Genomic DNA, 57,671 nt, shown 5'->3' with positions numbered 1-57,671 from the left:
ATCATTCCGGAACATCATACATCTATCTCTTTTGTATTGCCAGGTAGTTTTTTAGATCGAAAGCAATCCCCCAGGGGTGTTTTGCCGTTACGAGCAAAACGCCCAACCTTTTCCGCCTGAGGAAAAGCGCAAACCCTACATACGTTGCGGATGTAGATTTGCGTTTTGACACAAGTGTCAAAACAGGAGGCACCGGCCGATGACCAGGACAGCCTGCATATACGCCAGAATTCAGAGTCAAAAGACATCTTCTTCACGTCATATCAAATACTTACTTGACGGCCACGGAACAGATAAACCGGAGGCCCTATTCTGGACCAAGGGTATACCAAAGGCGAAGGCAACTGCCGATGGTTTGCCGTCAGTGTGGGCAGCGATTGATCGACAATGGCGGCGGGAGAAAGCCAGCGGTGGCACTGTGGCGGCGCACAGCCGAGTGACCTACATGCAATCTTTGATCACCATGCCGAACGACATCACCGCGAGCGAGCGGCACAGCCTTGCAAAACAAATCCTGAGAATGTTTGGGCAGAAACACCCTGTTACCATCGTTGCACACGATCTTGGCACCAGCGGGCTTCCCAATAAGCATCTACATGTGGCCTACTCATACCGTAGGTTCGGTTATGGACCGGTGGACAGAGAACTACAGCAAGGCTTTGAAAAGAACCTGAAGGCGTTGCTGGAGAGACAATACCGAAAATACGGGTTCAAGATCGTAAAGAACATGGAGTCGCTCCAAGTGAAACACAAACCCCAGCCGCTCATGCGAGTGCTACTTAAAAAACATGGCCGCGAAAGGATGAGAAACCCGACCTATTTGACCAGGGTAGTATTACCGCAACTAAAAGCTGAAGTGGAGAAGTGCAGGCGGGTGTATGCAGAGGAGGTTTCAGACACCAATGCTGTATATCTCAGAGCCGCCGAGTCCTCCGTCGCCTGGCTCATCAAGGAAATTCATAAAGCGCAATGCCTGAAACAGACTCCCAGGGTCCCTAATAGACCTCACACGTCTGCTGGGTCTCCATTTGATGATCTATATAGGTCACTAACCAGAATAGCACCACGGAGGCAAATACGATAATCAGGAGGAATTACCATGAGGCATAATCTTGACATACCAGCAATCATAGGTCCACGACAACGAGTACCGTCATTGACATTTGTTGCCAACCAGAAAAAGCTAATCCAGTTTATTGAGAACAACGCCCAGCTACTTGCCGACTTTCTCAATGTCTCCCGGCTGCCAGCGGAAGGACTTACACAGTACCTGGATCACGATTTCCTTGGGTCACTTTCCCGTTTTGGTGCTGAACATCGAAGTCACCAGATCATACAAGAGGCCAGTGATAGAGTGTGGTCACAACACCTAAAACCGAAACTGATTGCTGCCATCCATGATGACATTATTGACCAGGCGATCACTTACACCCATGAACAACACATTCATGAAGTGCCCTTTGAGGAAGGCCGCGAATCCCGTACACGGCTGATGGAACTTGTTGCCGATGTCCTAACGCCGGAGAAAATAGCAAGACATCCGATCCCATTCACTATCGCACCAACATATCGACTGGTGCAGGAGGATCTGCAACCTTACCTGAACCAATTATTCACCGAGACCGTACGTGATATTTTTTCCGTCCTTCACAATCTTGAGGCTCCGCTTGTGGATGTCTTATATAAGTTCTATTTCAATGATATTGTACCAACGAAATTCTCTCTGGACATGCTGGAACGATACCAGCAGGGCACATGCGAGGTGAGCGACATCGTATCCTGGGCATTGTCCCGACCAGATTATTGGCTGCAAGAACTTTTAGCAATTGCAAACCGGGCCATCGACCGCGATCCGAGCATTTCGGCAGATGAGAAACTCACTAGAAAAGCTGCTTGTTACCAGTTATTAAAAGCAATCTTCCTAGTTGAAAAAGCAGATGCATAAACACAATCTACCCTCATGCATCGATAGTGTTGCAACAATCGCAAAAATGGCGATCACACTAGCTGATATCGCCAGCCATTGTAATTTTTACTCCTCCATGACTATCTTTACATTATCTTTTATAAGTCTAAATCTGACTTGCAATTTTTCTGCACATTATTTTGCATTACACAATAGGTTTTCGGCTCTTTGACGCGAGCCCTGCACCATCTCAGATCTGCAACACTCTACCACCTGCCTTCTGGCTCCTGCCTCCTTCTGTTTAGAAAAGATCTACCCGCAGCACTCTTCCGAAAAAATATTTTTCCAAAATATTTCATGCACTTAAACAATTCCTAACACATATTAGACGCCGTTTTGTGCGATTTGCGCAGAGATCAGAAAAGCTTCTCGACAGCAAGAGAGGAAGGCGAAAGATTGGCTTTTGCCTTTCAACCTCACCAAGGAGCGTACATATGGGTTTACAACAAAAAACCGAAGATATAGGCATCGACAAAGATAGGCTGGCCGACAATCTGAGGCGAAATCGACCGCTGCATGTCGATCATAGCTTAATGCCATTTTACACTCTCATCTAATCCACGGAAGGAATCTATATGAGATCCGTTTTAGAGTCTGTCGAATTTGGAAAAGAAGGACCCAGTGTTGTCCTTACTGGCATTCCAGCCGTCGGAACATCATGTGCGTTGGATACAGGCGCATTTTCGGAAGGCAGCCATACTACTCTAGGATGCAAGAGCATAGATGGGGGTAATGCCGAGTTCCTCCAACCCAAAGGCGACCTTGCGTCAAGACTGTCCCTCAGCAAGTGGGGGGGGGTTGCGGCACCGGAAAAGCCTGGCGTGAGTCAAAAAACGTTATCTATTATTTGTCTTCTTACGAGAAAGGGGATGTGGTCGCTAGGCTTCGAATCAGTTGTAAGATACTGCAGCAGTTTCAGGCTTACTTGAGCTTGTTTACAACAAACAATGTGGCCTTATGGAAAGTCTTTACGAAACTTTCATTCTCCATAAATGGCACATACCCTGTCATCACCTTTGAGCTTGATGGGTTTGTGGACATGAGCAATATGAGAAAACTGAGCGGAATACGTTCAATCAGAGGAAGGAAAGAAGAATACAGATGCAACTTAATAATTTTGGCTGTGCTCGCGACATTCAAATAGACGAATAAATAATTCGGTCTAAGAGAAAATGAAAACAACGAATTCAAAGGAGGTGATTCGAAATGGTTAATCTATGAAGTCGTAATATAAAAAAATCAACCATAAGGGAGCTTATGAAAACGAAAACCATAATGGCTCTGATCAAAAACCCGGAGGGCCGTCTCTATGAGATGGGATATAGCATCGCACAAAGCTATCTTGCCGATGCCCACTGGGACGACTTTGAGCTGATCGAACAGCATTATCTAGAAAGCAGGTGGGCTGAGTAGCGACGCCAATCACTTTACTCAGCCCATTAATGAATCCATTCCAGAAGGATACTGGTTCTTATATACTACACAACAAGGCTATAAGTACATCATTATCCTTCTGGAGTAAAAAAAATTCTCCAGGAGATATTCTATGGAAAAGACACAACTACAAGCCCTTCTTGCCACTGTAGAAAATCACGAAAAATACAAGGACTTAGACGCTTTAAATGGTTCTTTAAGGGGCTACAGCAGCCCGGCATCACTACTTATTCAGGATGGAAAATTCTACCTGAAAAAAAACTCTACGTCTCCGCTAGTAGAGCTTGGCGATGAGATTATGGTCTCAATTTTTGCGGGTATTCCTGCTATAGGGCTGTCAAGGGCGTTTTTTGCAAATGGGTATTCAGGAGGGCAGACGCGACCTGACTGTTTTAGTCCCGACGGTATAACTGCTGCCAGTTCAAACCCTGTATCAGCTTCATGCCGCTCTTGTCCCAACTCTCAATGGGGTAGTGGCGCCAACAGCGTCGGTACGGCTTGTCGAGCAAGCAAAAACCTTATCCTTCTTCTGCTGAAAGACGAAGAAGAACCGGATCTGGTTACCTTACGGATCAGCGGCAAATCTATCACTAATCTCCAGCGTTATGTCTCTCAATTTGAGGAACAGAGTGTTGCTGTATATAAATTTGCGACCAACCTCACTCTTGACCACGGCAGTAAATATCCTGTCGTTGAGTTCGAGGTCGTAAATATCTTCGTTCCGGAAGAACTTAAGGAGCTGAAGAGGTTTCTCGATTTACCGGAAGTCCAAGAGCATCTTAATCGCTAGCACCTACATCTAATACTCCCAGGACGGCTTTAGCCGTCCTGGGGCGTCTGTTACATAAGGAGATTCTCTTATGACTCTATTGCTACGCTCAAAAATTGAATCCAAAAAAAACAATGACAATAACTCAACATTTCTACATGTTAGGGCGTACAGAAAGATTGGCTTACACCCAATCCCCTTGCTTGCAGGTGAAAAACGACCGGCAGTGACAGCTTGGCAGCATCTTGACCATGGCCCATACCAGTTCCATGAGAACAATAATTGTGGTTTGCTCACAGGTATACCAACCCCGATAGGGCATTTTTGTGTTATTGATTTGGACCTTGCTGGGAATGATCCAGTCAGTTCAGCCTTACGAAGAGCAATTATCAGCACATTTGAGGTAGAGTTTGGTCCTTCATTAATGGTTGATACTGGCGGCAATCATCGTGGCCGTCACATTTGGGTGTTTCTTGATGAACCGATAACCCAGAAAGTGCAGGTAGGAATCGACCTGCACCATCTGGACAGTAAAGGACATTATGGCATTGAAATCCTATGTCAGGGTGGCCACGGAGGCTATAACGCCGTAGCCCCACCTTCGTTTGTACTGGATCTTTATAGATTTGTAGATAATATCGATTTGGAAAATTTAGGAGATCACATCCGCAAGGTCCAGAAATCTGAGCTATTGAAGTTCATTGACAGTAAAATGGTCAAGATTCTTTTAGCCTTGGGCACAATATCTTCAATTTTGTACAAATCTTACAGGGATAAGGATATCGACGGAGAATTAATCGATTACGCTTTGGCCCATTACGTTATCGGTGTCCTGAACTTACAAGATGAATCTTTGTGGCACCTCGCCTTTGAGATGGCTTTTGGCGGTAACTATGGACATGACAGAACGGCTTATCTGCTTGAACGAACCATTCAAAGGTTGGAAGAAGGGTCCGAAATGATAGGGATGGGGTCGGTGGTCGAAAAACTTGAAACCGAATCTCAAAAACTTCTTTTACAATCTTTAGAAAGGATTGAAACACTCTGTGGTGTGCGAGCAGAAATCACGCCCCAACGTGTCAATCTTGAAGATGTCACTTCCGAGCAGGAAAAACCGGATCACTCAAACTCAACCTCAACCTCTCCTTCGTCAATGTTTTTATTCGAAGACGATATGCAAATCGTGGAACGAGAAGAATGGTTGATTCCTAATGTAGTTCCAGCTTGCAAATTTATTTTGATGCATGGACCTGCCGGCAATGGCAAAACAACTGCTTCCGTGTTGATCGCCGACCGGGTAATTACTGAAACTGGATTACCCGTTATCTATCTAAATTTAGAAGGTAAAGCCGGTGACATCAACGAGAAAAGGCAATTGATGACAATACAGCCAGAACTGTTTCGGGTTGTACGTCCTGCCACACAGTTTTCTCTATATAACGAGAAACACCTGCATGAGCTTTTGGTTTTCCTTAACAACATCAATGCAATCGGCAAGCCCGCTGCAATGGTCATTATTGATTCGTTGCTTGCTGCAACCGCTGGGGATCTCAATCAGGGTGCAGTTGGCGGTGCAGCAATGTTTTTTAACACGGTCACCGCCACGCTTGGTTGTACTGTTTTACTGCTTCATCACAACAACAAGGGTGAAGGCAAGGGGCAAGCGCGGATCTTTGGGTCTGCCCTGATCCCTGGTGCAGCGGTAATGACATGGGAGATTAAAGAGATGGATGACTGCTATTTTGCAAGAAAGCTTGTAGTATCCAAGAGCAACCTGCGTGCCATGCAAGTTGGTGACGAAATTATCGTTGGCCAGTACCCTGGCTCCGCACCTGTTCTCTTTAGGTCTGAAGGAGGTTATGAAACAGATAAAGCATCCATGACCCAAGTTGATCGGTGCCGGGACATTTTGCTGGAACAATTGATTGATGGCAGAGAACGACTGGCCGATGACGTAAGGGCCGCATTTGCCGACCATGACTTCACGGAGTCCACTATATCAAGAGCCTCGAAACAACTATGTATTGTCAAAAAGCAGGTCGACGGCAAACGGTACTGGTCCATTCCAAAAGGATCTCTTCTTTCCCGGCTTTGTAGAGCCGGAAAAGCATAACACGCGGCCTATATCTTTGATGAAAAGTGCTTTAATATTTTACATCGATGACACACACAGCTCTACATGTGGGTGTTGTTGTTGAAAGGTGCTTTACTGTATCTAGCTTTGAAATGTGTAAAAAGGGTGAAATGTATAATAAATTTAATATATTATATTTATTATACATTTCACCCTTTTCACATTTTTAATAGACCTTTAAGTCTTGATGATAAAGCACACTTTTCGCACTTTTCATCATTTTCATAAAGAAACACCACGCCACATGTAGTTGGAGTACATTTCATCAGCAACAGAGTAAGCCTGTGTCATGACCATTTTCCTGCTGTTTACTCTGCATAGTGGAGTGCCTATCGGTACACTTTAATCCTGCGATGTTCAATCTTTTCCTTACTGAAGATAAAACAAAAAAAGGCTTTCTTACAATACAAGCTTACACATTTGTAATCCGTGCCAGGTCTCAACAAGATGAATTTAGACAAGGGAGACAGATATGCTAGAAAGTATAATTGCCGAAATGAGGGTGTTTTTGAATCAGCATGTTCATCATGAAATAAATAAACAACACATCGAATCTGAATTCAATCATGCAAGCGAAATCGCCTCGCAAATAGCCAGAGCCTGTGAATACTCATTAAACGACGTCGAGGCTTGGAAATCAGTATCTAACTGGTACACTGTTTCTGCGGAGTTAGCTGACGTACTTCAAAAAGATGCTGAGGAAATCATTTTTGAAACACCGTACGGATTCGTATGGGGTCACATTCGACAAGACGCGGTTTGCCCGCACCTATTGAAACATATGAGAGAGCTCATCATGCCCAGCATGTGATCGGTATTTTCCGTTCAGAAAAGCCACTCCCGTGTAGTGGCTTTTCTTGTCCAACAGTTATTAATCAAATACTTCTCAGAATATATTTGAAGAAACCTACCATGCATGTGCTATTTCTTGGTCATCCATGATGGTAGTTTAATAGTTCCATAATCGATGGCCTCTACAGCAGCTACAAGCGGTCTCAGGTCATTTTTCTTGGCATACCGGATATATGACTCACGCTCTCCACGCTGATGGCCAACCACGGCGGCGACATGTGCTTCAGGGATTCCGGCAGACCAAAGCTTCGAAATTACGGAGTGGCGAATGCCGTGGAAAGTCTGACCGCTCCCACTGATACCAAGCGAACGGCGAAATTTTGCAAAATCCTTGCTGACCTGGTGACCATACTTTCCACGGTACGGTTTGATGTCCGGAAAAAGTTTGACGCCCGTTTGTGACCTTGCATACTCGACTAATCCAGATTTCAACAACACCGGATGCACAGGTATTAATCGTCTGGCGTTCTTACTTTTCAGTCGCTTGTCACCACGGTTATTGACATCGATACACCAGATGCCATCACGGTTAATGATGTCGGCCGCATCGAGGGAGGCAACCTCAGATTGACGTAATCCACTAAAGCTGCTCAGAAATATGCACATAGAAAGAGACCTCTGGTCCTCAGGGAGATTTTCAAGAATCTTTTTAATCTCAGCATCAGACAATGCCAACCGTTCCTTGTCTGTAGGCGTTTTCTTTTTTATGACCGCATTACTGAAAGGATGGCTTGCTATCAATCCACTCTTTACGCACCAGTTTAAGAAGGTAGCGGTATCATTCAATCGGTGGTTGACACTGGTGATGCTCAAGCGTTGCTCAGGTGGGTATTCTCGCTTCAGGATGGCCGTTATTAATTGATCCTTATATCTGGCCCCATTGATTCGCTTAGGTATCCTCATGAGCACGTCGCGGTACTTCTGGCGATCCTCGACGGTGTAATGGCTGATTGGCTTATCGCCAACGATCTCCATGAATCGCAGGAGATTCTTCTCCAGACCAGACGCAATATCGTGACCTCGCTTGCTCGTCTCTTCCTTGACGTACAGCTCGATCAACCGGCTCATCGTGATCTGTTCTGGTTCCACCCGTGGGGGTGGATGAATGAGTGCGCTAGTGGTCGGTCCTGCGATCGTCTGTGGCAGCTGGAGCTGATCAAGGTTGCCGGACGTAGTATTACTGTCCAAGGCTGCCTGGAATAATCTAAGTCGTAACTCTGCAAAGTGTCGCTCGGCGGTGGTAACGTACTGTCGGCAGAGGCGGAATGCGGCCTTCCTGTCCTCGGTCTTGAGAGATTTCTTGAGTTCGGTGCGGCGAAGGATCGGCTGGAGGTCTTTTGGGACCTTCATGCGGAAATAATAAACCGGCTGCTTGCCATTGCTCTTAAAGCAGTATGACGGTACTCGCATCTTCTAGTCCTCCCGTGGGGGTGAGAGAAAATGCGGTAGGGGTACAAAGGAAGGTACAAGAGCATAAGGACTGGAAATCCGTGTGGCCCTGGTGAGAGATTCAAAAAGCCACCAGTGGGGTGCAAAGATAGTCTCTGGAGTACCTCCGAAAGCACAAAACCCGTTACAGAATTTCTGTAACGGGTTTTGTTGAATCGAATGGTGCCGGGACCAGGAATCGAACCAGGGACACACGGATTTTCAGTCCGTTGCTCTACCGACTGAGCTATCCCGGCACCGCGTTTAGCGCGTTTTGGAGAGGCTTATTTACACAGAATTTTGGAGGGTGTCAACAGGTTTTTCCCCTCTTTTTCTGGTCACCTCAGAATTTATCGTCATCGTCGAGTTTCAGGTCGCCCAGATCAAGCTCGAAGTCCAGGTCCTCGTCAAGATTGATCTTTCTTTTGGCTACTTTCTCCTGAGTAGCCGGAACTTCCTCTTCAATATCGAAGTCGAGATCTTTCAGAGACAGATCGGCAAGATCGACGCTCTTGGCCTCTTCCGCAATCGCTCCCAGTTCCTCATCGCCGAGGTTCAGATCGAGGTCAAGGTCCAGGTCGAGATCATCGTCGCTTCCAGTAAATGCATCTTCCTCCACTGCTTTCAGAACCGGGGGAGGTTCGAGGTCCGACATGTCGTTCAGTTCGTCCGGCAGCTCGATATTCATCGCTTTGGCAGGTGCAGTCTCATCCACATCGTCAAAATCGGCCAGGTCGGCATCCTCATCAAAATCGCCAAGTTGAAAAGCGATTTCCCCATCATCATCGCCCTCACCAGCCATACTGATCGCAACGTCTTCGTCCTCGTCCTCTATCTGGCTCTCATTGGTTTCTGCTTCATCTTCAATGAGTATATCCAGATCCGGATCACGGATTTCCTCATCGTCGAAAACGTCACCATCGTCGACGAAGGCCTCGTCCAGCTCAAACTCTTCGGCCTCAGGTTCTGTATTAAATTTCAGAAACGTTGGGGCCGCCACATTGAACACGGAGCCGTGCAGGTTTTCCGAAGTGCTCTGGATGTCTTTCTTACACTTCAGACAGGTTTCAAGATAGTCGAACGAAATAAATCCACATTTTGGACAACGCATGAGATCTTCCCTTTTCTGTTCTCGGTTCCTGAGATTATCGGCTCCGCCGGAAAAAAGTACCTGACAATAGAATTTCCTCCACTATCGCATACTTCCACGGCAATAATCAAGCAATATTATCAGTCAGATAAACAAGATCACCTTTCATCGCCCAAAACATGTCATTGGGACCAGTCCATCCCGATATCGCAGGAGGGAGCAGAATGGGTCAAAGCACCGACTGAAATGATGTCAACACCGGTCGCTGCAATTGCCGCAACCGTTGAAAGATTAACCCCGCCGGATGCCTCAACCAAGGCGCGTCCATTGATTTTCTGAACCGCTTTTGTCATGGTTTCACAGGACATATTATCGAGCATGATGATATCCACTCCGCAGGCAAGGCACTCATCCACCTGTTCGAGCGTGTCTGTTTCGACCTCAATCCTGATGGTGTGCGGAGCCTTGTGACGAACGCGCCGAACCGCCTCGGTAATCGAGCCGCAGGCCGCAATATGGTTATCTTTAATAAGAACGCCATCGGTAAGGTTGAAACGATGGTTTGAGCCCCCGCCGACCTGGACGGCGTATTTTTCCATCATCCGGAGTCCAGGCGTGGTTTTACGGGTATCGGTAATGCGTACCCTGGTACCGGCAACCGCCTCGACAAAGCGCGAAGTTATGGTGGCGATACCGGAGAGTCGCTGCACCAGATTCAAAGCCACCCGTTCGGCTTTCAACAGATCGACAACCGGCCCGCTCACTGTCATAAGGGTGTCACCGGGCTGAAGTAAACTTCCTTCGGCCACCGGGTCGATCACCTCTATTGCCTTGTTCTGCACCCAGAAGACCTCAGCGGCAATATTACCCACACCAGCCGCCACAAAAGGCTCACGGGCAACCAGGCGGGCACGCCCTATTTCACCAACCACAAAAATTGACTCGCTGGTCAGGTCGCCGCGTCCGATATCCTCGGCCAGAAAAGCTTTCAGCTGACGACGCAACAGATTTCGGTCCATTCTATTACCTCTCAGCCGATACTCTTCAGCCGCTGTTCTGCTTCGGCAATGGTCGCCAACTTGGCATCAAGCTCGTCTTTCTCCTCACGCACCTTGGCCACAACTGCTTCAGGAGCGTTCGCCAGAAACTTGTCGTTGCCCAGCTTACCGTTGATCTGCTTCAGCTTGCCCTCCACTTTTTTTCGTTCCCTGCCAAGCTTTTCCAACTCTGCGGCCACATCGATAAGCCCCATGAGCGGCACAAATATTTCAAGATCCTTAAAAATATAGGTGGCGGCGTCGTCCGGTTTTTCACCTTTTTCCTGCACGGTAAACGACTTCAATCTCGTCATATCGGAGATCGCCCTGGTGAAGCTACCGAGCAACTCGCGTTGCCCTGCATCCGGACAGTTGATAAAGGCGTCGATTTTATTGGAAGGATGCACTTCGGCTTCGCTTCTGATATTTCTAATGCCGGTAATAACCCCCATCAGTAGGTCCATCTGCGCCTCAACCTCTGGATTCTTCCAACCTTCCTGACGCTCGGGAAATTCTGTGGTCATCAGTGGCGAACGCTCTCCGGGTAAGGCACTCCAAATCTCTTCGGTCACAAACGGGGTGATAGGGTGAATCAGTTTGAGAACGGTTTCGAGCACGGTCAACAGTACTCCGCGCGCCTGATTTTTGGCGGTTGCATCGTCGCTGAACAGATCCGCTTTAATCCATTCCACATACCAGTCACAGAATTCGCCCCAGATAAACTGATAGTTAGAGGAAGCGACATCATTGAAATGGTACTCGTCAAGCCCGTTGCGTACAGCGTCAATGGTCGTTGCCGTCCGGCTTAAAATCCACTGGTGCACCAGCGGTAGCGATTTTGGATCGTTTACAACATCCTTGACCGATTCATCACCGTCACTGACATGCATCAGGGCGAAACGGGCGGCGTTCCAGATCTTGTTGATGAAGTGGCGATAGCCCTCGATCCGGTCTTCGTCGAGCTTGATCTCGCGGCCCTGCGCGGCAAAAGCGGTAAGGGTGAACCGCATGGCATCGGTTCCGTATTGCGCCATAACCTCCAACGGATCGATAACATTGCCGGTGGACTTGGACATCTTTTTGCCGTGCTTATCGCGCACCAGGGCATGCAGATAAACGTCTTTGAACGGCACCTCGTCCATGAAGTGGATACCCATCATCATCATGCGGGCAACCCAGAAAAAGAGAATATCAAAACTCGTGACCAGTACCGAAGTCGGATAAAAGGTCGCAAGTTCCTTGGTGTTCTCAGGCCAGCCCATTGTGGAAAAGGGCCAGAGCGCCGAGGAGAACCAGGTGTCAAGCACGTCGTTTTCCTGCACCAGTTTAGCCGAAGAACATTTCGGGCAGCTGGTCGGGTCAGTGGATTCGACAATCAAGGCCCCACACTCTTCACATGTCCAGGCAGGAATGCGGTGCCCCCACCAGATCTGACGGGAAATACACCAGTCGCGAATATTATCCATCCAACTGTAGAAGGTGTTATACCAGGTCTTCGGGTAGAGGTTAATACGCCCCTCTTTCACGGCCGCCACCGCCTTGTCAGCCAGCGGACGCACTGACACAAACCATTGCAGTGAGGTGGTCGGTTCAATGACGGTCTTGCAGCGATAGCAGAGACCAAGGGCATGGTCGTAATCTTCAATCTCCACCAGATAGCCCTGCTCTTTCAGGTCTTCGACGACTTTTCTGCGGGCGGCGAAGCGGTCGAGACCGGCATATTTTCCGGCCGCCTCGTTCATGACGCCTTTATCGTCCATAACCTTCAACAACGGCAGGCTGTGACGGATGCCGATTTCGTAGTCATCCCGATCGTGGGACGGGGTCACCTTCAGGGCACCGGTACCGAAATCTTTCTGGACATGATGGTCAAACACCACAGGGATTACCCTATCGGTGAGAGGCAACCGGATACCGATATCACCTAAGTGGGCATACCGTTCGTCATCTGGATGCACGGCCACCGCGGTATCACCCAGCATGGTCTCCGGCCTGGTCGTGGCAACAACGACAGAACCCGAACCGTCGGCATAGGGGTAACGGATATGATAGAGTTTACCCTTGGTATCCTCATGCTCAACCTCGTCATCGGCAAGCGCCGTATGACAACGCGGACACCAGTTGACGATATAGTCGCCTTTATAGATCAACCCTTCTTTATAAAGTCGGACAAAAACTTCGCGCACCGCAGAAGAAAGCCCCTCATCCATGGTGAACCGTTCGCGTTCCCAGTCGCAGGAGGCACCAAGCTTGCGCAGCTGGTTGATGATGGTACCGCCCTTCTCCTGACGCCACTCCCAGACCTTTTCGATAAAGGCATCACGACCCAGGTCATGACGGCCTTTGCCTTCGAGGGCCAGCTGCCGCTCGACGACGTTCTGGGTAGCAATTCCGGCGTGATCGGTGCCGGGAACCCAGAGGGTGTTGTCACCGCACATGCGGTGGTACCGCACCATAATATCCTGAAGGGTGTTGTTCAGGGCATGACCGACATGGAGAACGCCAGTCACGTTGGGCGGAGGTATGACAACAGAAAAAGAGGGTTTCCCCTCTTCCATCTTCGCCGAGAAACATTTCTCCTCCTCCCATTTCCGCAGCCATTTTTCCTCGACCTCGGAAAACTCATATCCCTTGCTCAACAGCTTCTCTTCGTTCTGTGCCATAATAGGTGCTGGTAATAATTGATGGTGGTTGATTATGTATAACCCGAAAGAACCGAAAAAACGGAAAGTGTGACAATCCGATTATTTCTCATGGTCCGCAAGGATTGGTTGGTTATTTCTCGTTTGCTGCTTTTGTCGGCTCTATGTTGAAGGCTTGTGACCGGCGATAAACACCTGACAAATGCGTGAACCCTTTAGTGATACAGGGGGCCGAACCATCCAGAAACTAACTATGAAACCCGTTAACTTCAACTGTTTTTCACCGGAGTTTCATGAAAAGCGGCTGGCTCCAGTTTATGGAAACCAGCCGCAGAAAAGTTTTGTATTTCATCAGGCGAAAACGAAGGGGCTTTCCTGACTCCAGCTCAGCGCACGCTCCACGGTTTTGGCAGAAATAAATGTTCATAGAGTCCCATGGCATAGCGATCAGTCATTCCCGCTATAAAATCACAAACTTGCCGGTGAGCAACCTTCTCATCCTTCCATGATTCAGGCCTGGATTCCTCTACCAGTTCCCGGCCACGCCGGCGTACCAGCCCATTCTCCAGAAAATATCCGTACAGATCGCGGATAATGCGCTGGGCCTTCTCAAATTCATTGTGTACCCGGTAATAGCGATAGACGTTTTTATAGAGAAAATGACGCAGATTGCCGATGGCCTCAAGCATACCGTCACTTATGTGCAGACAGCCGTCATCTGCCTGAAGAGTCTCGACGATAAGATCGCGTACCATTTTGCCGATACGCTGGGAATGGCGACTGCCAACCACGTTCTTTATATTATCAGGTAAATCACCATCTTTTAAGATTCCAGCCCGTAGAGCATCGTCGAGGTCATGATTGACATAGGCAATGATATCCGCCAACCGAACCACCTGGCCTTCAAGGGTCACCGCCAGTTCGCCTTTTGTGTCGGGAAGTATCTCAGAATTTCCTTTCGAATGGCGGATAATTCCGTTTCGCACTTCGAAGGTGAGATTCAGGCCTCGGCCGTCGTTTTCCAAACGGTCCACAACTCTAAGACTGTGGACATAATGGCGAAACCCACCTGGATGAAGCTCATTCAAGGTCGCCTCGCCGGCATGGCCAAAAGGTGTATGACCAAGATCATGGCCGAGGGCAATAGCCTCGGTGAGTGGCTCGTTCAAACACAACCCTGCAGCTATAGTCCTGGCAATTTGGGACACTTCCAGAACATGGGTGAGTCGCGTTCGATAATGGTCACCGGTGGGGGCAAGAAAAACCTGGGTCTTGTGCTTGAGACGACGAAAGGTCTTTGAATGGGTAATGCGGTCACGATCTTTTTGAAAGGTCAGCCGGATATCCTGGATATCCTCCTCCTCTTCATGCATGCGCCCCTGAGAGTTTTTGCTGAGGGCGGCATAGGGCGAAAGATAGGCCTCTTCACGATCCTCGAGCTGCTTTTTGATCGACTTACCGATAACAGGTACAAATCCCATGCTCTCTCTCTTTCAGATGACGGGTCGCCGCGATACATATCGGGAAATCTTTCGATATGCCCTCAAGGCCCAACCCGTTGAATAATACAGATATCACATGCGCCCGCTGCTGCTTCACTAATAGAATCAGCATGTTGTTTACACCCCTGACCACCGAAGTGCAAGCAGTAAACATCTTTTATCACCACGAAATGTCAACAAGTTAGCATAAAAACACCACATACACCGTTTGGTGGCTCCATAAACCCCGGTGAGGAAAATACAACAATCCACCCCCTTACCCTGTCTTTTTCCCGCAGCAGGAACTACTATTATTTCATCAGAACAGTATTCTCTCCCATCACTCACCCAAAAAGCGGGGAATCCTTTATGAAACATGCCCATTCTTTACATACAATTACCCCTGAGGAATTGCGGGCCAGACTCGATGCCGCTGAAAACCTTTTTCTCATTGATACCCTGCCTGCCGATCACTTCTACAAAGTGCACCTTCCCGGCGCCCGCAATGCCTGCGTTTTTGAGATGACCTTTATCGATCAGGTACATGCACTCTGCAGCGACAGCAGTTGCCCCATCGTGGTTTACGGAATTGGCAATAACTCGCTCGACTCCCGCACCGCCGCTGAGAAGCTCTCCATGGCCGGTTACTCCAATGTGACGCTCCTCGAGGGCGGACTGGAACGATGGAAACAGTCGGGATTGCCGCTGCATGGCACCGCGCCAAATACCCTTGAAGAGACTGACCGCCTATTGGCAGATGGAGAATATACTGTTATCACCGATGAAAGCATTATCGGCTGGACAGGCCGCAATTCCAACACCAGCCATTACGGAACGGTCGGCCTGGCCAACGGCCATCTGCATGTTGAGGATGGCACCATCCAAGGTAGTTTCACCGTGGATATGGAATCCATCGAAAACATCAATCTCGCCGGCAGCGACCTGCAAAAGGTGCTGATCTCCCACCTGAAGTCGGAAGATTTCTTTCTCACCGATGGCTTTCCAGCCGCTCGCTTCAATATCCGGGGTGGCAGATTCGCACGAGAGGCCGAGCCCACCAGGCCCAACTGTGAGCTCTCAGGAACTCTCGATTTACGTGGCATCCAGAATGATCTCAGCTTCAAGGCAACCCTCGTCAAATGGCTGGATGGCCGCCTGCATCTTACGGCCCACTTCGATCTGGATAGAACACTCTGGGGCATTACCTACGGTTCAAGCAGCTACTACCAGCACCTGGGCATGCACACTGTGTTTGATGGCATATCCATCGAGATGAAGATTGTGGCAGAACTGACAGAATAGACTACCGCACAACAGATTTACGCCCTTTATCATCTGCCGACTTTTTTACAGCAGATGGTTGACAGGTTATTTCTTGATAACAACTATTCTCAACAGTCGATCTTAGACAAGATACTGTGGACGCTCAAAAAAGCTTTCACCGATAAAAAATGCAGCACCCTTTCAATGACAGCAGGCTGAAACTACGGCAACATCATAGTGCGCCGCTATCCGGTTTCGGTCGAGCAAACAGTTATTCGGCATCAGGCCGGCCCCAATTCACATAAAAGGAGAAATGATATGGCATCAATCACCCTCAAAGGCAACAGCATAACCACCGTCGGCGATCTTCCGGCCACCGGAACGAAAGCTCCCGATTTCTCACTGATCAAAACCGATCTGTCGACCTGCACTCTCGCCGATTTTGCCGGAAAGAACGTGGTACTCAACATTTTCCCGAGCATCGACACCCCGGTCTGTGCGACCTCGGTCCGAAAATTCAACGAAGTCGCCGGCAGCAAAAAAGACACGGTTGTCCTCTGCATTTCCGCTGACCTGCCTTTTGCTCACACCCGTTTCTGCGAAACAGATGGTTTAAAAAATGTTGTCTCCTGCTCGGTTTTCAGAAGCGCCGACTTCGGTAATGATTACGGGGTGACCATCACCTCCGGCCCGATTGCCGGCCTGCTTTCCCGGGCAATCGTCATCATCGGCCCCGACGGCAATGTTAAATATACCGAGCAGGTTCCTGAAATCGCGCAGGAGCCTGATTACGACAAAGCCCTTGCCCAGCTTGGTTGAACTTCCACTACCATAGCACAGCCTCATTTACGCTTTCCGGGATACGCTTTCCCGGAAAGCGTATCCCACCGACATTTCTCCAATAACCATTCTGCACAGCTTGCTGCCTGTAAGCAAAAAAAATGGCACTGGTCTTTCAACCCGTTCCGTTGTATTGTGGGAATGGTAAATTAACGCCGTACTTTCAGTGTATTCGTTCATTTCACAGAGACAGCCGTTGCCAGGCAGTGTCTCACCCATGGGTAAAAGAACAGGCCCACCACGATGTGTATTAAGAACTGGCAGTTCTCACGCCAAAGGCAGGAGTAAAGCCGCTCATAAAACACTGATTCATTCAATTGCCGAATCGGAACGAAATGTTAGGAAGATTCCCGTCACGTACCATCATCATAATCTGCCTCCTGATCGCCATCGGCAGCCTGTTTCTGCGAAATATCGTATACATCGGTCATTCCAGAGTTTCTGGAACCCAGGTAGGGAAAGAGCAACAGGCAGGAAGTGCGCCCATTATTCTGGCCTACAATGAACGGCCTCCCTATTATATCACCAGCAACGACCATGTTCTCTCCGGCCTGATCGGTGAGATTGCTCTCTCAGCCTTTCGTCGTTCCGGACTCCCGTATACCTTGCAGAAAATGCCGCCCAAACGCCAGATGAACAATGTGGAGAACAACCATGAACGGCTCTGCGCACTGGGCTGGTTCAAAACTCCTGAACGCGAAGAGTTTGCCTCATTTTCCCTTCCCCTGTATCAGGATCTGCCAACGGTGGTTGTTACCCGTGCCGACATCACCTTTTCTCCGCCCGCCCTAACCCTTGCCGAACTGTTCAAACGGACCGATCTCACTCTTTTGGTCCAAAGCGGCTACTCCTATGGTCCATACGTTGATGAAGCATTACGACAGCACAATCCGGCCAGCGTAACAACCACCGGAAATGCAACCGAGATGCTGGAAATGATCGACTCTGGCAAGGCCGACTATTTTTTTGCCGCCACCGAAGAAGCAAACGAAGCCATTACTGCCAGCCGCAACCCAAACCATTTTCACCTTATCCTGCCCCGTGATATGCCACTGGGCAACCACCGCTACTTCATGTGCAGCAAACAGGTTACACCTGAGGAAATAGGGCAGCTCAATGCAGCAATCACCGCAGAAAACAACGCGAAGGGGAGAGTCCTCCCGGACCAATGAGACATTACACCGCAAAAAAGAACGCTATCACCATCGGTGTCTGCATGCTGTTCACCGTCTTCGTCTTTGCCAACGAGATTCAGACCCGCAACAAGGCGGAATCCCTTATACGGCAACATGCACTTATCGTCACCGACGCCGTCTGGAACGTCAATACTGAAGCCACAGCGGAATACCTGCGCCTTGCCACCGCTGCAAGCCGATACAGCAATCTCACAGTATACGAAAAAAACGGTGAAATTTTTCAGACCTTTGACACTGGTCCGGAATCCCGTCTCCAACAGTTTTTCCAGCGCCTCCGTCTGACTCCGGAAATACACCTCCGAAGCCCGATACTGAACCAGGGCATGGAAATCGGTGCTATCGAGGCCATCTATCACCCGCCGACTCTCTACATCGACTTTTACGTGATGGTCCTGCTGATGATGTTGACCGCCATGCTCCATATGTACCTGCGCAGCCTGCTTGACAAAACGGTACTCGAAAAACGGATCAGCTCCCGAACCAAGGAATTGGCCCAATCCAACCGTGTTCTGCTGAGAGAGGTACACCAGAAAAAGAAGACCTCGGCAATCCTCAGGAAAAGCGAGGAGGAATACCGGCAACTCTACCAGGAAGCAAAGAGTGCCGAAGAGGTGTACCGCTCTCTGATCAACTCCTCGGCCGATGCAATTCTCATCTGCGATCTCGATGCCCGGGTGAAAGACCTCAGTTCCGCCTTCACCACACTTTTGGGCTGGACGCTTGATGAACTGCAGGGCAACACAATTGATTTTTTCACTCCGGAGGAACAGGACGCTGCCAACAGGATATTTGACGATATCCGGGAAAATGGCGCATCCTACCAGGCCTATGAACTCCAGGTACTCACCAAGAAAGAGCAACTGATCGATATCAGCCTCTCCGGCTCGCGCTTTAACAATCATCAGGGGCACCCGATTGGTATGCTCTTCGTGATCCGCGACATCTCCTATCACAAAAAAATGGAGAAGCAGCTGCAGCGAGCAGAACGAATGGAAGCGGTGGGAACGCTCGCCGGCGGCATCGCCCACGACTTCAACAACCTGCTGATGGGTATCCAGGGCAATACCTCGCTGGCGCTCCTGGAAATTTCACCAGAAAACCCCGTGCGGGAAAAAATTGAAGCCATCGAAACCTACGTTCAGAACGGCCAGGAATTGACCGCCCGCCTGCTTGGTTTTGCCCGCGGCGGCAAATACGAGATCAAACCGACCGACCTGAACCGGTTGTTTTATGAAGAAACACAGCTTTTTGCCAGGACGCGAAAAGACATCTCCTTCACCGAGGAGTATCAGGAAATGTTATGGCCGGTGGAGGTAGATCGGGGCCAACTGAGACAGGTACTGCTCAATCTCTACGTCAATGCAGGCCAGGCGATGCCTGAAGGAGGCTCCATCAGGCTGGTCACGCAAAATGTCCACCTCGACGGCATATCCTGCGGCATCTACGAGATACCACCGGGCCGGTACGTGCAAACCCTGGTGACCGACTCCGGCCATGGCATGGATAAAGAGACTATGGCCCGCATCTTCGATCCCTTTTTCACCACCAAAGAAATTGGCAGGGGTACAGGGCTTGGACTCGCATCCGCCTATGGCATCGTCAAGAATCACAACGGCTATATCGACGTCTACAGTGAACCGGGCGAAGGCACCACCTTTACCATCTATCTGCCTGCTTCGGAAAAGGACGTTGAAGTTGACCGGATAGTTCCGGAATTACTTCAGCCCTTTCGGGGAGACGAGACCATACTCCTGGTAGATGACGAAGAGCTGATTCGACAAGTTGGCGAAAAGATGCTGGAAGCCATCGGCTACACTGTGGTTACGGCCGGATCCGGCAAAGAGGCCTGCGAGATCTACCGAAATGAGCCACACCGGTTCGGAGCGGTCATTCTCGACATGATCATGCCGGACATGGATGGCGGTGCGGTCTTTGAACAGCTAAAGGCGATCAACCCCCAGGTTCGGGTGATGCTGTCAAGCGGTTACGCCTTAAACGAAAAGGCCCAAGGCATCATGGCCCGGGGTTGCGCCGGCTTTTTGCAGAAACCGTTCAACATCATCAGGCTTTCAGCAAAACTGAAGGAAATAATACGACCTGAAGCGATTGAACAATAAAAAGCCTTGTAAACCCAAGCATCTTTTTATAATACCTATCGCATTAATCTTTCCAAGAAACACAAGACGTCTAACAGACGCCAAAGAAAATAATTTTTCTTCATCGTCTAAATATAGAGAATCATGAGCTATAGAGTTGCTATTAACGGGTACGGCCGTATAGGCCAGAGCGTTCTGCGAGCTATCTACACCGGTCCGCACCGCAAAGATTTCGAAGTAGTCGCTATCAACGAACTGGCCGACATCGAAACGTTAACCTACCTGACCCGTTACGATACAACCCATGGCCGCTTCCCAGTGCCGGTATCCTGCAGCGAGGATACGCTCTATATCAATGGTGACCGGATTCAGGTGCTGTGTGAAGAGTGCCCGGAAAACCTGCCCTGGCAAGCATTAGATATAGATCTGCTCTTTGAATGCTCTGGATCTTTCAATGACCGGACCACCGCCAATCTGCACCTTGCAAGCGGAGCAAAGCGCATCCTGCTTTCCCACCCGGCAAATCCCGATATGGATGCCACGGTGGTATACGGCGTCAACGACAACCAGCTCCGGGCTGAACATAAAATCGTTTCCAACGCCTCCTGCACCACCAATTGCATTGTGCCAGTACTAGATCTGCTGGACAAAGCCCTGGGACTCGATTTCGGCGTAATCACCACCGTCCATTCAGCCATGAACGACCAACCGGTGATCGACAGCTACCATAATACCAATCTACGTTTGACCCGTAGCGCACTCCACTCAATCATCCCTGTGGAAACCGGCTTGAACCGTGGCATCCAACGCATTCTCCCCCATCTGGGCGACCGGTTTCAATGCCTGCATCTGCGTGTACCCACCATTAACGTGTCGCTGATGGATCTCTCCGTCAATGTCAAAACGGATACAACCGCAGAACAGGTCAACAATATCATGAGGGAGGCAGCCGATGGCCATCTCCAAGGCTTGCTCGGTTATACTCAGGAGCCGCATGCATCGGTCGATTTCAACACCGATCCACACTCCGGCATCATCGATGCCACCCAGACCAGAGTCAGCGGCACCAAGCTGGTGAAACTGGTCTGCTGGTTCGACAACGAATGGGGATTTGCCAACCGGATGCTGGATGTCGGCTGCAAATGGCTTGTATTATCTGCCAAATAGACTGGTTTTGAAACCTATGGTACAAACGAGGCACAGATGATTACTCTCCAGGAATTTCTCGAAGAAAAGGTCAGGCTGCCATCGCCTAAAGCGATAGCGATCAGGATTCTTGAAGCGATCAGAAAAGATGAGGACTCATTTGCCGAGCTGGCCAATATCATCAAGTCCGATCCGGTTCTGACGGCACGGATTCTCAAGGTTGCCAACTCATCCTATTACGGAATGGTCGATCAGGTTTCTTCACCGGGCCAGGCCATCTCGGTCCTCGGTACAAAAGCCCTGAAAAATATCGCCCTCTCGTTTGTCATTTTCGACGCCGTGAAGGTTACCCAACAGGGAAGCTTCGACATCGACCTTTTCTGGCGCCGGGCCATAACCAGCGCTGTTGCCGCCGAAATAATGGCAGCAGAAGTGGGATTTCGCTCCGATGATATTTTTGTCACCGCCCTGCTCCAGGATTTCGGGGTACTGGTGCTCTTTCTCTCCTGCGGTGCAGCCTATACCGAGGTTTTTGACGCCAAACGGATCAGCGGCAGCAACCTGCAGGAGGAGGAAACGAAGCACCTGAGCTTCAATCACACCGAGGTCGGCTATCAGATCCTGAAATCCTGGAATCTGCCTGATACCATCTGTGAACCTATCAGGGATCACCACTCCCCGAAAAAACCGGGACAGACCAGCACTGCAGGCCTTGTCAACCTGGCCGACCGGATCGCCTCCATCTACCACGGTAAGGAGAGCAACCGCAGGTCGATTGAAGCGCGGATGCTGCTGAATGAACATTATGGCATCAACGATGAACACGCTTTGGAGCTTATCGACACCATCGGCATCAAGGCACGTGAAGCCATAGAATTGTTCGCCATTTCTCCCGGAGAGATGAAGCCCTTCTCCCAAATCATGCAGGAGGCGAACACCGAGCTGGCCCGCCTCAATTATTCTTATGAACAGCTGGTACTGGAGTTGACCCAGGCAAAACGAAACGCCGAACAGATGGCTGTCGAATTGAAAAAGGCCAATGACAGCCTGCGTGATCTGGCCCTGCGCGATGGCCTCACCGGCCTCTACAACCACCGGTATTTTCAGGACGCTCTCGCCAGCCAGCTGGAATCGTCAAAGCGTTACGGCCACATGGTGGCCCTGTTACTTATCGATATAGATTTTTTCAAGAAAATCAATGATACTCATGGACATCCCGTAGGTGACACCGTCCTGCAGGAGATCAGTACCCTCTTGGTGAAACTGGTCAGAAATTGCGATATCGTGGCCCGATACGGCGGTGAGGAATTCGCCGTCATCCTGCCGGAGACGGGCATTACCGGAGCAAAAGTCCTGGCCCACAGGGTGCGACGCGGAGTAGAGCAGCACCAGATCAAACATGGCGATATCCCTATTCCGATAACCATCAGCATTGGTGTCGCAAGCAGTGAGAGCTCCGGGGCCGAGATCTCCCGCTCCATGCTCATCACCCAATGCGATCAAGCCCTCTATGAGGCAAAACATAATGGCCGGAACCGGGTGGAGGTCGCCTCAGGGGAGATGAAGGAGAAATCCCTTGTCTGATCCGGACACACCTCCACGGTTGACGACCGAAGTGCTGGTTGGAACGGTTACTCAAATGAATCGGCCCAGGCGATGGCCTCAAGATAAAAGTCCGTCATCTTTTCTTCATTGAGGCCGATCTTTTTCAAAGCAAACCTGAAGGGTACCCAGTTTCCCTGTTCATAGGCCTCAACCAGGCGCAAAAACGGGTAGAGATCCCCCGATTTTTCGCTTAGGGCAGTGTTGATATTTGCAGACAAGGGCATCTTCTTCAATATGGTCGCGAGCGGTTGATCGAGCATGGCATCAATGAAAGAGAACAACCCCAACAGAAACATCTCGTTACTATCCTGTCGACACTCAATGGCGATCAGTTCCAACAGCCGCGCCCGGATAATTGAGGCACGCACAAGTTCTCCGGGTTTGTTCTCCGCCAACATGCTGGTAGCAATGAGCGACACGAACATGCGAAATCCCCGCTCACCGAGATAACTGATAGCCTGGGCGACAGAGGAGATCGTCTTTATCCGGCTAAAATGAGATGAGTTTATGTATTTCAGCAACTTATAGGTGATCGAGATATCCTGGGAAACAAGCTTTTCCAGGGCTTCGACATCAAACTCACTATCAGCGCTGTTGATCTCGGAAAGCAGTTGCAGCATGGTCAGTTGTGATGTCGACAAATCCCTGTTCTGCAAAACCTCCGGCTTTGCAAAGAAATACCCTTGGAAATATTCAAACCCAAGAGCCAGTGCCGCCTCAAACTCCTCGTAGGTTTCAATTTTTTCTGCCAGCAATTGGCAGTCGAACTGCTTGAGGGTTCCCACCATCTCTTTAATCTTCTCAGGCGAAGTGAGGCGAAAATCGATTTTAATGATATCACTTAAATGCAACAATTCATCGAACTGCCGGGAATAGACAAAATCATCCAAGGCAAGGCTGTATCCTTTTTCCTTGAGTAGCCGGCAGGCATTCACCACCGCAGAACCGGGTTCGACATCCTCCAATATTTCGACCATCAGTTTCTCAGGTGGAAAAAGTTGCGGGATGCCTTTGGCGATCAACTCTTCGGTAAAATTGATAAAAGCCAGTTTCCCTGCCGCGATTTCATCTATACCGACCGTGAAAAAGGTGGAAGAGAGCAGACTGGTGTTGGCGGTAGTCCCGTCAATATCGGGAAAAGCGTTGGTTGTTCCCGTTCGAAAAAGCAATTCGTAGGCATAAAGCTTTTTCCGCTTGTCAAATATCGGCTGTCTGGCGACAAATACATTCATCAGAGATAATCCAGTTAAAGATTGACTTGATACTTCTTTCGTATGAAATTTTACTTAAAAACCAACGACAATCAAATAGTTTTATGATATTCAACCCGCAGAGGCAGCACTCGATTCCACCTTTCCCTATCCTTTGCAAACGGCTGAATATCTGAGCAAATCACTGCCATTTACAGGTTTTCCCTTTCCTGGGTCCAGTTCGCCATGAGTGCAACTCCCCTCCCTTAATCCGTGCAATTTCGGGAACGAGTGTGCTACAATCCGCTTTCTATGAAAATATGGCACCTGGAAATTTCCCGACCACCGTACAGCATATATGAAAATACTTATTCTCGCCCCGCAGCCTTTCTATCTGGACTGCCGGATTTCTTTAGCATTGAAGACCCTTCTTGAAGCATTGGCGGCAGAAGGACATCAGCCGACCTGCATGCGTTATCCCCAGGGGAAAGATCTGGTTATCCCTGGCTGTCAGATGATGCAGGTCCGCAAATTGCCACTGCCAGGTTTCTCCTGGAAAAAACCGTTCTACAGCAGAACCATGGCAAAGATGACAGACAGGTTGCTGCAACATGAGAAATTTGACTTTCTCATCGCCTTCGCCGGTTGTGTCGGACTCACCCGTCGTCTCAGCAAGCGATACAACATCCCCTACCTGCTCTATCTTGACCACCCGATCAAGAACGGGACACCAGATCCTTCTTTCGTCACAACATTGAAGAAATGGTCTGTGAAACGGGCCATTACCCAGAGCCGTGGGGTCCTCGTCTCCGACGACCTCTTAGAAGACAAGGTCAGCCAGGCCTGTCCGTCAGCCGTAGTTCAGCGTCTTCCCAACGTTTCGCTTTATGACAACACGCCGAAAGCCGAAAAAACCCGGAAGAACACTCTCGCCAAGCCACGCGGAGCCCTGACGCTGATGTATTTGGGAGACCTTAGCCCCCAAAACGGTATCAACCTGCTGATTGATACGTTCTCCCTTGCCTGCCTGGAAAAGGAAAAACTCCGGCTGATTATTCTCGGCACTTCCACACACGATATTTCTTCATACAAGACTAGAGCCAGAAAACTTGGCGTAGCCGGCAAGATAAAGTTTGTCCAGACAAAACCCGGCTCCGACCTGCCCGTCTTTCTGGATCAGGCAGATATTCTCATCTTTCCCGCTACTGACGCCTCTATCCTGCCATACGAATTTGCAACCTGCCTCGATTCCGGCCGGCCAGTGATCGCCACCCGAATTTCCATGCACAACCGAGTGCTTGATGACTCTACGGCCATGCTGGTCAACCCCGTCGATTCGGATATGGCCGTAGCAATTCAACAACTCATCCGGGATAGTCATCTCAAAGCAAAACTTGCGGCCCAGGCAAAAGTAAAAGTCGTGGAGGAGTACAGCCGCACCACCTATCATCACCGACTCCGGTCATTTTTCCAGCGGGTGAGCCAACAGCTGATTGGTGCGAACTGACCGCCAGTCCATCCACAAAAACTGCTCCATCATATCCGGCATAGACGCCTGTCTACTGGCAAGACGACCTTGTCACTGCATGAAACTGTTATACAGTATGCACTGGTATTAGAGTTTTCTGCTGGTCATTGTCTATCCGGAACTCCTGCCCTATATCTTCTTCTCGGAGGGGTCCGGTCCCATTCCTCTTTCCTCACAACCCATTATATCCGAACATGCAAACAATCGGCATCATCCACACCCCGTTCACCAATCTTGAAGACATGCCCATCCAGCCGGCTGGAGCATCTGATATTCAAGGAGAGGTCGTTGTTCATGAAGAATTTGCTGAAGGACTTCGTGACCTCGAGGATTTCAGTCACATCTACCTTATTTATCAGTTTCATAAAGCGACGCGCACCGAACTGACCGTCGTCCCATTTATGGACACCGTCAGCCGTGGTGTTTATGCCACCCGCTCACCGCTCAGGCCCAACCATATTGGCATCTCCATCGTCAACCTTGTTTCCGTTAAAGGCAATACTGTGAATGTGCGAGGCATTGACATTCTCGATGGAACTCCTCTTCTTGATATAAAACCCTTTATTGCCGCTTTTGATCAGGTCGCCGAAAGTCGGGATGGCTGGATGACTGCCACCTCCGCTGAAGTTGCACGCAAACGTTCAGACACCCGTTTTGTCTGAAATTGTCTCTTCCAGAACTTTTTTTGAGATATAAGAACAGACCACTATCATGAGAATAGTTATCATTTACAGAAAAATATTCACTAGCAGTTGACAGATCACTTCAGAGGAACAACGTTTAGAACATAGGAATTGGTGTATCCGGGCAAAGACGAAAACAACAGTATGGAAAACAAACGCGTGACAAACATTATGGACAAGAAAGAAAAACCTGACCCGGAACGGGTTGCCATTCTCCGCTCACTGCCTCTTGAGGTCAAGCAACAGATTAGCGGAGAGGAAGCGGAAGCGTTTATGTACAACCGGGAACTTCCCGATTCGCTGCTTGAAAAATTAAAAGATTATATCGTACGTGAAGAAGAGTAGCTTCTGTTTGTAGCGTGCTGAATTACCGACCGATCCGGTAGAAGGGGATAGTTCTGTGATTCACTCGATTTGGCCCCACCAAAAGCAAAAGACAGCGGACAAACCCGTAAAAAGGAGAGAGTTATGTCAGAACAAGGAAAAAAAGTATGCCCGACCTGTCAGGGAAAAAAAATCATCGAAGGCGTTTGTGAGGTAAGTTCCGAATGGCGGGGTAGCCAGAACGACGATATTCTCGACGATATGCAATGTACCCCGGATGAGAAATGCCCGACCTGCGAGGGTAAGGGCTACGAAGAATAAAAAAATCGTTTCATCGCAGCCGGCTGCAGGATGATTCCTGCAGCCGGCTTTTTTATTTATTATTCTGAACAAGATCAGCTTAAGAATGTGGACAAGATCTACTTCATAACTTTAACAACATTCATGAAGAGTATTTCATGCGCCTGAGTTTGTTGCGACTCTATTGGATACGTATTTTCGGCGCACTTTTTGCACTGATTTTTGCAGTTTTCTACCTGATGGGTTTGGAAGGACTATCGGTGGCTTGCTTTGGCATGATGGCGTTGGCCATTACCATACTCACCATCCGGATTCGCAACAATACCCTCCCCGCCAGCTGTGATCTCTGTGGCGCTCCATCTACCATCACCGCCGAATATGATGCAGGCTTTGCCAACGCCCGTCTGATTCTCAATTGCCGTCGCTGCGGACGCGTTATCAATGGCCGCCCCGGCAGCATGAAACCGCAAAAGGAGTAAACCATGACTCAGGTTCCCGTCCTTAACATATTTTCCGACTATATCTGACCCTGGTGTTACTTCATTACCGGGGGTATTGAACAATTGCAGTCAGCCTATCAAATCGATATTCGCTGGCGTGCCTTTCCACTCCATCCCGACACACCGGACGAAGGCATGCTGCTGACAGATCTCTTTCGGGCGGACGCCTCGCGGATAGAACAGATAGTAGCAGGATTGCAGGCGAATGCCGACCAGCTTGGCCTTCCCTTTGGCCCACGCAGCAGGACCTATAATTCTCGACTCGCTCAGGAACTAGGGTTGTGGGCAGAAGAAAAAGGATGCGGTCACAGTTTTCATATGGCCGCATTTCACGCCTATTTTGCCGATGGCAAAAACCTGGCGCAAGAACCGGTACTTCTGGATCTGGCTAAAACTGCTGGACTCTCACCAGACGAAGCCAAAACAGTGCTCGCCAGCCGCTCGTATCGTGAACAGGTTGACCGGGACTGGCAGGAAGCATACCGGCTGCAGATTACCGCCGTCCCAACCTTCGTGCTGGGGGACAGTCGCCTGGTCGGTGCCCAGAGTTATGCAGCGCTAGCCGGGCTGATGCTGCAACATGGGGTTAAAAAACAGTAGAGTGCCAGACGACTACGGGCGAACAGCCCGTACATGTCCCGATAGACCGGGATAATAGATGCGGGAAAGTCCACACTGATCGCCAGCCTCCCAGGAGCCGATCTGCGGCTGGCCATTATCACCCGCCAGCCAATAGGCACCCTCAAGCCGAATGCTGATATCTCCACTCTTATGCAGGTCAAACAACAGGATAAAATCATACAGTTCCTGCCGGGTGGGGAGCCGCCAGTCACTGAACTGACCACTGTTCAATTTCGCCAGATAACCTTCCACCTCGCCAAAATCGCGCATGCGTCGTGAACGTTGGGCCTGCCACATTTTGCCCCTGCCCTGTTCCTCTAATATGCCATTGCCCCGGTCAACCAGGGATGTTCCACCAGCCAGCAGACCTAAAGGGATCATCATTACCAAAACAAAAAGAACAGCGGCCCTTGCATAGACTGAAACTTTCAATACGCTCTTTAGCCGTTGCACAATTTCCTCTCCATCTTTGACCTCTTCGTGCCCACCATCAGGCTTCTATCCCTTGAAATGTGTGCATCAGTGGTTCTTTAACATGACAATCAGCACTCGGTGGAGTTTCCTTTTCACTTCAACAATATGTTATGCTACACTTAAAATGCCACCAACAATATGATCGAAACAATACCTCTATCAGCTCACATCGCCAGTGAATTTTATGAAAATTGACTTTGGACAGTTCATACACGCCCTCTCTGACACCATCGATCTCGTTGGAATAGATGAAATCCAACACGGTAAACGGGTCGGTTTTATGGCCCTTGAATGCGCCAAACTGATGGGTGCAGACCTGGCAGAACAGACCATGCTTTACCGTCTTGGACTACTCCATGACTGTGGGGTCTCCTCGACCCGGGTTCATAAAAAACTGGTTGACGAACTGGATTGGACCGAGTCACAACAACACTGCCTCATCGGCGCCGAGCGGGTGGAACGATTTGCACCACTGGCCCAGTTTGGGCCGGTGATCCGATATCATCATACACGTTGGGAAAAATTGAAATGGGAAAAACTTGACGATACGGTCAAGCAGCAGGCTAATCTCATTTTCCTGCTGGATCGGGTCGATGCCCTGGTTGCCATGTCCGGCAGCCACAACAGGCTTGCAGTCCGCGATACTATTTGCCAGAAAATATCACAGTTCAGAAATTTATATTTCCAGTCGGAACTGGTCGACGTTTTTCTGGCTGCCGCCGAAAAAGAAGCCTTCTGGATCACCCAGGAGCCCGAACATCTGCGCAGCTATCTTGAACTCAAATGCTCCGCACCCGCAGAGCTCTTTCTCGACACCGACCAGCTCGCCAAAATGGCCAGGATTTTCGCTGAGGTCGTCGATGCGAAAAGCCCCTACACTGCCGAGCACTGCTTTGGCGTCACACAGCTGTCGGGCCATCTTGCCCGCCGTGTCGAGCTCTCGCATGAGAATATCAGCAAAATGGAGGTAGCCGGTCTCCTTCACGATCTCGGCAAGCTCCAGGTTCCTGACAAAATCCTTGAATCCAAAGGCCGTCTCGAAGGTGAGAACCTTGCCATCATGCGACACCATTCATACGTTACCTATATGATATTGAGCCGGATCAAGGGACTCGAAGAAATCAGCCTCTGGGCAGCCAATCACCACGAGAAGCTCGACGGCAGCGGTTATCCTTTCCGACGAAATGGGCACGAGCTGTCCATTGAGTCACGCATCATCATGGTCGCCGACATTTTTCAGGCTCTCGCCCAGAACAGACCATACCGTAAGCCACTTCCAACCGACGTTATTGTCGGAATGCTGAAAGGCCAGGCAGAAAAAGGACAATTGGACAAAGAAATTGTATCTATCGTCGAATCAGAGCCTGAACTCTGCCACAGGATCGCCATCTGCAAATAATGTCGAAATACTGTCCCTCGGCAAGTAAATTCTACCCGATAGCAGTCGAACAGGTTGACTTAAGGTTGCGGCTGCCTTTATGATACGCCGCAAACAACGCGTCAGGAAATCGGTTCCCCCTCTTCGACCAAGCTCTGCCCGTGAAAGAAACGAACTCACCTTCTCATCATCCCGCCAATGCTCGTCTCAAAGAGCTTCTTGGTCTGGTGCGACATTCTTTTGTCACCCATCGATTGCGGCTGCTGCTCGGCTTTATCGCTCTGTTGGCTGTCGATTTTCTCCAGCTCATTATCCCCCGGATCATAAAGCACGGAGTAGATGGCCTGGCAAATGCCAATATCACCCAGATCGGTTTGATGAAACTCGGCGGTCTGATCCTCTCCATTGCCCTCGTCATCGCTGTGTTGCGTTTCGTCTGGCGCTATCTTATCATCGGATTTTCAAGGCTGCTGGAGCAGGCGGTCCGTAATCGTTTGTTTCGTCACATCCTGAAAATGGATGCTCAGTTTTTTGAGAAATACACCACTGGCGACCTGATGGCCCATTCCAGCAACGACCTCAATGCCGTACAGATGGCCTGCGGCATGGGGCTGGTGGCCGCTGTCGACGCCTTTGTGATGTCGACAGCCGCCATCGGTTTCATGGTTCATATCCATGGACAGCTCACCCTTATGGCCTTACTGCCAATGCCTTTTCTGGCCATCTTCACCCGTATCCTCTCCGGCAGGCTCCATCGTCGTTTCGCCACTGTGCAGGAACAGTTTTCGAGCATGACGGAGTTTGCCCGCTCAACCCTGATTTCCATCAGGCTGATCAAGGCCTATACCACCGAAAAATTCCAGACCGAGCGTTTCGGCAAGCTTGGCCGCGGATATGTGCAGAGCAATCTTCGGGTAGCGGTCATACAAGGGCTGATTTTTCCCATTGCCACCATGGTCGGCAACCTGGGCATGCTGCTGGTTCTCTGGTTCGGCGGGAAGCTGGTCATCGCAGGAACAATTTCCATTGGTGATTTCGTAGCCTTCATCACCTATCTCTACATGCTGGTATGGCCAATGATGGCCATCGGCTGGGTGACCAATCTGGTCCAGCGCGGTCTCACCTCACTGAACCGCATCCACACCCTGGTGACCTCGAAACCGGCCCTGCCCGAACTCGAAAACCATAATCTTGCCCCCATTGCCCACCCGACCTACAGCCTTCGCGAGCTGACATTTTTCTACCAGAACGAGACGCAACCGGCTCTCAACGACATCCGGCTCGAACTGGGACCAGGAATCCACGGCGTCACCGGCCGCACCGGCTGCGGCAAATCGACCTTGTGCCGCCTCCTGGCCCGTCTTTATCCGGTAATGGACGGACAGCTGTTTTTCGATAATACCGATGTTAACACGCTGCCGGTCGATTACATCAGGGCTCATCTCGGCTACGTAGGCCAGGAACCTATTCTCTTTTCCGACACCATTGCTGCCAATATCGCCCTCGGCAAACCGGATGCCACACAGGCAGAGATCGAAGCCGCCGCCCGCCACGCAGCCATCCACAACGATATCATAGAACTCTCTGACGGCTATGGTACCTTGATCGGAGAACGTGGAGTAAAACTTTCGGGCGGCCAGCGCCAACGATTGGCACTGGCCCGGGCCCTGGTCTGCGACCGCCCCCTGCTGATCATTGATGACGGATTGTCGGCAGTCGATGTGGCCACCGAGCACGAGGTGTTCAACGGCTTGCAACAGCGACTGGCTGGCAAAACGGTGATTATCGTCTCCAACCGGATCAAGTTACTCTCCATGACCGACAGGACCATTATTCTCGAAGAAGGCCGGATTGCCTATGACGGCCGCCACGACGAACTGCTCAAACAGAGTTCACTCTACCGTTCGATGTACGACAAACAGATGCGACAAACCCCAATTGCGGAGCCTGTACCATGATGAACTTCGGCTACGATGAGGGGGGCCACCGGGTCTCTATCGGTGATATGCGTATCTGGCGGCGTATCGCCCGCTACACCTTCAACCGCTGGGTCTCGTTCACCTTCGCTGTCCTGCTCTCGCTGGCAGTAACCGGTGCCACCCTGGCCCAGCCCTGGTTGATGCAGCAGGGTATCGACCGCTATATCACCGATATCAACCTTGATGCCACCGCCCGTCTCATCGGGCTTTCCACCACTGCACTCTGGTACTGCATCATGGTGATCGCCGTCTTTCTGCTCTCGTTTCTGCAGGTGGTGGTACTGGAATATGTGGGCCAGTGGATCATGCATTCGATCAGGCAGGACCTCTTTGCCCATATGCTGCGGCTCGATCTCAACATCTTCAACAGTAATCCCACCGGCCGGCTGGTAACCAGGCTCACCAACGATATCCAGAACATGTACGAGATGTTCTCATCAGTGATGGTCACCATGTTCAATGACCTGCTGCGCCTCATTGGTATCCTGATCGCTCTGTACCTGATGAATGTCCGCCTGGCGCTGGTTATGACTATCTTTGTACCGATATCGCTGGGCCTCACCATTCTCTTTGCCAGGCTGGCACGAGACAAATTCCGGGCTATCAGGAGCCAGCTGGTAAAAATCAACTCGTTTCTCTCTGAAGCGATCGCAGGCATCTCGATTCTGCAACTGTTCGGTCGTGAGAAACGATCCCGGGACGAATTCGAGGAACTGAGTGAAGGCTATTTGCAGCGGACACTCAGCCAGATCAAGCTGTTCGGCACCTTCATGCCCATCACTGAGTTTTTAGGCTCTGCAGCCATGGCCATGATCCTCTGGTACGGCGGCGGCGAGATACTGCGCGAGCGGCTGACCATCGGTGAACTGGTGGCATTTATCTCTTATATGAAGCTGTTTTTCCAACCGCTGAGAGAACTTAGCCAGAAATACTCCATCGTCCAATCCGCCATGGCCTCAGCCGAACGGATCTTCCAGCTACTGGACACAACAAGTGCAATTCACGAAGCCGAACAACCTGTTTCCACAGCTTCCCACCGGGGTGAGCTCGTTTTTGATAAAGTATGTTTTGGCTATGACCCGAAGAAACCGGTGATTAAAGACGTCTCACTACGTCTTCGGCCAGGCCGTACCGTCGCATTGGTCGGCACCACCGGCTCCGGCAAAACCACATTGGTCAACCTGCTGCTCAGGTTTTATGATCCACAAGAGGGGAAGATTTTGATCGATGATACCCCTATCACCAAGTTCAGTCTCAACCAGTTACGTAATATGGTAGGGGTGGTGTTGCAGGATGTACTCATCCTCCAGGACACCCTGTTGTCCAATATTGTAATGGACACGGGAAAAAGCAGAAGCGAAATCGAGCAAATACTTACCAATACCGGGATGCATCGCTTTGTCGACAAATTGCCACAAGGCCTCGACACCATGATAGGCGAAGGCGGCAAAGAACTTTCCACCGGTGAGAAGCAGCTCCTCTCCTTTGCCCGGGTCCTTTGCCGCGATCCGAAGATTCTGGTGCTGGACGAGGCCACCGCAGCCATCGACACCGAATCGGAAAACATCCTCGAATCAGCGCTGGCCGATGCTTTCACCGGCCGCACATCGCTGATCATCGCCCACCGCCTCTCCACTATCCGGAGGGCAGATCATATCGTTGTGATGGCCGGGGGGCGGATCATTGAGCAAGGCAACCATGAGGAACTCATCGCCGCGGACGGCCATTATGCTCAGCTGGTGGCCATGGATCTGCACAACGGCGCAACAACGGCCCCTGCCTGATCATCAACCTTGACAGTCTCGTGAAAATTCATGTTGACCGTACAAATGGACTCTGGAAAAAAATCGATATATGCCCCGCAGGAAATGCCCTTGGGGTACGAGGCGTAGTATCGTAAACGTCGATTTGACAGTACACATGGTACGGCGAATCGACGTTTACGATCTACAACGAAGTAGATCGGGCTTTTTACGAGTCCGTCAACCTTTTCTGCCCGCTAAAATTGAGGAATCGTTGGGGGCTCTGAACTGGTAACGGGTAATATCCTCGACCCCCGCTTTTTCCAGCATATCCCTGATTTCCTGCTCAGAGTAGGAGCGGCCGCCATTACCGGCCAGCAGCATGTTAAGCGAAAAGAGCGCCGGGAACTCTGGGCCGTCCTTCGTATTGTCGAGGATAAAGTCATGCACCAGAATCATCCCGTTCGGCTCAAGCGCTTCAACGGTTCGTGCGATCAGTTCCTCACAGGCTTCAAGAGTATTGCTATGGAGAATCTGCGAAAGCCAGGCGACATCGTAAGGGCCGCCGCTGATATCATCGACGGTAAAATCGCCACCTATAAAATCGATCCGGTCACTCACTCCGAACCTCTCCGCGGTCCGCCGGGCAAAAGGTTCAGTGGTCGGCCTATCGAGAATAACCGCCCGTAACCCCGGATTGGCCAAACAAAACTGGATGGCATAGGTGCCGGGGCCGCCACCGAGATCGAGAAGGCGCCGGCGGTCGCTAAGCGAGATCTCCTTGGCAATCGCCGGGGCAATAGCCATGGCCAGATTGAACATGCCCATCAGAAAACTCTCTCGCTCCGTATCGATGCCATACGAGCGTTTTTTCACGGCCTCTCCAGTTTTCACCGCCTGATCGAGCTGAGCCCAGCCATCCAGAAGATGGTGATGGTGCATGATGATATGCCCCATATAACGTGGTGAATCTGCAACCAGTAACTCCTGAGCGGCATCGCTGTTACGGTAGACCTCACCCTCCTTGATCAGCAGCCCCATGGCGGAGAGCGCATCAAGGAGCAGGACCGTAGCCCGTTCATCGCAATCGAGTTTTACTGCCAGATCATCAGCCGGCAGCGCCCCTCCGGCCAGACCAGTGAATATTTTGAGCCGTACCCCCGCCTGCAGGGTGCAACCGGTCCAGTAACCGCTCGAAACGCTCAACAGCATTCCAGGATTCCATACTTTAGCCATACCCCCTCCCTGTCAAAAAGAATGGTACAAAGCTACATGATCCAGAACTCCGGGAGCAGCAGTAAATTATGCGCACGGCCCGAAAAAGCTTGCCAACCCTCTCGATTGCCAGCACTGTATGAACCGCTGCGAACAAAATGTTACCTTTATTCTACCAATTTCAGCGCAACAGGCAACTATGACGGATGTAAGCGATACAGAACTGAAAAAAGTGATCGCCGATTTTCTTGAGATGGGCCATGTGGAAAATATCGTGGCCATGTTTCGACGTGAGCCAGCCTATTATAGCTGGACAGGGGAAATTCTCGATGATGAACGGTTCGCGGTCCGGGTCGGCGTATCCGTGCTGTTTGAGGAGTTGAAAAATATTCAGCCAGAAAAGCTCTCACTGGCCATCCCGTCACTGATCAAGCTACTTGCTTCTGACTCCCCCACCATGCGGGGTGAAGCGATCGGCGTACTCGGATTGATCGGTACGGCTGAAGCAGTTGCCCACATTCAGGCAATGCAGGAAGATCCCAGCCCCCAAGTGCGGGAAATGGTGGAAATGGTACTGGAGGAACTCTCATGAACCGCTTTCCCTGGTGGGGTTCGGTATTACTGGCCATTCTGGCCTATTGCAGCCTGAAATATGGGGTGAGGGAACTGCTTCCTGAAGAACACCGTCTGCTTGGCCTTCTCCAGCTGCTTGCCCCACTTGCGGCCATGGCACTCCTACTCCTTGCCGGCAAACAGCTTTACGACCATGACGATGGAGAGTCCACCACGGAAATTGAAGACGACTCCCTGGAAAATAACGGGGAAAAAGCAGACGAATGAACTATTATCGGTACCGCTCGACGTTACCTTCCTCATAATAGCGGTTTTTGTCCTCGAACATCCGCTTGTCCGCCAGGTTCACCACCTCCTGCGGGCCGTTCTCAATGGAACAGGCCACGCCGAAGCTGATATGCACCCGCTCCTCGGTGACCTTGCCGCTCACCTCATCAACACAGGGTACCCGCAGAGTCTCCATACCCTTCCTGATCCTTTTAACCAGCTCATCGGCATGAGCCAGCGTCGTTGACGGACAGATGATCACCACCTCATCGCCGCCAAGCCGGAAGACCAGATCGGATTGCCGCGCCGCCTGACTGAGTAGATTGGCGCAGGAGCGAATCATCATGTCACCCGCCGGATGCCCATAGGTATCGTTGATACGCTTGAGACCGTTGATGTCACCGAAAATGACAGAAAACGGCTTCTCCGGACGCGCCTTCTCCTGCCATTCTGCCAGCACCCGATCAAAATAGTTGCGGTTGTAAAGCCCTGTCAGGTGGTCGGTGTTTGAATAGCGTTCCAGTTCCAGCGCCTGGATGCGGGAACGGGTCATACCACGGATAGTCTCGAGAAAAACTTCCAGGGTCCGCCGTTCACCCTCATCAAGGCTTCGCCCCTTGATGAAAAGTTTGAAGCAGTAGACAGTCTGGCCGTGGATCGATGTTGAACGGATACCACCGCCAAAAACCTGCCAGTCCTCACCCTCGATGGAAGAGAGGGTTTCCTCATCGTTATCAAGGCTGACACTGGCAAAACCGAGAACGTAAGGGTGCACCTGGAGAAGAAACGTCGTGTCTTTCTGCGAGACACCGCGAAAGGCCATATAGGGAATAATCTTGGGCCGCGGCCCTTCTACCAGGAGACCGAAACCACGATCGGGAAAAATAGTTTCAAATCTCTTCAAAAGTAGATGGAAGATCTCGTCAAGGTCATCAAAGCGGCTCACCTCAACCGAAATATCAAGCAATGCTGAAAAAATCTCATTCTGCTGATCCGCTTTCTCTTTCAGTTGTGCCATCTCGGAATGAGACGTCTCGACGAAAGTCTTTAAGACCTGGACCAGGATCAAGGCCAAGAGGATAATTCCCTGCAGCTCAAGAACCTGCCGGTTCTCGATGGCCATGCCTGAAGAAAACAAGTGGTCAATACCAAATGCCCCTGCCACCGCCAAAGGGTAGAGCCACAGCGCAAACTGCCAGCGGACGAACACGCCGTAATAGATAACGACAAAGATAAGCGTAACGGCCCAGTACAGACTCCCATTCGCCAGAAGCATGTAGGTGAAATAGCCTGGCATGGTAACAGCGAGAGCCAGTTCATAGTAAAGTTTGTGCCCTATCTGCCACTCTTCTCTAGGGTAAAAAACAAATGGCACAAACGCCGCGACAACCAGCATCCGGAGAACGAAATTGGTAACATCGGCGGGATTGTAATGGAGAGCGAAGTAAAAGAGTAGATGCGCCAGAACCCCAAACCATCCGAAGATCCGCACAAAAGGCATATACAACCGGTAATCCCAGCTGAAGATGTTTTTTCTCAGTTGTGCGGCAGTCAGCATGTTTTCTCGATGATCTGTTTTTCTCGTTTATAGGGCAATTATGGCAATACTGAAAAAAAATACGCCCCAGATTGTTACACTCCTACCTTAAGCTGGCAAGAAAAAAGAACGTGGAGGAACAGATATTTCCATAATATCTACGCCCTATCAGTCACTGACATCCCCCGCAACTGATCACCTGGCGTCTGTTACCGAAGACTGTTTTCTTTTCCGGCAGATGAAGTATATTCAGAGGGTTGCCGAAATACTTTTTTCAGAGAAAACACCGGCCAACCCATATACTTTACTGCATTTTCGCACCTTCCCTTCATGGCAGACAGTCATCTGCGTTCAGGTGCAAAATACGTAATCACCGTCTGACTCCACTCTTATTTTTATACTACACGACAACACCATGCTATCTCCAACAGAAAAGACACTTTTGCAGGAACTGCTCGCCCGCGCACCAATCCCCGAACAGACCATGAGCTACAATGAACTTATGGGCTTTATGTTCGGCCTTGCCATCACCCCGGTAGCAATCCCACCGGATGAATGGATGGTGGCTATCTTCGGTGAAGACGACTCGGAAATCACCGCCATGGACCAGGCCCGATCGATGAGCATTGTACTGAGTCAGGTTTTTGCTACCTTTATCGCGAAAAAAGAGCGGGATGATCTTCCATTCCCCTATGAGCTGGAAACCCTTGAGCACTGTGATCTTGAAGAGGTGTTGGAGTGGGTGTCCGGCTTCGAAGAGGCTCTGGGACTCAGACCGGAGATCTGGGAACCTGGCGATGATTCGTCGCTTGCGCCGCAGATGGTCGAGGAGCTGTATTTCAGCCTGATGGTCATTCAGGGTCTCGTTGATCCCGAGGAGATTATGCCCTTTTTTGAGCAACTGCCCGACGAAGTCTTTGCCCAGGCATTTTCACATTTCGACCCCGATCAGCAAAACCGGGAGCTGCAGATTGATGCCTTTCTGCTGTCAACCCTCCCGCTTGCCGTCAAGACCCTGCGCAGCTATGCAGAGGCAATTGGCGCCGATATGCCGGCCGGGACACAGCCCGATATATCAGCCGCCTTAAAACCGCCAGTCTTTCCTGCCCCGACGCCTCCTGCTGCCAAAAGCGCACGCAAAGCCAATGTTATCAAGGTCGATTTCGGCTCAGGCAAGAAAAAACCAAAAGCAAAAGCGGAGCATCTGGCCTACCAATTCAAAATTTCCCTGCAAGGTGCCAAACCACCAATCTGGCGCAGAGTGCTGGTTCCTGACACGGTGACGCTCGCCGATCTCCACGAGATCATTCAGCTGACCATGGGCTGGTTTGACAGCCACCTCCACCAGTTCCAGATCGGCAGGAAAGCCTACGGGCCAGAGCTGGACGACGATTGGGGAATGGAGCCCATTGCCAATGAAGAGGAATACACTCTCCACAACCTTGCCAAAGACCTTGCGCCCCACTTTTCCTATACCTACGATTTCGGCGATGACTGGGAACACCGAATAACCGTTGAAAAGACCCTGCCAATAAACGAAGGAAAGCCCTACCCGGTGCTCATCAAAGGCAAACGCGCCTGCCCTCCTGAAGATTGCGGCGGCATCTGGGGCTATATGGAATTTCTGGAGGCCTATAGCGATCCGGAACATGAGGAGCATGCATCAATGCAGGAATGGGCCGGACCGGACTTTCAACCGGAACGCTTCGACCAGGACGAAATCGACGAGATCAATGAAGCCTTAAAGGATATGTTTGATTAGGACCCTTCCTGCTTCGGCCTCTTCTCCGCGACAACCTGCCGGACACCATCCGGCACCATCCCGCTCTTTCAAACCAGGATTCCGGATCACATACAGTGATCCGGCACCTGCAACCGAGATGTTGCCCCAACACGTGGGTGCCGGTCGGCAAGACTCTTATTTTTACCATAATAAACAGCACATTATATCGACGCAACATTTTCGATGCACTTTGTCACAGCAGCTGCAATTATTTGCTATTACCTCTCAGCTTATGGGAAATGTGTTTTTTTTTGCAATTTTCCGGCAAAGGGTGCAGCATGAAAGCTGCACTTCCCGTTGTCATCTCTGAAAAGAAGCCATCACAGGCAGCGCGTCTATTATGAAAAGTCGTGACAACCACATGTTATGCAGGGACATTTACACCATTTCCAACATCCGGTGATTCAGGCACGTTAGATGCTAGTAGCAGATCATCATACGAGGAAAACATGCGCATTCACCATCTCTCATCCATAATCGTACTCATCCTGACCTTCGGGTTCGCCGACAGTGCCATGGCGCTCCAGACCCACGGTGCGCCAGAGGGCATCTATGTCCACCAGATGGCCCATATCCTTTTTATATCCGCCCTCGCCTATCTCTCCTGGCACACCCGCCGGACCCAGGAAACCTCGTTGAAGGGATGGCGATTCTTCCAGATATTCTGCATATTCCTGATCTGCTGGAATGCTCTGGCATTCACCGGCCACCTCACTTTTGAACATCTTCAGGAAAGTGATTTCATGGCCGAGGATGAATGGCAGGCCCGACTCGCGCCCCCTATTACGTTTATCAAAGCGCTCTATTACCTCACGAAGATGGATCACTTCCTTCTCGTCCCGGCCCTCATAGCCCTGGTCCTCAGTCTCCGTACATTTTATATCGAAGCTCTCGGGGAGGCAAAAAAATGAACGGCCTCTCCCTCATTCCGGCGGTGACCGTGGAATTTGTCGGCTCTGCACTGGTCATCCTCCTCGCCTTTATTGCCCTCCGCTACGCCTGGGCATTAATACGACTGGAGCCGGACAACTTCATCTGGGGATTTCTCTGGTATTTCAGTATCGCCCTGGCCGCCTTTGCCATCTCGCGCGGCGTCGGCCATATCATTCGCATCTGCCTCGTTTTTTCCGACCAACAGGATCTATGGCGACGGCTATCACCGCTCTCCGGCGGCTTCAATACCATGCTGATGATCTCGGTTGCCGCCGTAACCATTTATTATCATAAAGGACTTGCCGCCTATAAGGCCATCCGCTCCGAAGCCCAGAAGCTGGCAGAGGCGAACCAGAAACTCGCTGGAAGTGCGGACCAGCTGCAGCGGCTGAACACCAATCTTGAAGGTCTTGTCGAGGACAGGACCCGGGATCTGTCCGAGTCGGAACGAAAATTCCGCAACTTTTTCGAAAATTCAAAAGATATCGTTTATTTTTGCGATCTCGACGGCAACATCACCAATATCAACAGCAGCGGCATAGAACTGCTCGGGGCCGGCCGCGACCACCCCGTCAATTTCCACAAGCTCTTTGCTGACCCGAACGTGCTGAAACAGTATCTCACTGCGATAGAAGCCAAAGGATATGTCAGCGATCTGGATGTTGAACTGACCGGTCACGACGGTATCCCGCGTCACATCCTGCTGGCCGCCAATGCCAGATATAGTACCAACGGGCGAATGATAGGCTATGAAGGGATCGGCAAGGACATGACCCGGCTGCGGACCATCACCGAGCAGCTCATCAACCACGAAAAAATGGCCTCGGTTGGTGAAATGGCCGCCGGTATCGCTCACGAAATCAACACCCCTCTAGGTATCATCCTGGGTTACTCCCAGCTGATGCTGGATGATTTCGAAAAAGATTCCGAGCCCTACGCCACCATGCAGGTGATCGAACGGCAGACCAAGGTCTGCCGTCGCATTGTGGCTGACCTGCTGAAGTTCTCCCGCCAGGCGGAAAGCCAGAAAAGTTCAATCAACCTCAATGAAATTATCAAAGAGGTGCTCGCCGTCACCGAGCACAACCTCAATATACATAAGATACAGGTGATCCGGGAATTTACTGACGAATTGCCCCAGATAACAGGCGATGCCGAAAAGCTGCACCAGGTGTTCATTAATCTGTTCAACAACGCCCAGTACGCCATGGATGGCGGCGGTGAGCTCACGATTACCACCTTCTCAACGCCTGCTGGTGTCCGGGTCAGTGTCAGCGACACCGGCATCGGCATCGACGATGAGATTAAAAACAAGATTTTCGACCCGTTTTTTACCACCAAGGAAGTGGGCAAGGGAACCGGGCTCGGCTTATCGGTGACCTACGGTATCGTCCAGGAACATAACGGGACCATTGAGGTGGAAAGCCCGGTTATCGGCTCCGGGCACGACACCCTCCGACCAGGCACCTCATTTCAGATAACCTTTCCTTTCGCTCCCCGCGATAGCGCCGACTCCATGGAGGACCATGAAAATGGCTGAAATACTTGTACTTGACGATGTGGCCGATGCGGCAATGCTGATCAAAAAAATCCTCACGCGGAAAGGGCATACGGTCCACACCTTCACCGAGGAAGAAACAGCCATTACCTTTGCCGGAAACAACCGGATGGATCTGGCCATCCTCGACATCAAACTCAAGAAGATGAGCGGTATTCAGGTGCTGGAACGGTTGAAAAAAGCAACACCGGCGATGAAAGCCATCATGCTCACCGGCTATCCAACCCTTGAAACGGCTAGAGAGGCACTTGAACTTGGCGCCAGCGAATATTGTGTGAAACCGCTCGACAAACAGCAACTGGAAGATAAAGTAGCGGAAGTACTGGCCCGCTGAGACTGCGGCCGGAAGACTGGATGGCAGAAAATCAAGTACTGCACGAAATCACTTGATTCGCGAGGACTCTCTAAAACTTTTCTCAACATTTTAAGGATGAAACCTCGCGATTCACAAGTGAACCTCAAGCCCCCACCCTGTAGAAGCGTGTTGAAACAATTGTTGCAGAATTATATACCTCCGACAGCGCAGTATGCCCTGCCGGAGTGAACCATCTTAATGCAGGCTTGCCGGCAGACCCAAGTAACGTCTGCCTGCAAGCCTGACTCTTAAGCTTTTCGCACCGTCACAAAGTGCTCTTGATAGGCGATAGCCCCGCCGGCTCGATCCCATTTATCCAAGCCGCCGCGCATGAAATTCTGATCAGCAATCCCCTTGCCGAATGCACGGCTCTCAACAGGTAGCCGATGTCCAAAACCGTGAATGATGAACACCGCTTCAGGGTGAATCAGGTCGGTCACCTTGGCAACAGTCGTTTCAGAATAATCCCGCTGTGATACCACAACCCTGTCACCGTTACTTATCCCCAGTTTAGCGGCCGCCTGACTGTTGATCCACAGCGGATTAACCGACATCTGCTCGAAGAGCAGCGGGTTATTGACCGTATGGCCCTGAGTATGCACTGCACAGCGGCCGAAAGTGAGACGGAATGATCCCTCCGGCGGAGTCTCCGGAGCCTCGAATGGCTTGAGCGACTTTAGACCTGCCTTCTCAAGTTTTTCGGATATAATCTCAAGTTTGCCGCTCGGTGTTTTGAACTTCAGTTTATCCATATCACGGTAGATCGGCTTGTCCGCCAGGTTCACCATACCGGTGGCGTTGAAATCCTTCGCCTGGACGCCAGTGCCCTCCAGCTGAAAGCGCCAGATGTCCTCGATGGAGTCGAAAACCAGTTCATTCAAACCCAGTCTCTTGGCCAGGCCACCGACGATTTCCCAGTCGGCCTTGGAGTCATACCGCGGTTCGATCGCCCTGTGCCGGACAAAGAATTGCGGCTTGAGGGCATTTTTGGTGGCGATGACGCTTTCCCGCTCCAGGTAGGGCGAAAGCGGCAGGACCACATCGGAATACCAGGCAGTGTCAGACCAGCTGAAGGTCACCGAGACCAACAGATCGAGATTATTGAACATCGCCCGGAGCCGATCAGGATCGGGGAAGCCCATCAGCGGATCATGGCGGTAGGCGATATAGGCCTTGACTGGATAGGGGTCCTGACTTTCTATCGCCTCGTACATCAGGTGGGCAAGACCAGGTCCCTCTTCGAAATGCGTATAGCGCCAGCCGAGACCGTCAGCCCGCTTGTCTGCCGGTTTCGGGTAGAGATCAACAAATGCCTTCAGGTCGGCACGGCCCACATCACCCGGTTTGCTGACCAGGGGCATCCCGCCCTTGGCACCAAAAGAACCGAGCAGCGCGTTGATGATATAGGCGGTACGGCAGACGTAAAACGAATCCCGGTAGCGCGCAGCCATCCAGCCGGGATGCCAGATCACCGCACCTTTGGCTGCCACCAGCTCGCGTACGAACTGGCGCAACTCCGCCGGGGCAATGCCGGTTTCGGCCTCCGCCCACTCCGGGCTGTAGGGTTCGATAAACTGCTCCAGCTCCCGCAATCCCTCGATATAGCGGCCGACGTACTTTTCATTGAAGAGCCGTTTTTTGATTAATTCGTGGATGACCGCCAGGTTGAAGGCGTAATCGGAGCCGGGTCGCACCTGAAAGTAGCGGGTGGCCTTGGAGGCGGTGATCGTGGCGCGGATGTCAATAACCGTCAATTTGCAGCCATTTTCCATGGCGTCCATGAGGTTGTTGACTTCCTGGACATTGATAGCCTCGAAGATGTTACGCAGCTGCAGAACCACATGTTTTGCGTTTTTGAAATCATAGGCCATGCTCTTTCGTCCCATCCCTGTGACGGACAAGCTGGCGTGCTGCACATTCCGTGCACATGAAGAGTCGTGATTGCAGTAGTTGGGGCTGCCCAGGCCGCGCAGCAAGGCTCGGTGCATGTCGCGAAACGGCCCGCCGCGATCGGTGAGGGCGATGCCCTTGGCACCATATTTATCCTTGACCTCCGTTAATTTCCCGGCGACATAATCAAACGCCTCATCCCAGCTGACGCTTCGCCATTTCCCCTCTCCCCGTGCACCGACACGGATCAGAGGCGTCTGGGGCCGTTCAGGATCGGTAATCAGCGCATTGCCGGCGGCACCCCGCGGGCATACCGCGCCTTTCATCGCCGGAACATTGGGATTACCCTGAATAAACGTCACCTGCCCGTCTTCAACCGTAACCTTGATCGGACATCTCACAGTACACATCCCGCATACACTGAAAACAGATTGAGCAACCATTGATATTTCTCCTTGCTATGGGTGTACAGGCAGCTTGCCACTGCCGCTTGTTATTTGTTGGTTTGTTGTCGAGGCGGTTGTTTCTCCAAAACCTGCAGCCTGTCGGAAAAGAGCTTGGCGCAATGAGCACAATAGTTATGATGCTCCTTCACCTGCGGATGGGGAGCGGTCCGTTCCTCCATCAGCCGGATCTGCTTTTCCGTCGCGTAATATTTCCCGCAGCCCTGGCAGCGAAGAAGGGCATGCCGACCAAAGACTGTGCCCCGGATGGACACCGCCCGCACACCGCCATCCTCGTTGATCGTTATCGCCTGGGTGGGGCAGATATTTGCACAGGTGCCGCAGCCGATGCAGCGCTCAGGGTCGGGAATTACCATTTGCCGGCCATCACATTTTTCCATGCGCAGGGCTTCCTTGCCGATGATCTCCTTGCAGACCCGGATACACAGACGACAGCGTATGCAGCCGTCGGGCGCCGGCGGCAGGGTTATCCCTTCTTTCTCGGCCAGAGTATGGATCCGCTCAGACATGGGAGCCATGTCGAAGAGTTTCATCAGGGCCCTGGTTCTGGCCTGATGCACCTCATCCCCTTTGGTCCATAACCTCAGTCCCGGCTTGACTTTCAGCAGGCAGCTCAACATGACTGCCTTCTTACCGGAGCTCTGCTCCACCGCTACGGCGCAGACCTTGCACGATCCGGACGGTTTCAAGGCAGGGTGGTGACAGAGGGTGGGGATATGAATGTTCCTGGCCCGCGCCACCTGGAGCACAGTAATCTCCGCCTCAGCCTCTATCGCCTGATCGTTGATGTAGAGTGTTATCATCGATTGTCCTTAGTCATTTGGCGCATCATGCAGCGCGTCAATATACGTTTGCAGATGTTGCACTTCGCCGTAAAGAAAAGAATTTTCTGCAAGTAACAGGTTGCTTAAAGAGACCATGACAAGGCCCTGGGTCGTCACCACCGGCATGTATTCCCAACCCGCCTCGTTCATGGTTGTTATGACTACCCCAACCGGCAGTTCCGGGTCTATCGGTTCAGGTCTTTGGGTAATCGCCACGGACACAGGGCCTTCCCAGGCCTGTTGCGATGAGGGTGCCGTGGCTAGCAGCCGAATGATATCGCCCCGGCTCACCACCCCTTGCAGCCCATCGTCCCCGACAACCAGCGCCCCTGTGGCATCAGCCATGGAGATCGCTTGAACCGCCTTGCCAAGACTGGTCGCAGCGGTAACCTCTACCAGTTTGGCCCGGCAGATATCGAGAACGTCGGCCAGTCGCATCTATGGTTTACTCCAGTTTCTCAAGACAATCCTGTGGAAGGCGATAGGTCCCCTTGTCTTCGAGGCTGACCTCAATCAGGGCATCCGGATCGTTGATCTGGGTATCCGGATCGGTGACAATCCCCCGGCTGCCGATCAGCCCATCCATATAGTCCTCCCAGCTTTCGTCGGTGCTGCGCTGCAGCACCCGCACCATCTGACCTCTATGGAATACCATCACAGTTCTCCTTTACCTTGTTTATATCAGTTGGTGACCATAATCGTGGATCCGCCCTGATGGCCTTTTTTCCGGGCACAGACATCGCATTGCTGGCCTTCCGTGCCGGTTTTGACGGCAAGTGCGCCCAATCGGCCCTGGATGAATTTCAGATATCGCTCAGTACCAATAACCGAACCGCAGTCAGAACAATAGACCAGGGGCTGCCTGCTAAGAATGGTGCCGCAGAGCGAGAGAATCCGCTCTGCACCACGATCCTCGATGCGCATTGCCCCAGTCGGGCAGTTGGCGGCACAGGCACCGCAGCTGATGCAACGCTGTTCTGTACGGCGGAAATCGCTCTCGTGCGGATGCTCGAAGGAGAGGTAGCCAAGCGCCAGGGCATCTACCCCCATCTTCTCCTTACAGACCGTGACACACTTCCCGCAGCGCCTGCAGATATCACAGCGCAGGCATCGCCGCGCCTCTTCCCTGGTCTGGTTTTCCGAGTAACCGAGTTCGACCTGCTGGAAGGTCGTGCGACGCCGATCGATATTGAGAAGCGGCATCTCCGGTCGCTTCAGGGCCATCTTGGTATGGGCCGGGACATCAATATAGGGAATGCGCTGATGGCGTACCGGCACGGGCGGCAGTTTGGGTTGGGGGATGCTGGTGAGAAAGCGATTAATGGCGTTGGCCGCCCTTTTGCCACCACCTATGGCCTCGATCACCGTCGCCGGTCCGGTAACGGCATCACCTGCGGCGAATACTCCGGCCAGACTGGTTTCCATGGTAATGGTATTTGCGCGAATGGTGTCGCGATGCGTCCAGGCCAGATCCGGCATGCCGGCAAACCACTCCTGCTCGATGCGCTGGCCGATGGCGCTGATGATCGCATCGGTGGGGAGGTCGTAGTCGCTCCCCTCGATCGGCTTGGGTGACTGGCGGTTGGAACCGGGGACGGTCACCAACCTGGCCTTGAGGCAGCGCAAACCATTCACCCTGCCACTCTCACCGGTCACGGCCATGGGGATGGTGAGCATCTCAAAATGCACACCCTCCTCTTCCGCCTGCTCAACTTCTTCATGATCGGCCGGCATCTCATTGCGGGTCCGGCGGTAGGCGATAGTCACCTGCTCGCTGCCGAGCCGCAGACAGGTCCGGGCCGCGTCGATTGCCACGTTGCCGCCGCCAATGACCACAACGTTCCTGCCGGGACAACGTCGCTCGCCAAGCGCCACCCGACGGAGGAAGTCGACCGCCCCATGTACCTGGGGAAAATCCGTTTCTCCTTCAATGCCAAGGTTAAACGAGGCATGAGCCCCCACCGCAAAAAAGAAGGCTTCAAAGCCCTCTTCGCGGAGCGACAGCAGATCGACGTCCTTGCCGAAACGGGTGTTATACTGAAACTCGACACCCAGTTCTTCGATCTTGGCAACTTCACGATCAATAATATCCGATGGCAGCCGGTAACGCGGAATGCCCACCAGAATCATGCCGCCGGCCCGGGGCAACGCTTCGATCACCCTCACCGTATGTCCCTGCAGAGCGAGATAGTATGCAGCACTCAGACCTCCCGGACCGGCACCAATGACGCAGACCTTGCGCCCGGTGGCCGGGCTCTGGCCGGGGTTGAGGTAGCGGCCCCAGGACATTGCCCTTTCGGCGGCGAAGGCCTTCAGAAACTTGATAGACACGGGGCTGTCAATCCGGGCCCGGACACACATCATCTCACAGGGCCGGGTACAGACCAGTCCACACACCCAGGGCAGCGGATTGTCCCGCCGAATGACCTCGATAGCCTCTTCGTCACGCCCGAGGGCGATAAGCGAAAGATAGGTCGGCACGTCAATCCCAGCCGGGCACGCCATCTGGCAGGGGGCCGGTGTCAGATGGTCACAGACTCCGACAGCACAATTGTGGTGGAGGGCATGGCTGCGAAAGACCTCACTGTGTTCAAGCAGGCGCTCCTGCAACCATTGGCCGACCTCAACTCCCGAGGGGTCGTCGGTGAAGGAGCAGAGTTCCGCGACCCGGGCATCAATGCACGGGAGGTGTTCCGCTCCCGCCCTGGCTGCGACAATATCCTGGACAAGGGTGGAGATCTCCTCGATCAGACGACGACCGCGGGGATGGACGACTCGACGATCAGCAGGAATTTTCTTCAGCTCCAACAACGTCTCGTGCACCGGGCATTGGTTAAGGCTCATGTCAGACTCTCAAAGCGAACAGGAAACAAGGAGGGCAGGCTGCCATTGACAACAAACGCTCCCCCTCAGTAAAAGACTTCAGAATGATCCATTCTCGAAGGTCGTTACCGCTTCAGCATGGCGCTTCCGTTTCTTCTCGGTCATCGCCTGCCCTTCCCCGAATTCGAGACACTGGGTGGTGCAGGTGGTTACACAGGCGGGTTTCAATCCCTGATCGATCCGATCCTTGCAATAATCGCACTTGACCACTTTACCGAGTTCCGGCTGCCACTGCGGTGCACCCCAGGGGCATGCGGCAATGCAGGTTTTGCATCCGACACAGAGATCATGCTCAACAAAGACAATCCCGTCACTGGCTCGCTGCTGCATAGCTCCGGTGGGACAAGCGGCGACACACCAGGGATTTTCACAATGAAAACAGAGCATAAAGACGAAGGAGGTCCGCGGCAGACCACTGATCATTTTCGGCCCGACCTCGACAATCTGGCATAATCGCGGGCCCTGCGGCAGTTTCTTATTGGCTTTACATTGGACTTCACAGGCATGACAGCCAATGCATTTGCGGGTATCCTGGGCGAGATGGTACCGGCTCATGAAAACTCTCCTTTAGTTTTTAAAAAAATAGTAGCGAAGTAGCGATCTCTTCGTTCTGATCCATATGCCTTTGAGAAGCATTGACCATCGCCTCTTTTACTGGGTAAGGCAAACATTCAGTATCACCTGAATGGGTTCTCTTGAGTTTCAGCAAATCTATCTAGCAAGTTTCGTACCAAAGCATCCCTCCGGAGCGATTACCAGCCGGCCAGCATGTCTGAAAAAAATATCTATAATTACAGCATTCAAGACAATTTAAAAAACTTCCTGGGCCATCGCCCGGATCAAACCATACTAGTAATGGAGCTCTCTCATCTCCGGCGCAACATTGATGTTTCAACTCCGGCGCCTGCAAAAATAACCCAAATAACTGAAAAGATTGCGTAATAGTATACATCTGACGATGCAACATATTTGCTGCAGAACTCAGTCACCCAACTCAGCCATGTAGTCATCGAGGGTGGTTTCCAGAGCCAACTTATGTTTGGCCTCTTCCTGGCAGAGCATTTTAAAAAGCTTGCGAGCCGCATCATCTTCCGCTTTTGCGAGCAGGAGGTTATAAAGCTCCAGGGCTTTCTCCTCCCGTTTGGCGGCAAGCATGAGAATGTCCCGATAGGGCATGCCTGGGGTGTAGACCAAGTCCGCAACATAGTTGCTGCGCTTGATGTCTGTGATCCAGGTAAACGTATACGTATCCACCAGCGCAGCATCGCTGCCACCACTGCCGCTTTTGAGGTTCTCGAGTAGTCTGCGATGCTTATCCTCCTCAGCGGCGAACTGCAGAAAGAGGTGTTTCTTCCCATCCTGCACTTCTCTCTCGCCGACGCTGCGATAAAAATCGGCTGCCTCTTGTTCCTGGGAGATGGCAAAATCAATGATACCTTTCAGGCTATCGAAATCCATAGGTTATCCTCATATGCAAAGGGTTGCTGTCGATGGTACATGAACATCGGCGTTATTCCTTTCGACCCGACTGAATACATCCCGGCGAGCACTCTCCGGATCTATTGCATTCTTTATTCCAATCACAAAAATTGCTGACAATCAAGCCTGAGAAAAATTTCATCTTTTTGATATACTGACACATAATTCGGATAGCAACTGATCGGCACGAGATAACACCTGAACGGAATCAGCATATCACTCGATAGCGCTGCAACGTTTTTGCTGCACCTCCGCTATCGAGAGTGACCAAACCTCCCGCCGAGAGACAGGCTATCCGAATAGCAGCAGCCAGCAAAACATGACCTCATATGCCTCCTGGCCATTGTTGTATTGAAATTGGCCACTATTGGAGTGGAATTTGCAAAACCTGGATTAACACCAGCCGACGATCCCATGGGCATGCCCCAAACACCGTCTCTATGCCGTCGCAGCTGATCAATCTCTTCAAATCTATAGCATACGACATTTAACGGGCAATACGCTATCCCAGATGTTAGGAAATGAGAAAATGGAATCCACAGAGCACCTGAATGACCGACTATTGTTAACAGTATTTCAGGAAGTGACCCGGCTCATCAGTATGGCACGAGACCCGCAGGAGGTAATGGATCTCGTGGTGCAGCGGCTGCCACCACTGCTGAAAGTGGACGCCGCCACTATCAGGCTCCTTGACGAGAGCACCAACACCTACACGCTTGGCGCCGCCCATGGCGTTTCAGATGAATATCTTTCCCGCCCAATCATTGATTCAGAAGAGGTGATGGCTGAACTGCAGCGGGGGCATCCCACCGCCAGGAGCCATCTTGATCGTCATTGTCATCATAAAAGCTGCCGACAGGTGCAGCAAGAAGGGGTAAAAAGTGCACTTTCCCTGCCCATCCTTTTCCTTGATAAGGTTATCGGCATTCTGCGCCTTCTGACCCGCTCCAGACGCCGTTTTACCGAAAGAGAGATCAACTTTGCGATGTCGCTTGCCGAACAGGTGGGAATAGCCCTTTCCAGAACTAGAATGTTTGAGGAGATGGTGAGTCAGGTGAAGTTTCTCGAAGCACTCCGGCTCATCTCAAAGCTCGTCAACTCAACCCTGGATCTTGATCGTATCTTAACCAGCATTGTTGAACGATTACCAACAATTTTAGGTGTAAAGGCGTGCACCATCCGCCTGCTGCAACCGGCCACCAACAGGCTGGAACTCGTCGCCGCCTCAGGCCTGTCCGAGGAATACCTGCAAAGAGGTTCGATCAGCAGGGAAGATTCCATCTTCAAGGTCCTACGCGGCGAACCGGTCGCCATCTTCGATGCCACCAAGGACCCCCGTGTCGACTATCACGAGGCCATCGCCAAAGAGGGAATCAAGTCTATTCTGGCCATCCCGATCAGAAATCAGCTGGAGATCATCGGTGTTCTGCGGCTTCTTACCCGTGAGCACCATGTGTTCACCCCGGCTGAAATACATTTTGCCATGACAGTCGCCGAAGAAGGCGGCAACGCCATCGAAAAAGCCAGAACATACCGGAAAATCAATCTGCTCTTTAACCAGATCGAGGAGCAGGAGCGATTTCTGCAAACCATCATGGATTCACTCTGGATGCAGATCCTGGTGCTGAGCCCTGACCGGCGGGTGGTCATGGCCAACCGGATGTTTCTGGAAACGCATAACATGAGCGAAAAAGAGGTGCTGGGCAAACGGTATGAGACAGCATCGCCCTGGTCAAGCACCGCGGCCTCTCAATCGGCGTTGGCAACGGTACTCAGCGGCAAGGCCTCGGTGGCCATCCTCGATCAGCTCGATTCCGACACCGGCATGAACTGGCTTGAGCGCCATCTGACCCCGGTGCTTGACGATCACGGCGAGGTTGAATTTGTGATTGAGGCTGTGCGCAACATCACCGACCAGAAACTTCTCGAACAGGAACGACTGGAAAGGGTAAAGCTCGAAGGCGTAATAGAGATGGCCGGCTCCGCCGCACATCAGCTGAACTCCCCGCTTTTCGCGGCACTCGGAACCGCCCAGCTACTGCGCGACGATCTGAAATCAGGCGAGGCTCTCGACGATCTGGACATGATCATCAGGAACCTGAAGGAAATTTCGGAACTTACCCATAAAATGACAAAAGTTACAGGCTATAAGAGCACACCCTATGTCGGCAATACCACCATCGTCGAGCTCAAGTAACATCCAGACAAGTCTTTGCAAGACTGAGCAACAACTGCAAGATATTTGAGCGTTTTCCAGTCTCCGCCTCATCTGCACGTTGCCTCAATCCACTTTTGTGCTGTATAGTTGAAAGACCATTATACATAGAGACACCGGACACCGATGCTAACCTATCCCCTCACCTGGATCACCAGCCACCTCGCCGTAGGCCATGCCCCGATGTCCTACGATGAGCTCGACTCCCTCCGCAAGCAGGGCATTGATGCCATCGTCAACCTCTGCGGTGAATTCTGCGACCTGCATGAGATCGAGGAAACAGCAGGATTTGAGGTCTTTTTCCTCCCGATAGAAGATGAAAACGCGCCGCAGATGGCGGAGATGGAAGAAGCACTTGCCTGGCTCGACGAGGCGGTGTATCTCGGTAAAAAGGTCCTGGTCCACTGCCGTCACGGTATTGGCAGAACCGGTACCTTCGTCACCGCCTATCTCCTCAGGCGCGGTTTCAGCATGAGAAAAGCGGCAAAGCTCCTGAAGAAAATGGAAACGCGGGCAAACCCCACCAATTTCTCCCAATGGTGGTTACTTCGCAAGTTCGGCAAAAAAGAAGGGCAACTCACCATCCATGAGCCCGAACCCCAGAACAGAAAACATGACGAGCTTACGCCATTCTTTCGCCGTTATGAACTGCTGCTGGGTCACATTGACGCCAATGCAGACACTTCTATCGAACACCATGACGAGGCCAAATGTTGCCAGCGTGACAATGTCGAGATCTCACTGATCGAGGCCCTCTATCTGCACACCAAGGCCGGTGTCGCCCTTTCGGCAAAGAAAAGAAAGGAGTTACTGGAGTCAGACAACAGCGACGACAGCAGCTGCATCTTGTTCATGGGCGCCGAGAGTCCGCTTCATCCATATCGTCCTGCCAGCTGCCGGCTTTTGGAAAGCGCCTTCCCTGATGGCTTTGCGGACCGCATCGAAAAAGACCTTGCGCATCTTTCCCAGGAAGTGTTTGCTGCGGTTTTCAGTATCGGAACCGACGCAGTCCCGCCGCCGGTACAGATCGACGAAGTCCTCTCCGGCAGGTTCATTCAGCGATATTTTCAAATACTGGCCACCAGAAAACCCAACACTGGATCATGACCGAAACAGAGAAAGAACACCATACCACCCGGAAGCGACTCCTGATCGTTGATGACGAGCCGGACATGCTCAACATGCTGCGCATGGTCTTCACCAAAAAACTCCACTGCGATGTCTGTACCGCCCGTTCCGGCCTTATTGCCCTCCAGCAGCTCAAAGAGTGTCGCCCCGACGCGGTGGTGACCGACATCAAGATGCCCGATCTGGATGGGCTGGAGCTATTGTCGAAAATCCGCGACTACGATCCAACCATCTCCACCGTCATCATGACAGGTTACGGTACCATTGACCTTGCCGTCCGGGCACTGAAAGATGGCGCCTACGACTTTCTCCAAAAACCGTTTGATCAGGATCACATCGTCCGGGTAGTGAAAAACTGCCTGGAACGCACCACTCTGCTTCGTGCCAATGAACAGCTGCAACAGCAGATTGACACGCTTTCAGCCCCGGAAGGCTTCATCGGCCAGTCCCCCGCCCTCAGAAAAGTCCTCGACCTGATCAGCCGGGTGGCCGACACCGACGCCACCATCCTAATCCGAGGCGAAAGCGGTACCGGCAAAGAGCTGGCGGCCCGGGCGCTTCACAACCTGAGCAACAGGAAAAAGCAGCGGATGGTTACGGTCAACTGCCCCGCACTTCCAGAACACATTCTGGAAAGCGAACTCTTCGGTTACACCAGAGGTGCCTTTACCGGCGCTACCCAGGAGAAAAAAGGGCTTTTTCTTGAAGCGGATGGTTCCACTATTGTCCTGGACGAGATTGCCGACATTCCCGTCGCCCTACAGACAAAACTGCTGCGGGTACTGCAGGAAAAAGAGATCCAGCCTTTAGGACAAAACCGCACGTTCAAGATTGATGCCCGGGTAGTCGCCTCCACCAACCAGGATCTGGAAGCAAAGATCAAAGCCGGAGAATTCCGGGAAGACCTGTTTTACCGGCTGAACGTGGTGACCATCACCATGCCCAACCTGCAGGAGATGAAAGAGGATATTCCGCTGCTCATCCACCACTACCTCTCTCTTTTCAAGGAGCGGTACAAAAGGGAACACCTCAACCTCAGTCCCGAGGTCATCCATTATCTGAGCAACAAAAAATGGCCGGGAAACGTCCGGGAATTGCGTAATACGATCAAAAGAATCGTTCTGCTTTCGGCCAACGCCCTGGTGCATCTCTCTGATATTGAGGGAGGTGAAACGGAGTCCGCAAACAGTGCCCCGCTCGTCAACTTCTCCGAAGTCTACCACCTCCCTTATAACGATGCCAAAGCAGAAGTGGTCACCCGGTTTTCCGTAGAATACCTCTCTGCACTGCTGCAACGCCATAAAGGCAACGTCACCAATGCTGCTGCCGATTGCGGCATTGAGCGTCAGGGGCTCCAGCGACTGATGCGACGCTACAACATCGTGTCTGTCGATTTTAAACCTTGATGGCGTCGTAAAAACTCTCCACCTGCTTCGTTGCTGCAAATTTTCAATCGTTACGACGTACGTTGAGTACGCCGAAACGATTGAAAATTAGCGCGCCTCGCATATGAAGCTTTTTACTTAGCCATCCTCAAATTTGGGGTTTTTACGAACATGTCAACATTGACGACCGAGAGGAGACAGCGGCAGAAGGCTGGCACATTGAGAGAATACGTGTTAAAAATTATGCTCTTTTTTTAACCGCAAAATCTCTCGAGGCGTAAACAGCCACTCCCAATCGCCGTCTCCTCATGGACCAATGACATACGACAATCCTGAACTCCAGCTGGCGGAAGAGTTTCTTCACCACACCGGCTGCCATATATTTCTCACCGGCAAAGCCGGTACCGGCAAGACCACTTTTTTGCATAACATCCGCAAGAAGACGGCCAAGCGCATGGTAGTCACGGCACCCACCGGCGTAGCAGCCATCAATGCCGGTGGTGTCACGCTGCATTCGTTTTTCCAGCTGCCCTTTGGCCCATTTCCCCCCGGTTCCGATCCGCTGGCCCGGGAAAACCATCGGCTGAGTAAAGAAAAGCGAAATATTATCAAAAGCCTTGATCTGCTGGTGATCGACGAGATCAGCATGGTCCGTGCCGACCTGCTCGACCTGGTCGATATGGTACTCAGGCGCTATCGCCGTTTCGATATCCCTTTCGGTGGTGTGCAACTCCTGATGATCGGCGATCTGCACCAGTTGTCACCGGTAGTAAAAGAGGCCGAGTGGCAACTGCTGCGCCCCCACTACGACTCCCCCTATTTTTTTAGCTGTCGGGCTCTCAGCCAGGCCGAACTGGTCCCCATCGAGCTGAAACACATCTACCGACAGAGCGACACCACCTTTATCGAGCTGCTCAACCGGGTACGCGACAATAAATTGGACGCAGCATCTCTCGAACAATTGAACAAGAGATATATCCCCGACTTTTCGCCTGCGGACGAGGAAGGCTACATCACCCTCTCAACCCACAATAACAGTGCCGATGCAATCAATGCGACAAAACTGAAAGAACTGGCCGGCACCAGCCGTCACTTTAACGCCGAACTGGATGGTGAGTTTCCCGAGCATATCTACCCGACCGCGGCAGCTTTGCATTTGAAGGTCGGAGCGCAGGTCATGTTCGTAAAAAACGACACTGCGCCCGAAAAACGCTATTTCAACGGTAAAATCGGTCGTGTTGTCAAGATGTCGGAAAAAAATATTGAGGTCAGCTGCCCGGACGATCTCGAAACCATTGTGGTGGAACGCGCCAAATGGGAGAACATCGAATATACCATCGACCCGGAAAACGCCGAGATCTCTCAAAATACCATCGGCACCTTTGCGCAGTATCCCCTAAAACTTGCCTGGGCCATTACCATCCACAAGAGCCAGGGGCTCACCTTTGACCGGGCCATTATCGATGCCCAGGCCGCCTTTGCCCACGGCCAGGTCTATGTGGCGCTCAGTCGTTGCCGAACCCTGGAGGGGATGGTGCTGAGCGCACCGCTTACCCCCTCGGCAATTAAAACCGATCACACCGTCAACCGTTTTATCAAGGAGGCCGAGCAGCGAAAACCAACAGCAGAGCAGCTTGCCACAGCAACCACACGCTACCAGCAGCGACTCCTTATGGACTGCTTTAATTTCAGGATGCTTGGTACACGTTTGGGCCGCCTGGTTTCGCTCATCAATCGCTACGAAAGCGTCATCCAGCTGGTAGGAGCCGGTGACCTGAAGGAGATCCAGCAGCAAACAAACAAAGATATTTGTGCTGTAGGCGAGAATTTTCAGCGACAGCTGCACTCACTATTTTCGAGCGAGCTGCAACCGTCTGAGGACCCCACGATAACAGACCGGTTAAAAAAAGCGGCCTCCTATTTCCAAGGTAAATTTGCCGAAATCCTCATGCCGACCGTAGAGAACATTCTGGCCGAGACCGACAACAAGGAGATCCGTAAGCAGCTGAACAACAGTATCAGCCAATTACGGGAAGAGGCTGTGGTCAAGCTGGCTGCCGTCTCGTCATGCGCTCATGGCTTTTCCCCGGCCGACTACCTCAGGGCCCTGTCGACGGCAGAAATCGCCACCACCGCCCCCCGTCCCAAAGCTCCTTCGATAACCTATACCGAAGCCGATGTCGGTCATCCCGAACTCTTTGATGCGTTGAAAACCTGGCGAAAAGAAAAGGCAGCGACAAAAGGAGTTCAACTCTTTCAGATCATGCACCAGAAAACCCTGGTGCAGATCGCGGTCCACCTGCCGGATAACCTCACCGCCCTGAAAGGAATTCACGGTATAGGCAAAAAGATGGCCGCCGATTACGGCGAAGAGCTTATTGGCCTGGTGGGTGATTACCGCAAAGCTCATGGCATCACCACCGTGACCCTTCCGGATATGCCCATGCTGCAGCTGGCCATGGACGCTAAAAAGGAGAAAGCAGCCAAAGAACAGGTCGGCGATACCAAAGAGACGACCATCACCCTTTTTCGCCAGGGCAAGACCATTGCCCAGATTGCCCGTGAACGCGATCTCACCACCGCCACCATTGAAAATCATCTCGCCTATTATATTGAAAAAGGCGAATTGGAGATCCAGGCATTGGTGACAGACACCGATCGGGAACTTATTGAATCAATAGCCGGGAAACAGGAAAACCAGACCATGCGGGAGATTCGCAACGCCGCAGGTGAGATGGTCAGTTATGGGGATATTCGCTTTGTCCTTGCCTATCTGCGGAGTAAGGAGTGAGGGGCCAAGGAGTGTAATACGTTAGAAGTGGAAAAGAGATGTGTTGTCATCATATCCTTCCTAGATAACCATTGTTGGATGTACAGTTTTTAGATCCCTTTTTACTCTACAGGAGAAGAGAGAAATGAAAGAAACGTTGAAAGCTGGTATCCGATACGAACATACGTTCATCGTTCCCAAATCCAAAACCGTTCCCGCACTCTATCCTGAGGCAGAAGAATTTTTGGTAATGCCGGAAGTCTTCGCTACCGGCTTTTTGGTTGGGCTCTTTGAGTGGGCCTGCATCAAAGCAATCAAACCACATCTTGACTGGCCCAAAGAACAATCGGTCGGAACCTTCATCGAAGCAAGTCACTTGGCAGCAACGCCTCCTGGCTTAAAGGTTACGGTTTCTGTGGAGTTGGTAGCAGTTGACAGAAAGAAACTCACCTTCTCCGTCGAAGCTCACGATGGCATAGACCTCATCTCCCAAGGGCGGCATGAGCGTTTTGTTATCGACAAAGAAAAATTTGATTCCAGGCTTGAGGACAAGAAGGCAAACGCCTAACAGAAACGACATACCGCACAACCAACTGATCTAACTCTTTTGCCATTGGTTACGAACAGCCGCTTAAGGCTGTTCGTAAATGTCCGTCTCCTTAGAGCCTCTTGCAAAATGACCAGAGCGTGAGGCTTTGCACTGTGGCCACAAAT

48 protein-coding genes, 1 tRNA gene and 1 pseudogene are annotated in these 57,671 nt (G+C 51.4%); 33 read left to right on the top strand and 17 right to left on the bottom strand.

Translation table 11 applies throughout. The annotated features are described in order from the left end of the window. Nucleotides 1-199: 199 nt before the first annotated feature. From BUF15_RS20735 to BUF15_RS20710, 7 genes are all read left to right on the top strand, one after another. Complete coding sequence (locus tag BUF15_RS20735; RefSeq protein ID WP_073615633.1) at nt 200-1,084, top strand: hypothetical protein; 885 nt, start codon at nt 200-202, stop codon at nt 1,082-1,084. 72 nt (nt 1,085-1,156) lie between these two features. Then, complete coding sequence (locus BUF15_RS20730; protein WP_143170808.1) at nt 1,157-1,945, top strand: hypothetical protein; 789 nt, start codon at nt 1,157-1,159, stop codon at nt 1,943-1,945. A 455-nt stretch (nt 1,946-2,400) separates the two neighbouring features. Continuing rightward, nucleotides 2,401-2,523, top strand: a complete 123-nt coding sequence (locus BUF15_RS28130; RefSeq protein ID WP_268753212.1) for a hypothetical protein — start codon at nt 2,401-2,403, stop codon at nt 2,521-2,523. 700 nt (nt 2,524-3,223) lie between these two features. After that, the gene (locus tag BUF15_RS27185) at nt 3,224-3,379 is read left to right on the top strand and encodes a hypothetical protein (protein ID WP_159441342.1); all 156 of its coding nucleotides are present in this window, start codon (nt 3,224-3,226) and stop codon (nt 3,377-3,379) included. Nucleotides 3,380-3,512: 133 nt separating this feature from the next. Then, nucleotides 3,513-4,190 carry a hypothetical protein gene (locus tag BUF15_RS20720; RefSeq protein ID WP_073615630.1) on the top strand — a complete coding sequence of 226 codons (678 nt, stop codon included), beginning with the start codon at nt 3,513-3,515 and terminating at the stop codon, nt 4,188-4,190. Nucleotides 4,191-4,260: 70 nt separating this feature from the next. Beyond that, nucleotides 4,261-6,282, top strand: coding sequence for an AAA family ATPase (locus tag BUF15_RS20715; protein ID WP_073615629.1), 2,022 nt, complete (start codon nt 4,261-4,263; stop codon nt 6,280-6,282). 493 nt (nt 6,283-6,775) lie between these two features. After that, entirely contained in the window at nt 6,776-7,114 is a 339-nt protein-coding gene (locus BUF15_RS20710; protein WP_073615628.1) for a hypothetical protein, read from the top strand. Nucleotides 7,115-7,224: 110 nt separating this feature from the next. On the opposite strand, the gene BUF15_RS20705 is transcribed toward BUF15_RS20710, so the two are convergent. The 6 genes from BUF15_RS20705 to BUF15_RS20680 form a co-directional block, all read right to left on the bottom strand. Beyond that, nucleotides 7,225-8,565: a DUF6538 domain-containing protein gene (locus BUF15_RS20705; RefSeq protein WP_073615627.1), complete on the bottom strand. Its 1,341-nt coding sequence runs from the start codon at nt 8,563-8,565 to the stop codon at nt 7,225-7,227. Nucleotides 8,566-8,764: 199 nt separating this feature from the next. After that, nucleotides 8,765-8,840: transfer RNA gene (locus tag BUF15_RS20700), tRNA-Phe, on the bottom strand. Between the two features lie 86 nt (nt 8,841-8,926). Further along, a complete protein-coding gene (locus BUF15_RS20695) occupies nt 8,927-9,694 on the bottom strand; it encodes a hypothetical protein (RefSeq protein WP_073615626.1) in 768 nt (255 codons plus the stop codon). Between the two features lie 161 nt (nt 9,695-9,855). After that, nucleotides 9,856-10,692, bottom strand: coding sequence for a carboxylating nicotinate-nucleotide diphosphorylase (gene nadC / locus BUF15_RS20690; protein ID WP_073615625.1), 837 nt, complete (start codon nt 10,690-10,692; stop codon nt 9,856-9,858). 11 nt (nt 10,693-10,703) lie between these two features. Next, nucleotides 10,704-13,373, bottom strand: coding sequence for a valine--tRNA ligase (locus tag BUF15_RS20685; RefSeq protein ID WP_073615624.1), 2,670 nt, complete (start codon nt 13,371-13,373; stop codon nt 10,704-10,706). 365 nt (nt 13,374-13,738) lie between these two features. Beyond that, entirely contained in the window at nt 13,739-14,833 is a 1,095-nt protein-coding gene (locus tag BUF15_RS20680) for a deoxyguanosinetriphosphate triphosphohydrolase (protein ID WP_073615623.1), read from the bottom strand. 369 nt (nt 14,834-15,202) lie between these two features. Between BUF15_RS20680 and BUF15_RS20675 the strand changes: the two genes are divergently transcribed. The 6 genes from BUF15_RS20675 to BUF15_RS20650 all read left to right on the top strand — a co-directional run bounded on the left by BUF15_RS20675 (nt 15,203) and on the right by BUF15_RS20650 (nt 22,958). Beyond that, entirely contained in the window at nt 15,203-16,135 is a 933-nt protein-coding gene (locus BUF15_RS20675) for a YceI family protein (protein ID WP_073615622.1), read from the top strand. Nucleotides 16,136-16,414: 279 nt separating this feature from the next. Next, entirely contained in the window at nt 16,415-16,915 is a 501-nt protein-coding gene (gene tpx / locus BUF15_RS20670; protein ID WP_073615621.1) for a thiol peroxidase, read from the top strand. Nucleotides 16,916-17,271: 356 nt separating this feature from the next. Next, on the top strand, nt 17,272-18,108 hold the full coding sequence (locus tag BUF15_RS20665; protein ID WP_143170807.1) for a substrate-binding periplasmic protein: 837 nt from the start codon (nt 17,272-17,274) through the stop codon (nt 18,106-18,108). Continuing rightward, on the top strand, nt 18,105-20,249 hold the full coding sequence (locus tag BUF15_RS20660) for a hybrid sensor histidine kinase/response regulator (protein WP_073615619.1): 2,145 nt from the start codon (nt 18,105-18,107) through the stop codon (nt 20,247-20,249). Before BUF15_RS20665 ends, BUF15_RS20660 begins: the two co-directional genes overlap by 4 nt. Before the next feature lie 123 nt (nt 20,250-20,372). Next, complete coding sequence (locus BUF15_RS20655; RefSeq protein ID WP_073615618.1) at nt 20,373-21,395, top strand: type I glyceraldehyde-3-phosphate dehydrogenase; 1,023 nt, start codon at nt 20,373-20,375, stop codon at nt 21,393-21,395. A gap of 36 nt (nt 21,396-21,431) precedes the next feature. After that, complete coding sequence (locus BUF15_RS20650; RefSeq protein WP_073615617.1) at nt 21,432-22,958, top strand: sensor domain-containing diguanylate cyclase; 1,527 nt, start codon at nt 21,432-21,434, stop codon at nt 22,956-22,958. 47 nt (nt 22,959-23,005) lie between these two features. Here the strand turns inward: BUF15_RS20650 and BUF15_RS20645 are convergent, their stop codons facing one another. Then, nucleotides 23,006-24,211 (bottom strand): EAL and HDOD domain-containing protein, encoded by a 1,206-nt coding sequence (locus BUF15_RS20645; RefSeq protein WP_073615616.1) that lies wholly within the window; start codon nt 24,209-24,211, stop codon nt 23,006-23,008. A 316-nt stretch (nt 24,212-24,527) separates the two neighbouring features. Between BUF15_RS20645 and BUF15_RS20640 the strand changes: the two genes are divergently transcribed. The 6 genes and pseudogenes from BUF15_RS20640 to BUF15_RS20615 all read left to right on the top strand — a co-directional run. Next, nucleotides 24,528-25,676: a glycosyltransferase family 4 protein gene (locus tag BUF15_RS20640; protein ID WP_073615615.1), complete on the top strand. Its 1,149-nt coding sequence runs from the start codon at nt 24,528-24,530 to the stop codon at nt 25,674-25,676. 215 nt (nt 25,677-25,891) lie between these two features. Continuing rightward, the gene (gene tsaA, locus BUF15_RS20635) at nt 25,892-26,359 is read left to right on the top strand and encodes a tRNA (N6-threonylcarbamoyladenosine(37)-N6)-methyltransferase TrmO (protein WP_073615614.1); all 468 of its coding nucleotides are present in this window, start codon (nt 25,892-25,894) and stop codon (nt 26,357-26,359) included. Nucleotides 26,360-26,524: 165 nt separating this feature from the next. Further along, entirely contained in the window at nt 26,525-26,725 is a 201-nt protein-coding gene (locus BUF15_RS20630; protein ID WP_143170806.1) for a hypothetical protein, read from the top strand. 123 nt (nt 26,726-26,848) lie between these two features. After that, nucleotides 26,849-27,025, top strand: coding sequence for an ankyrin (locus BUF15_RS20625; protein ID WP_073615612.1), 177 nt, complete (start codon nt 26,849-26,851; stop codon nt 27,023-27,025). Nucleotides 27,026-27,162: 137 nt separating this feature from the next. Beyond that, nucleotides 27,163-27,483 carry a hypothetical protein gene (locus BUF15_RS20620; protein ID WP_073615611.1) on the top strand — a complete coding sequence of 107 codons (321 nt, stop codon included), beginning with the start codon at nt 27,163-27,165 and terminating at the stop codon, nt 27,481-27,483. A 60-nt stretch (nt 27,484-27,543) separates the two neighbouring features. Next, nucleotides 27,544-28,104, top strand: a pseudogene (locus BUF15_RS20615) (DsbA family oxidoreductase); the annotation flags it as partial. 12 nt (nt 28,105-28,116) lie between these two features. Here BUF15_RS20615 and BUF15_RS20610 read toward each other — a convergent pair. After that, complete coding sequence (locus tag BUF15_RS20610) at nt 28,117-28,578, bottom strand: DUF1566 domain-containing protein (protein WP_143170805.1); 462 nt, start codon at nt 28,576-28,578, stop codon at nt 28,117-28,119. Nucleotides 28,579-28,783: 205 nt separating this feature from the next. Between BUF15_RS20610 and BUF15_RS20605 the strand changes: the two genes are divergently transcribed. The 3 genes from BUF15_RS20605 (at nt 28,784) to BUF15_RS20595 (ending at nt 33,740) form a co-directional block, all read left to right on the top strand. Continuing rightward, a complete protein-coding gene (locus BUF15_RS20605) occupies nt 28,784-29,998 on the top strand; it encodes an HD domain-containing phosphohydrolase (protein WP_073615608.1) in 1,215 nt (404 codons plus the stop codon). Nucleotides 29,999-30,138: 140 nt separating this feature from the next. Further along, entirely contained in the window at nt 30,139-31,935 is a 1,797-nt protein-coding gene (locus tag BUF15_RS20600) for an ABC transporter ATP-binding protein (protein WP_200802440.1), read from the top strand. Then, complete coding sequence (locus BUF15_RS20595) at nt 31,932-33,740, top strand: ABC transporter ATP-binding protein (protein ID WP_073615606.1); 1,809 nt, start codon at nt 31,932-31,934, stop codon at nt 33,738-33,740. Before BUF15_RS20600 ends, BUF15_RS20595 begins: the two co-directional genes overlap by 4 nt. 198 nt (nt 33,741-33,938) lie before the next feature. On the opposite strand, the gene BUF15_RS20590 is transcribed toward BUF15_RS20595, so the two are convergent. After that, nucleotides 33,939-34,934: a methyltransferase gene (locus BUF15_RS20590; protein ID WP_073615605.1), complete on the bottom strand. Its 996-nt coding sequence runs from the start codon at nt 34,932-34,934 to the stop codon at nt 33,939-33,941. 178 nt (nt 34,935-35,112) lie between these two features. Here BUF15_RS20590 and BUF15_RS20585 point away from each other — a divergent pair, with 178 nt between their 5' ends. Both BUF15_RS20585 and BUF15_RS20580 read left to right on the top strand, forming a co-directional pair. After that, nucleotides 35,113-35,505 carry a HEAT repeat domain-containing protein gene (locus tag BUF15_RS20585; protein ID WP_073615604.1) on the top strand — a complete coding sequence of 131 codons (393 nt, stop codon included), beginning with the start codon at nt 35,113-35,115 and terminating at the stop codon, nt 35,503-35,505. Next, nucleotides 35,502-35,753 (top strand): hypothetical protein, encoded by a 252-nt coding sequence (locus BUF15_RS20580; RefSeq protein WP_073615603.1) that lies wholly within the window; start codon nt 35,502-35,504, stop codon nt 35,751-35,753. Before BUF15_RS20585 ends, BUF15_RS20580 begins: the two co-directional genes overlap by 4 nt. Nucleotides 35,754-35,757: 4 nt before the next feature. Here the strand turns inward: BUF15_RS20580 and BUF15_RS20575 are convergent, their stop codons facing one another. Continuing rightward, entirely contained in the window at nt 35,758-37,311 is a 1,554-nt protein-coding gene (locus BUF15_RS20575; RefSeq protein ID WP_073615602.1) for a sensor domain-containing diguanylate cyclase, read from the bottom strand. A 394-nt stretch (nt 37,312-37,705) separates the two neighbouring features. On the opposite strand from BUF15_RS20575, the gene BUF15_RS26645 reads away from it, so the two are divergent. The 4 genes from BUF15_RS26645 to BUF15_RS20550 all read left to right on the top strand — a co-directional run bounded on the left by BUF15_RS26645 (nt 37,706) and on the right by BUF15_RS20550 (nt 41,898). After that, complete coding sequence (locus BUF15_RS26645; protein ID WP_084554297.1) at nt 37,706-39,052, top strand: UPF0149 family protein; 1,347 nt, start codon at nt 37,706-37,708, stop codon at nt 39,050-39,052. Nucleotides 39,053-39,522: 470 nt separating this feature from the next. After that, nucleotides 39,523-39,984 carry a hypothetical protein gene (locus tag BUF15_RS20560; protein ID WP_073615601.1) on the top strand — a complete coding sequence of 154 codons (462 nt, stop codon included), beginning with the start codon at nt 39,523-39,525 and terminating at the stop codon, nt 39,982-39,984. Then, the gene (locus BUF15_RS20555) at nt 39,981-41,546 is read left to right on the top strand and encodes a two-component system sensor histidine kinase NtrB (protein ID WP_073615600.1); all 1,566 of its coding nucleotides are present in this window, start codon (nt 39,981-39,983) and stop codon (nt 41,544-41,546) included. The genes BUF15_RS20560 and BUF15_RS20555 overlap by 4 nt, the downstream gene beginning before the upstream one ends. Then, nucleotides 41,539-41,898, top strand: coding sequence for a response regulator (locus BUF15_RS20550; RefSeq protein WP_073615637.1), 360 nt, complete (start codon nt 41,539-41,541; stop codon nt 41,896-41,898). Before BUF15_RS20555 ends, BUF15_RS20550 begins: the two co-directional genes overlap by 8 nt. A 269-nt stretch (nt 41,899-42,167) precedes the next feature. Here the strand turns inward: BUF15_RS20550 and BUF15_RS20545 are convergent, their stop codons facing one another. The 7 genes from BUF15_RS20545 to BUF15_RS20515 form a co-directional block, all read right to left on the bottom strand. Continuing rightward, nucleotides 42,168-44,252, bottom strand: coding sequence for a molybdopterin-dependent oxidoreductase (locus BUF15_RS20545; protein WP_073615599.1), 2,085 nt, complete (start codon nt 44,250-44,252; stop codon nt 42,168-42,170). Between the two features lie 50 nt (nt 44,253-44,302). Beyond that, nucleotides 44,303-45,076, bottom strand: coding sequence for a 2Fe-2S iron-sulfur cluster-binding protein (locus BUF15_RS20540; RefSeq protein WP_073615598.1), 774 nt, complete (start codon nt 45,074-45,076; stop codon nt 44,303-44,305). A 9-nt stretch (nt 45,077-45,085) separates the two neighbouring features. Next, a complete protein-coding gene (locus tag BUF15_RS20535; protein ID WP_073615597.1) occupies nt 45,086-45,535 on the bottom strand; it encodes a CBS domain-containing protein in 450 nt (149 codons plus the stop codon). Nucleotides 45,536-45,542: 7 nt separating this feature from the next. Beyond that, the gene (locus BUF15_RS20530; protein ID WP_073615596.1) at nt 45,543-45,752 is read right to left on the bottom strand and encodes a hypothetical protein; all 210 of its coding nucleotides are present in this window, start codon (nt 45,750-45,752) and stop codon (nt 45,543-45,545) included. Nucleotides 45,753-45,778: 26 nt separating this feature from the next. Beyond that, nucleotides 45,779-47,941, bottom strand: a complete 2,163-nt coding sequence (locus BUF15_RS20525) for an FAD-dependent oxidoreductase (RefSeq protein WP_073615595.1) — start codon at nt 47,939-47,941, stop codon at nt 45,779-45,781. A 78-nt stretch (nt 47,942-48,019) separates the two neighbouring features. Further along, nucleotides 48,020-48,535 (bottom strand): 4Fe-4S dicluster domain-containing protein, encoded by a 516-nt coding sequence (locus BUF15_RS20520; protein WP_073615594.1) that lies wholly within the window; start codon nt 48,533-48,535, stop codon nt 48,020-48,022. A 426-nt stretch (nt 48,536-48,961) separates the two neighbouring features. Then, nucleotides 48,962-49,438: a ferritin-like domain-containing protein gene (locus BUF15_RS20515; protein WP_073615593.1), complete on the bottom strand. Its 477-nt coding sequence runs from the start codon at nt 49,436-49,438 to the stop codon at nt 48,962-48,964. Nucleotides 49,439-49,988: 550 nt separating this feature from the next. On the opposite strand from BUF15_RS20515, the gene BUF15_RS20510 reads away from it, so the two are divergent. The 5 genes from BUF15_RS20510 (at nt 49,989) to BUF15_RS20490 (ending at nt 57,525) form a co-directional block, all read left to right on the top strand. Next, nucleotides 49,989-51,656, top strand: coding sequence for a GAF domain-containing protein (locus BUF15_RS20510; protein ID WP_073615592.1), 1,668 nt, complete (start codon nt 49,989-49,991; stop codon nt 51,654-51,656). Between the two features lie 144 nt (nt 51,657-51,800). After that, nucleotides 51,801-52,781, top strand: coding sequence for a protein-tyrosine phosphatase family protein (locus BUF15_RS20505; protein WP_073615591.1), 981 nt, complete (start codon nt 51,801-51,803; stop codon nt 52,779-52,781). Beyond that, nucleotides 52,778-54,208: a sigma-54-dependent transcriptional regulator gene (locus BUF15_RS20500; protein ID WP_073615590.1), complete on the top strand. Its 1,431-nt coding sequence runs from the start codon at nt 52,778-52,780 to the stop codon at nt 54,206-54,208. The genes BUF15_RS20505 and BUF15_RS20500 overlap by 4 nt, the downstream gene beginning before the upstream one ends. Nucleotides 54,209-54,503: 295 nt before the next feature. Next, nucleotides 54,504-56,978, top strand: a complete 2,475-nt coding sequence (locus BUF15_RS20495; protein WP_073615589.1) for a helix-turn-helix domain-containing protein — start codon at nt 54,504-54,506, stop codon at nt 56,976-56,978. Nucleotides 56,979-57,102: 124 nt separating this feature from the next. Beyond that, complete coding sequence (locus BUF15_RS20490) at nt 57,103-57,525, top strand: thioesterase family protein (protein ID WP_073615588.1); 423 nt, start codon at nt 57,103-57,105, stop codon at nt 57,523-57,525. The last annotated feature ends 146 nt before the right edge of the window (nt 57,526-57,671 follow it).

It is taken from the genome of Desulfopila aestuarii DSM 18488 (assembly GCF_900143695.1).
GTDB classification, from domain to species: domain Bacteria; phylum Desulfobacterota; class Desulfobulbia; order Desulfobulbales; family Desulfocapsaceae; genus Desulfopila; species Desulfopila aestuarii.
This window is presented reverse-complemented; position numbering and strand designations above follow the sequence as displayed.

What these genes read in the sequence shown, in the direction of transcription:
- BUF15_RS20655 (WP_073615618.1), top strand. Translation starts at nt 20,373, where the DNA reads ATGAGCTATAGAGTTGCTATTAACGGGTACGGCCGTATAGGCCAGAGC.
- BUF15_RS20605 (WP_073615608.1), top strand. Translation starts at nt 28,784, where the DNA reads ATGAAAATTGACTTTGGACAGTTCATACACGCCCTCTCTGACACCATC.
- nadC (WP_073615625.1), bottom strand. Translation starts at nt 10,692, where the DNA reads ATGGACCGAAATCTGTTGCGTCGTCAGCTGAAAGCTTTTCTGGCCGAG.
- BUF15_RS20645 (WP_073615616.1), bottom strand. Translation starts at nt 24,211, where the DNA reads ATGAATGTATTTGTCGCCAGACAGCCGATATTTGACAAGCGGAAAAAG.
- BUF15_RS20535 (WP_073615597.1), bottom strand. Translation starts at nt 45,535, where the DNA reads ATGCGACTGGCCGACGTTCTCGATATCTGCCGGGCCAAACTGGTAGAG.
- BUF15_RS20550 (WP_073615637.1), top strand. Translation starts at nt 41,539, where the DNA reads ATGGCTGAAATACTTGTACTTGACGATGTGGCCGATGCGGCAATGCTG.
- BUF15_RS28130 (WP_268753212.1), top strand. Translation starts at nt 2,401, where the DNA reads ATGGGTTTACAACAAAAAACCGAAGATATAGGCATCGACAAAGATAGG.
- BUF15_RS20495 (WP_073615589.1), top strand. Translation starts at nt 54,504, where the DNA reads ATGACATACGACAATCCTGAACTCCAGCTGGCGGAAGAGTTTCTTCAC.
- BUF15_RS20660 (WP_073615619.1), top strand. Translation starts at nt 18,105, where the DNA reads ATGAGACATTACACCGCAAAAAAGAACGCTATCACCATCGGTGTCTGC.
- BUF15_RS20680 (WP_073615623.1), bottom strand. Translation starts at nt 14,833, where the DNA reads ATGGGATTTGTACCTGTTATCGGTAAGTCGATCAAAAAGCAGCTCGAG.
- BUF15_RS20715 (WP_073615629.1), top strand. Translation starts at nt 4,261, where the DNA reads ATGACTCTATTGCTACGCTCAAAAATTGAATCCAAAAAAAACAATGAC.
- BUF15_RS20595 (WP_073615606.1), top strand. Translation starts at nt 31,932, where the DNA reads ATGATGAACTTCGGCTACGATGAGGGGGGCCACCGGGTCTCTATCGGT.
- BUF15_RS20665 (WP_143170807.1), top strand. Translation starts at nt 17,272, where the DNA reads ATGTTAGGAAGATTCCCGTCACGTACCATCATCATAATCTGCCTCCTG.
- BUF15_RS20580 (WP_073615603.1), top strand. Translation starts at nt 35,502, where the DNA reads ATGAACCGCTTTCCCTGGTGGGGTTCGGTATTACTGGCCATTCTGGCC.
- BUF15_RS20585 (WP_073615604.1), top strand. Translation starts at nt 35,113, where the DNA reads ATGACGGATGTAAGCGATACAGAACTGAAAAAAGTGATCGCCGATTTT.
- BUF15_RS20530 (WP_073615596.1), bottom strand. Translation starts at nt 45,752, where the DNA reads ATGGTATTCCATAGAGGTCAGATGGTGCGGGTGCTGCAGCGCAGCACC.
- BUF15_RS20675 (WP_073615622.1), top strand. Translation starts at nt 15,203, where the DNA reads ATGAAACATGCCCATTCTTTACATACAATTACCCCTGAGGAATTGCGG.
- BUF15_RS20590 (WP_073615605.1), bottom strand. Translation starts at nt 34,934, where the DNA reads ATGGCTAAAGTATGGAATCCTGGAATGCTGTTGAGCGTTTCGAGCGGT.
- tsaA (WP_073615614.1), top strand. Translation starts at nt 25,892, where the DNA reads ATGCAAACAATCGGCATCATCCACACCCCGTTCACCAATCTTGAAGAC.
- BUF15_RS20630 (WP_143170806.1), top strand. Translation starts at nt 26,525, where the DNA reads ATGGAAAACAAACGCGTGACAAACATTATGGACAAGAAAGAAAAACCT.
- tpx (WP_073615621.1), top strand. Translation starts at nt 16,415, where the DNA reads ATGGCATCAATCACCCTCAAAGGCAACAGCATAACCACCGTCGGCGAT.
- BUF15_RS20555 (WP_073615600.1), top strand. Translation starts at nt 39,981, where the DNA reads ATGAACGGCCTCTCCCTCATTCCGGCGGTGACCGTGGAATTTGTCGGC.
- BUF15_RS20625 (WP_073615612.1), top strand. Translation starts at nt 26,849, where the DNA reads ATGTCAGAACAAGGAAAAAAAGTATGCCCGACCTGTCAGGGAAAAAAA.
- BUF15_RS20525 (WP_073615595.1), bottom strand. Translation starts at nt 47,941, where the DNA reads ATGAGCCTTAACCAATGCCCGGTGCACGAGACGTTGTTGGAGCTGAAG.
- BUF15_RS20515 (WP_073615593.1), bottom strand. Translation starts at nt 49,438, where the DNA reads ATGGATTTCGATAGCCTGAAAGGTATCATTGATTTTGCCATCTCCCAG.
- BUF15_RS26645 (WP_084554297.1), top strand. Translation starts at nt 37,706, where the DNA reads ATGCTATCTCCAACAGAAAAGACACTTTTGCAGGAACTGCTCGCCCGC.
- BUF15_RS20695 (WP_073615626.1), bottom strand. Translation starts at nt 9,694, where the DNA reads ATGCGTTGTCCAAAATGTGGATTTATTTCGTTCGACTATCTTGAAACC.
- BUF15_RS20650 (WP_073615617.1), top strand. Translation starts at nt 21,432, where the DNA reads ATGATTACTCTCCAGGAATTTCTCGAAGAAAAGGTCAGGCTGCCATCG.
- BUF15_RS20540 (WP_073615598.1), bottom strand. Translation starts at nt 45,076, where the DNA reads ATGATAACACTCTACATCAACGATCAGGCGATAGAGGCTGAGGCGGAG.
- BUF15_RS20500 (WP_073615590.1), top strand. Translation starts at nt 52,778, where the DNA reads ATGACCGAAACAGAGAAAGAACACCATACCACCCGGAAGCGACTCCTG.
- BUF15_RS20545 (WP_073615599.1), bottom strand. Translation starts at nt 44,252, where the DNA reads ATGGTTGCTCAATCTGTTTTCAGTGTATGCGGGATGTGTACTGTGAGA.
- BUF15_RS20640 (WP_073615615.1), top strand. Translation starts at nt 24,528, where the DNA reads ATGAAAATACTTATTCTCGCCCCGCAGCCTTTCTATCTGGACTGCCGG.
- BUF15_RS20705 (WP_073615627.1), bottom strand. Translation starts at nt 8,565, where the DNA reads ATGCGAGTACCGTCATACTGCTTTAAGAGCAATGGCAAGCAGCCGGTT.
- BUF15_RS20505 (WP_073615591.1), top strand. Translation starts at nt 51,801, where the DNA reads ATGCTAACCTATCCCCTCACCTGGATCACCAGCCACCTCGCCGTAGGC.
- BUF15_RS20510 (WP_073615592.1), top strand. Translation starts at nt 49,989, where the DNA reads ATGGAATCCACAGAGCACCTGAATGACCGACTATTGTTAACAGTATTT.
- BUF15_RS20575 (WP_073615602.1), bottom strand. Translation starts at nt 37,311, where the DNA reads ATGCTGACTGCCGCACAACTGAGAAAAAACATCTTCAGCTGGGATTAC.
- BUF15_RS20720 (WP_073615630.1), top strand. Translation starts at nt 3,513, where the DNA reads ATGGAAAAGACACAACTACAAGCCCTTCTTGCCACTGTAGAAAATCAC.
- BUF15_RS20710 (WP_073615628.1), top strand. Translation starts at nt 6,776, where the DNA reads ATGCTAGAAAGTATAATTGCCGAAATGAGGGTGTTTTTGAATCAGCAT.
- BUF15_RS20490 (WP_073615588.1), top strand. Translation starts at nt 57,103, where the DNA reads ATGAAAGAAACGTTGAAAGCTGGTATCCGATACGAACATACGTTCATC.
- BUF15_RS20620 (WP_073615611.1), top strand. Translation starts at nt 27,163, where the DNA reads ATGCGCCTGAGTTTGTTGCGACTCTATTGGATACGTATTTTCGGCGCA.
- BUF15_RS20520 (WP_073615594.1), bottom strand. Translation starts at nt 48,535, where the DNA reads ATGAGCCGGTACCATCTCGCCCAGGATACCCGCAAATGCATTGGCTGT.
- BUF15_RS20685 (WP_073615624.1), bottom strand. Translation starts at nt 13,373, where the DNA reads ATGGCACAGAACGAAGAGAAGCTGTTGAGCAAGGGATATGAGTTTTCC.
- BUF15_RS27185 (WP_159441342.1), top strand. Translation starts at nt 3,224, where the DNA reads ATGAAAACGAAAACCATAATGGCTCTGATCAAAAACCCGGAGGGCCGT.
- BUF15_RS20735 (WP_073615633.1), top strand. Translation starts at nt 200, where the DNA reads ATGACCAGGACAGCCTGCATATACGCCAGAATTCAGAGTCAAAAGACA.
- BUF15_RS20560 (WP_073615601.1), top strand. Translation starts at nt 39,523, where the DNA reads ATGCGCATTCACCATCTCTCATCCATAATCGTACTCATCCTGACCTTC.